Source organism: Clostridioides sp. ES-S-0049-02 (genome assembly GCF_020658465.1).
Taxonomy (GTDB): domain Bacteria; phylum Bacillota; class Clostridia; order Peptostreptococcales; family Peptostreptococcaceae; genus Clostridioides.
In genome coordinates this window covers 57,672-115,342 of the sequence record NZ_JACVWG010000010.1, presented here as the reverse complement: position 1 = coordinate 115,342, position 57,671 = coordinate 57,672, and the positions used below count along the sequence as shown (strand labels likewise).

Below are 57,671 nucleotides of genomic sequence, written 5' to 3'. Positions count from 1 at the left end.
ATCGCTGATAGATATACAACCTCTAATATGGTGCACCAAGCTTCTAAAATGGACATTGCTGATAGAGAGGAATATCTTAACTGGCTGGCTGATTATGAATTTAATTTATTTAAAATACCTCAACCTGATTGTGTTGTATTTTTAGATGTTCCTATTGAGTTTAGTGAAAAACTTATGGAGAATAGAAAAAACAAAATTACAGGAGAAAAAGAGAAAGATATTCATGAAAGTGATATAGAGTATTTAAAGAAATCTTATAATAATGCTCTATATATAGCAGATAAATATGATTGGAAAAAAATAAATTGTGTTTCAAATAATAAATTAAGAAGTATTGAAAGTATACATAATGAAGTTTATGAAATAGTTCTTGATTCAATAAAATCTATGGAGAGATAAATATGTATTTTGAAAATATTATAGGACAAGATTTTGCAAAAAAATATTTAATAAATTCTATAAATAAAAATAAACTTAATAATGCGTATATGTTTGAAGGAATAGATGGAATAGGAAAAAAGAAATTTGCTGATGAGCTATCAAAATTGTTACTTGACTATGTAAATCTAGAAAATAGTCCAGACTATGTACTTATAAATCCAGATGGAAATAGTATAAAAATAGCTCAGATTAGAAACTTACAATCAGATATAGTAGTACGACCTCATAAAGACTATAAAATATATATAATAAATAATGCTGAAAAGATGACGGTAGAAGCTCAAAATGCCCTTTTAAAGACATTAGAGGAGCCTCCAAGTTACGCTATAATAATTTTAGTCACAAATAATAAAGAATCATTATTAGAAACGATAAAATCTAGATGTGACATAATAAAGTTTTCGCCTATACCAATAGCAGATTTAAAAACTTATTTAATAAATAAGGGCATAGAAGAAGAAAGAGCCCAAATATTGGCCACTTTTTCAAGAGGTAGTATTGAAAATGCTTTAGACTTATCTCAGTCGGCTGAGTTTTCAGTAATGAGGGACGATATACAACAATATATCCAAATAATGCTAGATAAAAATATAGTAGAGATTCTAAATATACCAAATAACATGGAGAAATATAGAAATCAGATTATAAGTTTATTGGATATTATGATAAACTATTTTAGAGACATTATTTTATTAAAAGAAAATGTAAATAGAGATATGTTAATAAATATAGATAAGCTAGTTTTTATCCAAAACATGAGTGGAAAAATTAGTTATTCTCAATTATCTAAAATTATTGATATAATAGAAGGTACAAAGACTAAAATTAAAAGTAATTGTAATTTCAATATAAGCATACAAGTTATGTCTTTAAATATATACGAGGTGATTAAATGATAAAAATAGTAGGAATTAGGTTTAAAAGTGCGGGGAAAATATATTATTTTGACCCTGTTGATTTTAATATAGAGCAAGATATGGATGTAGTTGTAGAAACTGCAAGAGGTTTAGAGTATGGTAAAGTAGTGGTTGGGCCAAAAGAAATGGACGAGAGCGAATTAGTTTCTCCTTTAAAGCCAATTATAAGAATAGCTACAGAAGAAGATAAGAAAATATATTTAGAAAATAAGGAAAAAGCAAAAGAGACTTTTGAATTATGTCAACAAAAGATAAAAGAACATGAGTTAACAATGTTTTTAATAGATTGCGAATATACATTTGATAGAAATAAATTGATTTTTTACTTTACAGCAGAAGGTAGAATAGATTTTAGAGAATTAGTAAAAGATTTAGCTGCCATATTTAAGACTAGAATAGAACTTAGACAAATCGGTGTTAGAGATGAGGCAAAGTCTATAGGAGGTCTAGGACCTTGTGGTAGAAAGCTTTGCTGTTCTTCTTGGTTAGGTGATTTTCAACCAGTTTCAATAAAAATGGCAAAAGACCAAAGCTTATCTTTAAATCCAACAAAGATATCTGGTATATGTGGAAGATTATTCTGTTGCTTAAAATATGAACATGATGTATATAGTGAAGCAATAGAAAAAATGCCTGTTGTGGGTGCATTGGTGCAATCAGATGATGGAAAAGGAAAAGTTGTAGAGGTAAATCCTTTGCTAGAACAAATCAAAGTGGAATTCCAAGACAAAACAGTAAAAATATATACAAGAGAAGATATAAAAATACTTAAAGAGCCTAAAAAGTGTGAGGGCTGTGGTGGTAAATGCAAGGGCAATGATGGATTAGATGAAGCTACACTAAAGGAGTTAAAGAAATTAGAAGATTAAATTTAAGGTAGGGCTTCTCCTACCTTTTTTAAAGCAATTAATGCTTAGAGCTACTAATATTTGAGGAGAGTTATATATGGGCATACAATTAAAAGATTCAGAGAGAATCGACGATTTACAATTAAAAGGTCTTAAAATTATACAAGATACTAATGGGTTTTGTTTTGGTATAGACGCTGTTTTATTAGCTAATTTTGCAAAAGTAAAAAAAGATGCTAAAGTTGTTGATTTAGGCACTGGTACAGGAATTATACCAGTTCTAATTGCAGGTAAAAGTGAAGCTAAGAAAATTATTGGTGTAGAAATACAAGATGATGTATATGAAATGGCAACTCGTTCTATAAAACTAAATAATTTGGAAGAAAGAGTTGAGATTATAAATGGAGATATAAAATCAATAGACAAAGTTTTGGAAGTTAATGGATATCATGTAGTTACATCAAATCCTCCATATATGCATATTGATGGTATAAAAAATCCAAATGATAAAAAAGCAATATCAAGGCATGAAGTAAAATGTAATCTAGAGGATGTAATAAAGACCGCATCTAGATTAGTTATGCCTAGAGGTAAATTTTTCATGATACATAGACCAACAAGATTGGTTGATATAATAACTTTAGGGAGAAAATACAGATTAGAGCCAAAAGTTATTCAGTTTGTTCATCCAAGACCTAAAAAAGCACCTAATTTGGTTTTGGTTCAATTTGTAAAAGATGGCAGACCAGAGCTTAAGATATTAGACCCACTATATGTCTATGGAGAAGATGGTAATTATACAGAAGAATTAAAATCAATATATAATAATGAAGATATAGGAGAGTTATAGATGAGTGGAAAATTGTACATATGTCCAACACCAATTGGAAATTTAGAGGATATAACGTATAGGACTTTAAGAATCTTAAAAGAAGTAGATTTAATTGCGGCAGAAGATACAAGACACAGTATAAAGCTTTTAAATCATTTTGAAATCTCAAAACCTTTGACTAGCTATCATGAGCACAATAAAGATTCAAAAGGCGATTATTTAATCAATAAATTAATTGATGGAGAAAACATAGCTTTAATAAGTGACGCAGGTATGCCTGGTATATCTGACCCAGGAGAAGAGATAATAAGACAGTCCATACAAAATAATATAGAGATAGAAGTATTACCAGGAGCAACAGCATTTGTAACAGCGTTGGTTGGCTCTGGTATGGATACACATAAATTTGTTTTTGAAGGTTTTTTGGATAGAGATAAAAAAGTTAGAAGACAACAGCTAGAAGAAATAAAAGAGGAAAGCAGAACTATAATTTTTTATGAATCACCACATAGATTGAAGGATACACTAAAAGATATGCTTAAAATTCTTGGAAATAGAAAAATTTCTGTAAATAGAGAGCTCACAAAAAAATATCAAGAGATAATAAGAGAAGATATAGAAACTGTTATAAAAATATTTGAAGAAAACGAAGTAAGAGGAGAGTTTGTATTAATAGTAGAAGGTTTCTATGGTGAAAAATCAGAAAAAAGAGATTATGATGCTCTTACAGATAGAGAATATGTTTTAAAGTTAATTGAAAGTGGTATGAACAAAAAAGATGCAATAAAAGTAGTTTGTAAAGATAGAAAATTAAAAAAGGATATTGTTTATAAACAAGTTCTGGATTTATAAAACCTGAATCTGAGGTGATTTTATGGAAATAGGAAAAATTATAATAGAGAGTTTAAAAAGGAAAGATACACATAAAACGTTTATAGAGTTGGATAAAAAGAATGAACTAGAAAAAGCAATCCCTAAAGTAAAAGCAATGAAATCTGTAGGAGAATGTAAATATCATGTTGTTAACTGTTTTGAACATTCTATAAATGCATTAAAAGAATTAGAAGTAGTGCTAAATGACAAAGAATTTTTTCCAAATCATTTGAGAGAACATGTGTCAAATTATTTGAATTTATATATTGATGATGAAATAAATAAGTCACAAGCATTAAAGTTAGGAATCTTTTTACATGATATAGGAAAGCCAGATAGTGTAACTTTAGATGAAACAGGTAGAGTTCATTTTACAAATCATGAAAAAATAGGTGCACAAATAGTAAATAATATGGGTACAAATTTAGAGTTATCAATACAGACATATAAACTTATAAGTAAATATGTAAGATATCATATGACACTTTTATCTTTATATAAGAAAAATGATTTGAGTAAAAAAGAGTTAGCTAATGTATTTAATTTAGTAGATGAAGATACTATAGGTATAATATTACTTGGATATGCAGATATAGTATCTACTATAAAATTATTAGGCAAGGATGAAGAAGTAGGAGTATTAAAGACCTATATGGAATATATTCTAACAAATTACTTATATAAGAGTAATTATACAAATGTATAAAGTTAGTTAATATAATTTAAGACTTATTTAGTTAATATAATTTAAGACTTATACAATTGATTTAAATTTAAAATATACAAACTTTAAAAACCTAAAAGAAGTTGTCTTTAATAGAATTAAAAAAGACAACTTTTTTTACATCAAAACTTAAAATTTTATTAAAAATATTTAATGGTGTATTAGCGAATAAACCATTAATGTTCAATTTATCTTACAATATTGATTTTGCTTGTATCGGTGTTGATAATATAACAGATGTCTTGGTAGAACCTATTTTCTTTATAGTATCAATCACGTTTTCTAATTCATACATATCTTTTACAATAACTTTTAAAAGTAAGCAATCATCACCTGTTATGTGGTGACATTCTACAATTCTAGGGTCCTTTCCAGCAGACTCAATGAATTCTGTATATCCATTACTTGGAAGAGATATGTGAATAAACGCTTTTATAACTCTACCTAATGAATCTGGATTAACAATTGCTTTATATCCTTCTATAACACCAGATTCTTCTAATCTCTTGACTCTTTCTGAAACTGCAGGAGAAGTTAAACCAACTATTTTTCCTAAGTCCTTCATAGAAATTCTCCCATCATCCTGTAAAATTTCTATGATTCTGTAATCTGTAACATCCATAAATAAACAGTCCCCCTTAAATAAAAATAATTAATGCCTATAAAACTTTTTTAGAATCTATCATTTTTGTTTTTAAATACCAAAGATCTCTAGATAAATCAACCTTGTAAATGTGTGGATTCGAAAGTCTTTTGTATTGTTCCCAGATAGTACTTAATTCATATTGTACATGATTTCTTATTTCAAGAACAGGTTTTTTATTATATTTGCATATTCCTTTTATATACAATGGCTTAAGAAGCTCTTTAACTTTATAATTTGTAAACGTCTTCGTTTTCCATGTATATGTAGGATGGAAGATTTCTAAAGGTTTAGATTCATCTATAACTTCATCATGTAACATAATTAAATCTGCCTCTGCTTTATTGTCCTCGTTATATATTCTTATAACTTTCTTGTAACCAGGATTATTTATTTTTTCTGGATTTTCAGAAATCTTTATCTTAGGTTCAAGCGTTCCTTTTTCACAAGATGCAGCTAATTTGTAAACTCCTCCAAGAGAAGGTGAATCGAAAGATGTAATGAGTTTCGTACCTACTCCCCATGAATTTATAGTAGCTCCTTCTGCCTTAAGTGATGTTATAGTGTATTCATCAAGGTCATTAGATGCAGTTATACTAATATCTGAAAAACCAGCACTATCGAGTTGTTTCTTTGCTTCTTTAGATAGATAAGCTAAATCTCCAGAGTCTAGTCTTATACCCATAGGTTTGTATCCTTTTTCAGAAATATTTTTGAAGACTTTTATTGCGTTAGGTACACCACTATTTAATACATCATAAGTATCCACAAGTAGTAGGCATTTATCTGGATAAACATCAGCATATGCTTGGAATGCTTCAAGCTCAGTATCAAATTTTTGTACCCAACTATGAGCATGTGTACCAATTATAGGAACATCAAACATCTTTCCAGCTAATACGTTTGCAGTTCCAGAACAGCCACCAATTACAGCAGCTCTAGCTCCATATATACCTGCATCTGGACCTTGTGCACGACGTAATCCAAATTCAAGTACAGTATCTCCTTGAGCTGCAAAGCAAACTCTAGATGCTTTCGTAGCAATAAGAGATTGAAAATTGACTATTGTCAACAATGCTGTTTCAATAAGTTGAGCTTGATACAAGGGTGCTTTAACAGTAATCAATGGCTCATTAGGGAACATTATAGTCCCTTCTTCAACAGCATAAATATCTCCTGTAAACTTAAACTCTTTCAAAAATTTTAAAAACTTGTCAGAAAATAAATTTAAGCTTTTTAAGTACTCCAAATCTTCATCTGAAAAATGAAGGTTATCTATGTATTCAACAACCTGATCAATACCACAAACTATAGTATACCCTCCATCACAAGCGTTTTTTCTAAAAAACATATCGAATACAACAATGTCTTCGTGAATATTTTTTTCAAAATAGCCATTTAACATAGTAAGCTGATATAAATCAGTAAGAAGTGTTAGATTTCTCATTATTTCTCTCCTTAATTATTATTAAATATTAAAAATTATAAAAACTCCCACACTTATACTAAAACATAATATAGTACAACTTTCAAGTATAAAGTATTACCTAACTATCATAAAATTATTTAAAGAGGAGGTTGATTATAATAGGAAAAATATGGTTTTACATGGTATCAATAGGAATAATAGGAAGTTTGATTTCTAAAAATATGGGAGAATTAAATAAAGTTATATTGAGTGAAACATCAAAAGGTATAGAATTTGCAATAAGTCTAGCTGGTATTATGGCACTCTGGATGGGTATAATGAATATTGCAAAAGAGTCAGGCTTGATTGAAAAAATAGGTCAGAAATTAAATCCTATAATGAGAAGATTGTTTCCTTCTATTCCAAAAGGTCACAAAGCAATGTCTTATATAGTTATGAATATTGCCTTGAACATGTTGGGTGCTGGTAATGGTGCAACAGCATTTGGCTTAAAAGCAATGAGTGAGCTTCAGACTTTAAATAACAAAAAAGATACAGCTACCAATGATATGATTATGTTTATGGTAATAAACATATCATCTATACAGATAATTCCATTTACTATAATTAAATTAAGAATGGATATGGGAGCTCAAAACCCAAGTGAAATAATTTTTACAACTTTATTTGCAACCATAATATCTACAGCAATAGCAATAATAACATGTAAATTTTTTCAAAGAAGATATAGATAAAGGGGATGTAGATATATGGAAGTATTTTCAAACTTACTTATACCAGTAATAATTTTGTACATAGTAGTTTATGGTAAATATAAAAAAATAGATGTATATGATAGTTTTGTAAAAGGGGCAATTGATGGTTTAAAGGCTGCATGGGATATTTTACCTTATATAATAGGTATATTTTTAGCAATAGGAATATTTAAAACTGGTAAAGGCCTTGATATGTTAGAATGGTTATTTACACCAATAGCAAATATGATGAGTATACCAAAAGAATTAATAGGTTTAATAAGTGTAAAACCTTTATCTGGAAGTGGTGCCTTGGGAATGTATAGCGAACTTGCACATAGAGTTGGAATAGGCAGTTTAGTAGAAAAAATGGGTGCTACAATTGTAGGCTCTTCTGAGACTATTTTTTATACAATGGCAATCTATTATGGGAGTTTAAAGATAAAAAATACTAGACATACATTGTCATGCGCTATGATTAGTCATGTTGCAGGAGTTATAGCAGCAGTTTTTATTTGCTATGTAATATTTGTATAATTTGTTGACAATGTGGGAAAAATTTTATAATATAGTGATTATATAGAAATAAATTGTAATATGAATTATAAGCTATGAAAAGAAGAGTAGATAAGGATTTTTTCTATCAGAGAGCTAGGTTAGGTGAAAGCTAGTGTAAAAAGATTTATTGAAGATGGTCTTGGAGCTTTTTATCTGAGCATATATGCTAAGGTAAAACGGTTAGGCACGTTATAGTCTACTAAGGTATCTATAAAGTTAATTTCTACATTTCATGTGAAACATAATCGTTATAGATGAATTAGGGTGGTACCGTGAATAATCTCGCCCCTATGTTAAATCATAGGAGGCGATTTTTTATTATTTTAAATGAAATATATATAATTATGAACGATAAAAAATTAGGAGGTAAGTAATATGAGCAAACCGAGTTTTTATGTAACAACACCAATATACTATCCAAGTGGAGGATTACACATAGGTCATACTTACTCAACAGTAGCTGCAGATACAATAGCTAGATTTAAACGTTTCTGTGGATATGATGTAAAGTTTTTGACAGGAACAGATGAACATGGTGAAAAAATACAAAAGAAAGCAATAGAACAAGGAATGTCAGAAATAGAATACCTTGATGGAATGATAAAAGATATAAAAGCATTATGGAATACTATGGATATATCTTATGACGATTTTATAAGAACAACAGAAAAAAGACATACAGATATAATACAAAAAATATTTACTAAGTTATATGAACAAGGTGATATATACAAAGGAGAGTATGAAGGTAGATATTGTACTCCTTGTGAGAGTTTCTGGACAGAATCACAGTTATTAGAAGGAAACAAATGTCCTGATTGTGGAAGAGAAACATACTTAGTAAAAGAAGAATCTTATTTCTTTAGATTATCTAAATATGAAGATAGATTAAAAGAGTTATTTAAAGACGATAGTTTCTGTTTCCCAGCTGCTAGAAAAAATGAAATGGTGGCAAATTTCTTAGATAAAGGGCTGGAAGATTTAAGTGTAACAAGAACAACTTTTGACTGGGGAATAAAAGTTCCTTTTGATGAAAAGCATGTAATTTATGTATGGGTAGATGCTTTATGTAACTATATAACAGCATTAGGATATATGACAGATAATGATGAAGAATTTAAAAAATATTGGCCTGCAAATGTTCAAATAGTAGGTAAAGAGATAGTGAGATTCCATACAATAATATGGCCAGCACTTTTAATGGCTTTAGGTTTAGAAGTTCCAAAACAAGTATTTGGTCATGGATGGATATTGTTTGCTGATGATAAAATGAGTAAATCAAAGGGTAATGTTGTTTATCCAGAGCCAATAATAGAAAGATATGGAATAGATACTCTTAAATATTTCTTATTAAGAGAGTTTGCATTTGGTCAAGATGGAAGTTATACTCATAGAAATTTTGTAACAAGAATAAATTATGACCTAGCAAATGATTTAGGAAACTTAGTAAGTAGAACTGTAGCAATGGTTGAAAAATACAACGGTGGTATAATACCAACAGTAAAAACTTCAACTGATTTTGATGCTGATTTAAAAGAGCAAGCTGTATCAACTAGAGAAAATTTTGAGGCTGAAATGGATAAAATGCAATTCCATGAAGCATTAGAGAGTGTATGGAAACTAGTTAGAAGAACTAATAAATATATAGATGAGACTATGCCTTGGGTGCTTGCTAAAGATGAAAGTAAAAAAGATGAATTAGATACAGTTTTATATAATTTATGTGAATCTATAAGAATAATTGCAACACTAATAAATCCTATAATGAATGAAACTGCTAATAAGATATATGCACATATAGGAATACAAGGTCAAGATGATATAACTACATGGGAAAGCACAAAGACATTTGGTCTTATTGGAGAAAACGTAAAAGTGTTTAAAGGCGAACCTTTATTCCCAAGACTAGATGTAGAAAAAGAAATAGAAGAATTAACTAAAATGTTTTCTGGGAAACCTCCAGTAGAAGAAAAACCTTTAGAGCATAAAGAAGAAATTACTATTGATGATTTGGATAAAATAGAGCTTAGAGTAGGAAAAATAATAAGTTGTGAAAAGCATCCAAAAGCAAATAAATTATTAGTATCACAAGTTAAGATTGGACCAGAAACAAGACAAATAGTGTCTGGAATAGCTGAATACTATAAACCAGAAGATTTAGTTGGTAAAGAGGTTACAGTGGTATGTAACTTAAAACCAGTTAAGTTAAGAGGTGTAGAATCTCAAGGGATGATATTAGCAGCAGGAGATGATGGTGACCCTTATGTTCTACCATTTACACAAGGTGCCAAGGATGGATGCGAGGTTCGCTAATAGGCAATTAAACAGTAAGGAGATAAAAAATGTTATTTGACTCACATGCACATTTAAATGATGAAAGTTTTGATGAAGATAGAGATGAACTTATTGGTTCATTAAAAGAAAAAGGTGTAGATTTGGTTGTAAATCCAGGAGCAGATATAGAAACTTCTATAACAGCAATTGAACTATCAAAAAAATATGACTTTATATATTCGGCAGTTGGGGTACATCCACATGATGTATCAAAACTAGATGATACAGCAATAGACACTCTAAGAAGACTTGCAACTGAAAATGAAAAGGTTGTGGCTATAGGAGAGATTGGGTTAGATTATTATTATGATTATTCTCCAAGAGAAGAGCAAAAAGAGTGGTTTAAGAAACAAATTGAACTAGCTAATGAGTTAAAGCTTCCAATAATAATACATGATAGAGATGCACATGCGGATACTTTTGAGATAATAAAAAACACTAAGAGTCCTGAAATAGGTTGTGTGCTTCATTGTTATAGTGGTAATGTGGAATTAGCTAGAGAATATGTTAAAATGGGATGCTATATATCAATTCCAGGAACAGTTACTTTTAAAAATAATAAAAAAACTAGAGAAGTTGTAAGAGAGATACCTCTAGAAAGACTGTTTATAGAAACTGATTCACCATATATGTCACCAGAACCACATAGAGGAAAGAGAAATAATCCTTCTCAAGTAGCTTTTGTTGCAGATAAAATAGCTCAAGAAAAAGGAATATCTTATGAGGAAGTGTGTAAAATTACTAAAGAAAATGCGAAGAAGTTCTTTAATATAAAATAAGTAAATTAAAAATAAAATTTACAATTATACAAAAATAATAGTTATAAATATAGAAAAAGCATACCATTCAGTTTGAATGGTATGCTTTTTTTATTTGTAATATTATAATTTTTTATTAGTTTTACAACATACTTCTTAACATTGTTAAAAAAGAATTTACAAGATATTCACTAGAATTAACTCAAACATAATATCCATTTAACTTAGATTGTATATTATATTCTTAGAAATAAGTAAATAAAGGAAAGATTAAGGAGGCAAAATTTTGCATACAGTTGATAGTACTAAGATATTGATAAATATGAACTATGAGAAATTAGAGCAAATATATTTAATGATAAAAAATACATCAAGCATTTCTATAATTAAAGCCCCTAGCTTAGCTACAGTGATGGTGAGAGCCAACGAAAGTGTAAAAAATACTACATTTAATTTAGGAGAAATACTAGTTACAGAGTGTAGTGTTAAGGTAGATGAAAGCTTAGGTTATGGTATAGTTGCAGAAAATAATGAAAAAAAAGTTATTTGCTTGGCAACTATAGATGCAGTTTTACATAGCAATAATAATAAATTTGATGAATTAAAGAACTACATAAATAAAAGTATCTGTGAAGAAAGTTTAAGATATGAGCAAGAACTTATTAATGAATTTAGTTTAATTAATAAAACAAAAGTCCAATTCAATACTATGGATTAAGTAGGAGGAGAATCATGGTAAGTTACACGCAAGAAATATATAGAAAGTTGCTAGATAGTGCTTCATTTCCTGGGAAATTAAATAACATCAATAATATAAATATAGAAAATAATACAAAATTATCAAATGGAGCAATTGGTATAGCAATTACTTTATTAGACCAAGAAGTTACCTTCTATATAGAAAACTGTACTAAAGAAGATATAAAAAATATAAGAGCGCTGACAATGTCAAACCAAGTAAATTACAATAAATCAGATTATCTGTTTTTAGATATTAATTCAGAATTAGATATACTACAAATTAAAATAGGTTCTTTTGAATATCCTGATGAAAGTACAACTATAATACACCAAGTAAATGAACTATCAACAGATTATAAAGATAAATTCATAAGACTTTATTTAAGTGGTCCTGGTATAAAATCTAAAAAGAATTTATATATAGATGGAGTTAAACAAGAATTCTTAGAAAGATTACTTATGATAAATAAAGACTATCCGACAGGGTCAGATTTGATTTTAATAGATAACAAAGGAGAACTTGCATTTATACCAAGGTCATCAAAATTAAGTTGGGAGGTATTATAATAATGGCTTATGTGGCAGTTAAAGGTGGAGAAGAAGCTATATTACAGGCTAAAAATATACTTGAATTTTATAGAATAAAAGGAGAAAGCCTACCAATAGATGTAAAACAAATTAAAGAGCAAATGTCTTATGCTGTGGACAAAGTGATTTCTGAAGGAAGTCTATACAATAAGGAATTATCTGCATTAGCTATAAAACAGGCTCAAGGTGATATATTAGAAGCATCTTTCTATATAAGAGCATTAAGGTCAACAATGCCTAGAGTAACCTATTCAGAACCTATAAATACAGAAGAAATGAGAATAGGTAGAAGAATATCAGCTACATTTAAAGATATACCAGGAGGGCAGTATCTTGGAGCAACTAGAGATTATGAAAATAGAATACTAAATGTAGAGTTGCTTAAAGAAGATGAAGAAAAAAATAGAGATTTTAAAGCTAACTATATAAATGACTTAGAAAAAGTGAATGAAATACCTAAATTCACAAAAGTATCTAATATATTTAGAAAAGAGAATTTGTTGGAAGAGGATACTTATGAAGATAAATTAGAAGAAGTAATAGATGATATTACAAGAAACAGCCTAAGATTTCCAGTTTCTAGGTCAGCTAAATTGCAGGCACTTACTAGAGGTGAAAGTGGAGCCGTATCAGGGTTTGCTTATTCTATTGTAAGAGGTTTTGGTGATGAACATCCATATATAAGTGAACTTAGGACAGGAGATGTATATATAAAAATAAAACATCCTATTTATGAAGATGAGCAAATAACAATCGGAGAAATGTTAGTTACTGAGTGTGAAATAGTATCAAAAGCATCACAAAGTAAGTCTGAAAATTCTAAAAATAAATCGGGAGATATAAATAAAATGTCTTTAGGATATGGTCTTTGTATGGGAAATAATGAAAATAAGGCTATATCTATGGCTATACTAGATAAATCTTTGGAACCAAATAGTGAAAAATTAGCCCAAGATGAAGAATTTGTATTACTTCATATAGATGGTATAGATTCATTAGGGTTTATATCTCACTTTAAGCTTCCTCACTATGTAGATTTTAAAGCAGATGTAGAAAGAATAAAATAGGATATGGAGGGAAATTAAGTGATATATAACTATGGTTTTTTAGATGAAAATACAAAAAAAGAAATCCGAAGAAAAATACTAAAAGCAGTTTCAATACCTGGTTATCAAGTACCTTTTGGTTCAAGAGAATTACCTATTGCTAAGGGATGGGGGACTGGAGGACTACAACTAACCCTATCATTGCTTGGTGAAAGTGATGTAGTAAAAGTGATTGACCAAGGAAGTGATGATTCTACAAATGCTTGTAATATAAGAAATTTTATTTCAAGTGTAAGTAATGTAGAAACTACAAAAGATACATTAAAATCTACATTGATTCAAACAAGACATAGAATACCAGAAGAAAAATTAATGTCTAATCAAATACTGATATTTCAAGTGCCAATACCAGAGACACTTAGAATAGTAGAGCCTAGTGAAGTAGAGACAAGAAGAATGCATTCAGAAGAAGATTATAGTAGGATGTGGGTATATCTGTATGAAGATATAGTTAAATTTGATGATATATCAATAGCAGCAGAGTATCCATGTAAAGTAAATGATAGATATTTAATGAATCCATCGCCAATACCAAGATTTGATATAAAGAAATTAAACATGTCAGATAACTTATTTTTATTTGGTGCAGGTAGAGAAAAGAGAATATACGCTATACCTCCATACACAAAGGTAGAACCTTTAGAATTTGATGACTATAAATTTGAAGAGGAAAAATTTGAAGGAAAACATTGTAGTTTATGTAAAAGTTCAAATACATTTCTAGATGAAGTATATGATGGTGATACTAATGAAAAGTACTATAGCTGTTCTGATACAAGTTATTGTGAAAAAGTTAGGTTAAGAAATGATGGCGTAGATGTGGCAATTGGAGGTGCTTGGAATGAGTAGTGCAAAACTAGGCGAAGACAAAAAAATAGAAAATATAGATAAACAAGTGTTAATAGGAAAAAATATTAATCTTATTTATGGAGATGGATGTGAAAATTGTTTTGAGAGTACAGGATATGAAAGTAATAATATATGTAAATATTGTGGTTCTATAGTTGCATGTAATAATGTAAATCTTGAACTTTATGAAGGAGAAGTTCTTGGTATTGTTGGAGAATCTGGTTCAGGAAAAAGTACATTGTTAAAGATTTTGTTTTTTCAAGAGAATGCAAATAGTGGAGAAGTGTACATGTCAAATTATGACAAGTGTACAAATATATTAGAACTCTCAGACCAAAAAAAGAGGTACATAAAGAATCATTTTATGGGTATTGTATATCAAAATCCCCACCTTGGTTTAAATTTGAATTTTAGTAGTGGTGGGAATATAGCAGAGAAATTATTAATGGCTAATATATATAATGTTGAGAAAATAAGAGATAGGGCTAAAGAGCTTCTAGTAAAGACTAATATACCTGTAGAAAGAATAGACCACAAACCGAAATATTTTAGTGGGGGAATGCAACAAAGAGTTCAAATAGCAAAAGCACTTTCTAATAATCCTCCAATACTTTTATTAGACGAAGTTACAACAGGACTGGATGTTTCTGTACAAGCTGAGGTATTAGATTTAATAAGGGAAATACAAAGAGAGCTTAAAATCTCTATGATAGTAGTATCTCATGACTTTGATGTTATAAAAATGCTTGCTGATAGGACAATTGTTATGAAAAATGGAAGTGTAATCGAATCTGGTTTAACAGACCAAATAATGGAAGACCCACAGCATCCATATACTCAGCAACTTATAAATTCACTACTATAAATAATATTTGTAAATAAGTAAAATGGGGGTTTTAAATAAAATGGAAGAAATTATACTTGAAGTAAATAATTTTAGCAAAGATTTTGAATTACATGCATTAAATAAAACTATAAAAGCGTGTAGTGAAATAAATTTTACAATTTCCAAAGGTGAATTTTTAGGAATAATAGGAAAATCTGGAGCGGGAAAGTCTACTATATTAAAAAGTATTTATAAAACATATATCCCAACGACTGGAGAAATAATATTTAACTCAGAAATATATGGAAAGATAGATTTATCTACAATTGGTGACAGAGAAATGATAAATCTTAGAAAAAAGGAAATAGGATATGTATCACAGTTTTTAAAAACACTTCCACGAATAACGGCTATTGAGCTAGTAGTACATTCTTTAATTGAGAGTGGATTTGAAAAAGATTGTGCATATGATATGGCAAAAGATATACTAACTCAGTTTGAAATAAAGGAAAACTTGTGGGATGCTTATCCGAATAATTTTTCTGGCGGAGAAAAATTAAGATTAAATCTAGCACAAGCTATGGTCAAAAAACCTAGGCTTTTGTTACTTGATGAACCAACTGCATCACTTGATAATCAATCTAAAATATACGTAAAAGAAAAAATGTTGGAACTTAAAAATCAAGGAACTACAATGATAGGGATATTTCATGATATAGAATTTATGGAGACTGTTATAGATAAAACATTTACTATGACAAAAGGCACTATAAGTGAAAGTGGGGTAGCTTAGATGGTAAAATTAATTCATAATGCAAATATTGTATTGGAAGATAAAATATTAGAAAATGGCCATTTAATTATAGAAGGAGATACAATAAAGAAAGTCTCAAATGATAAGATTGATTATTTACTAGATTTCAACGAGATAGATGAAATAATAGATGCAAAAAACTTATATGTTATACCTGGTATCATAGATATTCATAGTGATGCTATTGAAAAGGAAATAGAGCCAAGACCAAGTACATTATTACCATTTAATATGGCATTTTATGAACTAGATAAAAAACTACCTGCAAATGGAATAACAACAGTTTATCATTCTATATCTTTGGGTGATGGAGTAGGAGTTAGAAGTATTGATAATTCTTTGGAAATGATTGAAAATATCGATTCGTACAAAAATATAAATAGTAAGAATATAAATCATAAAGTTCACTTAAGGTATGAAGTGTTATACCATGAAGGTTTAGAGAAGGTGTCAGAGTTGTTAGAAGAAGATAAAATAGACTATTTATCTATAATGGACCATTCTCCAGGACAAGGTCAGTATACAAATCCAAAGTTCTATAGAGAGTATGCTACTAAGGTATGGGGAGTAACAGAAAATTATGTAGATACATGGTTAGATGACTTAGTAGATTTACATGATAATTTAGATTGGAATAAAATAGCCAGTGTCATCGGAGTGGCAAAAACTAAAAATATAAATGTTGCATCACATGATGATGATACGTTAGAAAAAATGGATTTTATAAAAAATATAGGAGTTAATGTATCTGAATTTCCTATAACTCTTGAAGTTGCAAAATATTCAAAGAAATTGGGTGTTTTAACTTGTCTAGGTGCCCCAAATATTGTAAGAGGGAAATCTCATAATAACAACTTAAAGGCAATGGATGCTATATTGGAAGACTGTTGTGATATTGTTTGTTCAGACTATCTTCCATCAGCAATGATAAAGTCCATGTGCATAGTTGCACAAGAAACTAACAATCTAAATAAAGCAGTTAACCTATTTACTTCAAATCCAGCTAAAGCAGTTGGTATATATGGTGAAAGAGGTAGCATAAAAGAAAATAAAAAAGCGGATTTAGTTTTATTGGATATTGATAGTGAGTATCCAAGAGTTGTAAATACTATTGTAAATGGAAAAACAGTTTATAAAAGGGAGGTATAAAGATTGTTAACAGATTTACATTGTCATACAAGCATATCAGATAATAACTTCACTACAGAAGAAATAATTAAGAGAGCATCAGAAAATAATATAAGTGTTTTAGCAATAACAAATCATGATACATTGTCTGGATTAGATGAAGCTATCATATTGGGAGAAAATTATGGAATAACTATAATACCAGGTATAGAAATATCAGCATACGATTATAAAAACAGAAAAAGAGTTCATATCTTGGGCTATAACATAGATTTAAATAGTCAAGAAATAAAAAATTTATGTAATCCAATGGTTTGTGATAGACATAAAGCATCTGTTAAGATGGTAAATAAAATTATAGATTTAGGATATAAAATATCTCTAGAAGATGTAAAGAAATATTCATCAAAGACTGGAATATTTAAACAACATATAATGAAAGCGCTTATAGATAAAGGATACACAGATAAAATATATTCAAGTTTATATAAAGAGTTGTTTCATAGAGGAAATGGTAAGGCGTATGTATCTTTAAAATATGTAGATTATAAAGATGCAATAAGAGCTATAAAAAGTTCTGGTGGAATTTGCGTACTAGCTCATCCTGGGCAAATGGACAATTTTAATGCTATTGAAGATATGGTGAATGTTGGATTAGATGGGATAGAAGTGTATCATCCATCTCACAATAAAGACTTAGAAAAAGAGTCACTTTCTTATGCTAAGAAATACAACTTAGTTGTTACAGGAGGCTCAGATTATCATGGGCTTTACTCTCAGCATGAGTGTGACCTAGGAAGTAAAAGCTTAAATAGAGAAGATTTATTTAAGTTTAGGTTAGCCTTAGGAGGGGTTTTATAAATGTCTTTTTTACAAGTTAAAGATGTAAGTAAAAGTTATGGACAAGCTAAAGTGCTAAAAGACATATCTATTGATATTGAAAAAGGAGAGTTTATTTGTTTATTGGGACCAAGTGGATGTGGGAAAAGTACATTGCTTAGGATAATTGCAGGGCTTGAAGACAAACATGATGGAAAAATAATAATAAATGATAAAGATATGACAAACTCACCACCTGAAAGTAGAAATTTTGGTATAGTTTTTCAGTCATATGCACTATTTCCAAATATGACTGTTTACAAAAACATAGCTTTTGGCTTAGAAAATAAAAATATAAATAAATCTAATATTGATAAGAAAGTTAATGAAGTTTTAGAGGTAGTAGAATTAAGTGGATATGAGAAAAAGTATCCCTCTCAATTATCAGGAGGGCAACAACAGAGAGTCGCACTAGCTCGTGCAATTGCTCTAGAGCCAGATTTTTTACTTCTTGATGAACCATTATCTGCATTGGATGCAAAAGTAAGATTGAAACTTAGGGAACAGATTAGAAGCTTACATAGAAAACTGGGTATTACTACTATAATGGTAACTCACGACCAAGAAGAGGCACTTTGCTTGGCGGATAAAATGGTTGTTATGAATAGTGGAGAAATAATACAGGTTGGGACTCCAAAAGAAGTATATAAAAATCCAGAGACCCCTTTTGTAGCTGATTTTATAGGAACAATAAACTTTATAGATGATGGTATTAATAAGATAGCTATCAGACCAGAAGATATAAAAGTAGAATTTAATAGAGATTCTAAAGACAATGATATCAAAGTTGGAGAGATTTTAGATATTGAATTTAGAGGATTTAACTATAGAATTACAGTTGAGTATTGTTCTAAGAAAATAAAATTAGATATAGTTTCAAAAGTTGCAGAACAAATGAAACTATGTATAGGGTCTAAAATAAATTTTAAAATTCCCAAAGAAGGAATTGTAGAATATAAATCAGAGGGATGTGCTTAATAGCTAGGGGTGAATAAATGATAACAACAAAAAACAAAAGAAGGATAAGTGATAGTACAATACAAAAATGTTTTTTAATTTTTTCGCTAATTATACTAATAGTATTTATATTGTTTCCTTTAGTATCATTATTAAAAAATGCATTTTTAGATACAAGTGGAAACTTCATAGGTATTTCAAATTTTAGTAAATATGCTGAAAATCCAAGTCTTATAGCATCATTTAAAAATTCAATTTTTGTATCTACAGTTTCATCTTTAATATCACTATGTTTAGCATTTATCTATTCATATGCAATAACAAGAACAAATATAAAATTTAAGAATTTTTTTAAAACTATGGGAATGTTTCCCCTTTTTGCACCAACTATGTTATATGGTATTTCACTTATATACCTGTTTGGAAATAAAGGAATATTTACAACAATGGGATTTGAGATACCATTATATGGACCATTAGGAATAATTGTCTCTCAAATACTGTTTACATTTCCACAAGCTTTTTTAATACTATCCGTTGCTCTTTCAATGGCAGATTATAGACTTTATGAAGCAGCAGATAGCTTAGGGGCTAGTGATTTTAAAAAGTTTTTTAAAATTACAATTCCAGGCATAAAGTACTCACTAGTAAGCTCCTTCTTTGTATCCTTTATACTTGCATTTACAGACTTTGGAGCAGCAAAAGTAGTCGGAGGAAACTATAATGTGTTAGCTACAGAGATATATAAGCAAGTAGTAGGGCAGTTTAACATACCAATGGGAGCAACTGTTTCTATGGTAATGTTGATTCCTGTACTAATAGCTTTTACATTAGACAAGGTGGCAAGTAAAAAACAAGGAATGACTATAACAGCAAAATCTATGCCTTATAAAATTAAAGAAAACAAATTTAGAGATAGAGTATTTTTAATAGCATGTAGTTTTATAACTTTATTAATCTTCATTTTGATATTTGTTTCAGTTATAGGTTCAGTCATAAAATTATGGCCATATAACCTAAGTTTTACAATGGAACATTATACATTTAAAGGTATTTTAGGAAGCGGATTAAAAACCTATTTAAGCAGTTTAAAAATATCAACATTAACAGCTATATTTGGAACTATATTTGTGTTTTTTAGTGCATACATGATAGAAAAAGTAGATAAGTTTCCACGATTAAGACAAACAGCTTACTTTTTATCTATGATACCAATGGCATTACCAGGTCTAGTGCTAGGAATATCATATATAACTTTTTTTAACTCAGCAAGTAATCCACTAAATTTCCTATATGGTGGTACAGCTATACTTGTCATAGTAAATATAGTACATTTTTACTCTGTTTGCTTTATAACTTCAAATTCGTCACTAAAAATGTTGGATAGAGAGTATGAGTTAGTTGCAAAATCTATAAACATTCCCTTTTATAAAGTGTTTTTCAACATCACAGTACCAATGTCTATAACATCAATACTTGAGATAGTAGTATATTATTTTGTAAATTCAATGGTTACTGTTTCAGCATTAATATTTTTATATACTCCTCAGACTCAGACTGCATCAATATCCATATTGAAGTTAGATGAGATAGGATATATAGGACCATCAGCAGCTATGGCAGTATTAGTGCTTTTAACAAATATAATAGTAAGACTTTGCTATGAATTCGTAACAAAAAAATTAAAAAATAATACACAAAAATGGCAACAAAAAGATGTTGCATAGGGGAGGTAAAGATGAAATTTAAGAAGCTAGTTTCTTTAGGAGTATTATCAACACTTTTATTGAGTGTAATAACAGGATGTAGCACTGCCTCATCAGGTGGAGACTCAAAGTCTGATAGTAAAACAAAAGGTGATTTAACAGTTTACACAGCAATCGAAGAAGACAGTATAGACCCATATTTAGCTACATTTAAAGAAAAATACCCAGATATTAAATTAAATGTTGTTAGAGCATCAACAGGAGATATAACAGCAAGACTATTAGCAGAAAAAGATAATCCTCAAGCAGATATTGTATGGGGGATTGCTGCCACAAGCTTGCTAGTTGCAGATGACCAAGGAATGTTAGAACCATACGCTCCAGAAGGGTCTGATAAAATAGACCCTGCATTTAAAGATGGTAAAGAAGTACCTTCATGGGTTGGAATAGATGCTTGGATGACAGGTATAACAGTAAATACTAAAGAATTAAAAGATAAAAATATACCAGTTCCTAGTTCTTATGAAGATTTGATAAAGCCAGAATATAAAGGTCTTATATCTATGCCTAATCCATCTTCTTCTGGTACAGGATATTTAACGGTATCAGCGCTTATACAAATTATGGGAGAAGAAAAAGCATGGCAGTATATGGATAAGTTACATGAAAATATTGGTGTATATACTCAATCAGGTTCAGCTCCAGCTACATCGGCAGCTTCAGGAGAGTATCCTATAGGGATATCTTTTGGATACAGAGGCATAAAATTAAAAGAAGAAGGTTATCCAGTAGAAGTAGTGTTTCCAAAAGAAGGTTCTGGATGGGATATAGAAGCAAATGCTCTTGTAAAAAAAGATAATATAAAAGAAGCTTCTAAGGTATTTTTAGATTGGGCAATAAGTAAAGATGCAATGAATGAGTATTCTAAGAACTATGCAGTTACTACAGTTGATACAGGAAATCCAATCCCAGAAGGATTCCCTAAAAAGCCATTAGAACAAATGATAGATAATGATTTAAAATCAGCAGCAAAAAATAGAGAAACTATATTAAATAAATGGATATCAAAATATGATGGAAAGACAGAAAAGGAAAGTTAAATTCATTAATAAAATCCAATAAAAAAGAGCCTAGAATATAAAATTTATATCTAGGCTCTTTTAATGTATATTTGTCCTGAGTTCTACATCTTTTTCTATAAATCATTAATATTAAAAAAGAAAATTGTATGGATGATATAATATTAATACAGGTAATGCTACATGGGACTTATTGTTGCTTATAGGTGATTCAATAGAATATAATAGTGAATATATTTATCTAGTAGGAATAAATTTTTCTTAAACTATAGATTTCTAAATAAAAATAAATAGGTTAGTGCCTTGATTAAATTAAATAAAAACCTTAAAATAAAGAGATGTAAACAAAAACTAAAAACAAATAAAAGGTGAATTTATATGATAAAAGAGATAATAGTAGTAGAGGGAAGAGATGATGTTACAGCTGTTAAGAGAGCAATAGATGCAGAACTTATAACCACAGGTGGATTTGGATTTCCAAAAGGAGTAATGGAGCGTATAAAATCAGCTAATGAAAGACGAGGAGTTATAATATTTACAGACCCAGATTTTGCAGGTGAAAAAATAAGAAAAAAAATAGCATCAGAAGTTCCAGGATGTAAACATGCGTTTTTACCAAGAGAAGAAGCTAAAAAGGATGGAGATATAGGTATAGAAAATGCTACTCCTAAAAGTATAATAGCAGCTTTAAATAAAGTTAGAACTGAAAGTACAGAGAAAAGAGATGAATTTAAACAAGTTGATTTGATTAGAAATGGTCTTATAGGAAATGAAGATGCATCATCTAGGAGAGATGCACTTGGTAAAATACTTGGGATTGGTTATGGAAATGCAAAGCAATTTTTAAATAGATTAAATAATTATGGTGTTGAAAGAGAAGAATTTATAAGTGCATTAAAACAAATTTAAATGTAAGCATGTATGATATGAAAAAAATATATAAAAAATAAATATAAAATTATGGAGTAATTTAAAATAAATTATCTTTAATAAATATTTTGCTTTAAACACATGTAAATAAGTATAATTAATAGGATAAAATCTTAAAATAAGTTAAAAAGGAGTAAACGATGGATAGACTATCTTCACACAGTGCAACGAAAGAAGTAGTACAAAAACATAATTTTAAATTTTCAAAGTCTTTAGGTCAGAATTTTTTAATAGATAGTAATATAATAGATAAAATATTGGATGGAGCTAGAGTTACAGAAGGAGATAACATAATAGAAGTAGGTCCTGGGATAGGTACACTTACTCGTGAAATGGGTAAGGTAGCAGAGAAAGTGGTAGCTATAGAAATTGATAGAAACTTAATTCCTATATTGAAAGATACCTTATCAGATTTAGAGAATATAGAAGTTATAAACCAAGATATATTAAAAGTAGATATACAAGAACTAGTAAAAGATAAATTAAATGGTGGACCAGTTAAGCTTGTAGCAAATCTTCCATATTATATAACTACACCAATAGTTATGAAATTTTTAGAAGAGGATATACCTGTAACGGATATAGTAGTTATGGTTCAAAAAGAAGTTGCAGATAGAATGAATGCTGTTCCAAGTACAAAGGATTATGGAGCATTGTCCATAGCTGTTCAGTACTATTGTGAAACAGAAATTGTAGCAAAGGCTCCAAGACATATGTTTATACCACAACCCAATGTAGATTCAACGGTTATAGGTTTACATGTCAGAGCTGAAAAGAAATATGATGTTCATAATGAAGAACTATTTTTCAAGACAGTAAAAGCATCTTTTGGACAAAGAAGGAAGACTTTACTTAATTCATTGGGAGGCCTTGGTTTTCTTAATAAGGACGAAATAAGAGAAATATTAAAAGAAGCTAATATAGATGAAAAAAGACGTGGTGAAACTCTTAGTATAGAAGAGTTTGCAGTTCTTTCAAATATAGTAAATACAAAAGTATCTTCTAAATAGGAGGTACTTTTTTTTATTTTATTAACATATATTGTTTAGAGAAACTGTGTTAAGGGGGGATTGCAGTGGGTTCTAAAAGAAAGTTTAAAAGAGACTATATAATACTAGAAGCTAAAGACATAAACTTTAGATACAAAGAACGAGTACTGCCAAAAGCTTTTGCAAAAGTCGAAGTAAATGATGAAAAATCAATCATTGCATTATATGTAGAAAATCTAAAATATGTTAAAGATGGGTATAAAGCAGTAGCAATAAAAGGTGACCATGGATTAATAGACTTAGGAAATATAATTTTAAATGAACAAGGAAGAGGTGAATTTGTTTTAGATTTAGAGGATTATGATGAAGAAATAAAAGGAATTGCCTTATTGTATGAAAGAAATATTCCTCTAGTTGGGTTTAAGGGAAATAAGATTGAAAATTATGAGGACATATTATTCCAAGATGTAGAAGATGAAGAGTTAGCTGAAAGTGAAGAAGAGTATTTAGAAGAAGATATAGAGGTTGAAAGAGAAGAAGAGTACTTAGAAGAAGATGCTGATAATGAAGAAAACAGTGATAGTGACGAAGAATATATTATAGAAGAATATGATGAAGATGAATATGAAGATTATTGGGAAGATGATGAAACTGAAGAGGGAGAATTAAAGATAAGAGCAGATGTAGAAGATTCTAGTGATGATGAAATTGAAGAATTTAATAACTATAAGGAAATAGAAAATTATAACAAGGCTAAAGAAAATGAATTCTATGACGATATAGAATATGAAGATGAATATGATGAGGATGAAGAAGATTTTGAAATAAGACATGAAGAAAAGGTAGTTGCTTCTCAAAAAACTACTAAGTCAAAGAAAACTCAAAAAGAACAAAATAATGTTGAAAAAGTAAAAAGAGCCAATGGAATAAATCAAATAGATAGTGGGAATAAGCAAGCTGGAACATTACTTATGCCTAGACAAATAAAGAAAGGGTTAAAGTTATTTAGAGAAGTTAAGCCTTTTACAGCAGATTATATAGACAATACAAGATGGTGGAAAATAGAGGTAAACCCTACAACATTGTGTGGATATTCAATGCCTTATTTAGGATATTTAAATGTATTGAATTATACAATGTATAGTGATGCAGTTTTACATTCATATAAATATAGACATTACTTATTCGGAGTACAATATGATGAATATAATAAGAGAAAGCATTATATTTATGCTATTCCAGGTAATAGAAATGAACAACCAGATAATGGAAGTACAGGATTTTTGAGATATCAAGCTTGTGACCACAGAACCAATAGTTTAGGCTACTGGTTATGCTTTATAGATTCTAGACAGAGAAGTATAGTTAGATAAAACAATAAGAATGAAAGAATTTAACTTTAACTTTCATTTTAGTAAAGAAACTTAACTAAAATGATATAAAAGTTTAAAAACTATTGATAATATTTAAATATTACACTACAATATATGTTGAAATACCTATTATATTATGGAGGAAGATTATGATAAACGAGCAAAGAATTTTAAATGAGTTCCTTGAATTAATACAGATAGACAGTTTATCTTTAAAAGAGGGGAACGTAGCCAAAGTATTAGTTGAAAAGTTAGAAGAAATAGGTTGTTCAGTTGTAGTAGATAATGCTGGTGAAAAAGCAAATGGAGAAACAGGCAATATAATAGCTACTTTAAAAGGAAATAAAGAAGGAAAGAAAATATTATTTAGTTCACATATGGATACAGTAACTCCAGGAATAGGGGTAAAACCTATAGTGGATGAAGTAAATGGAATAATAAAAAGTGATGGGACTACAATATTAGGATCTGATGATAAAGCAGGTATAGCAGCTATATTAGAGGGATTAAGACAAGTAAAAGAAAATAATATAGAACATACTGATATTCAAGTTGTATTCTCTATATGTGAAGAATGTGGATTAGTTGGAGCTAAAAATTTAGACTATGCAAAAATAGATTCTAAATATGCCTTTGTATTAGATAGTGGTGGTTCTCCAGGAGAGATAATAGTAAAAGCTCCTGCACAAGATGTAATAAATGTTAAGATATTAGGAAAGACAGCTCATGCAGGTCTTGAGCCTGAAGCTGGTATAAGTGCTATAATGGTAGCTGCTAGAGCAATAGATAATATGAATTTACTTAGAATAGATGAAGAAACAACTGCTAACATAGGAATTATAAATGGTGGAACAGCTACAAATATAGTAACAGGAGAAGTTAACATAGTTGCAGAAGCTAGAAGTCTAAAAGAAGATAAATTAGATGTTCAAACTAAACATATGGTAGAAACTTTTGAAAAAGCTGCTAAGGATTTTGGAGCTAAAATTGAAATAGATGTAAATAGAGCATATACTCCAATAGATGTGAATGAAAATTCAGAAATAATACAACTTGCAAAAAAAGCATTTTCAAATTTAGGAATAGAAGGTCATACTGAATCTACAGGAGGAGGTAGCGATACTAATATATTAAGTAAAAATGGTATTGAAGCTATAACTCTAGGAATAGGTATGAAAAATGCGCATACATTAGATGAACATATAGCTATAAAGGATTTATATGATTCTGCCAAAATGGTAATAGAGATAATAAAAGAAGCATAAATTTAAATAATAGTGTATAATATATATATCGCCTAGCTCAAGCTAGGTGATTTTTCATTTTATAGAAGATTGATAATCTCTATTGAAAGTAAAAGATATACATTTGAATATAATAATAAATTTAATTTATGTTTAAGTATATGTTTTTAATAATATTTAGATTTGGTTTGTTAGGAGGAATAACAATGGAAACAAGGTATGAGGAAGCAAATAAAATAACAATACAATCAATAATTTGGAATATAGTCTTAACAATAATTAAGGTGATAGCTGGTATTATTGGTAATTCGAGTGCTATGATTGCAGATGGATTACATTCAGCCTCAGATATTATAAGTTCTATAGGTGTACTGATAGGTAATTATGTATCTTCTAGACCAGGAGATAAGGAACATAATTATGGTCACGAAAAGGCAGAGACATTGGTATCATTCGTATTATCAATATTACTTATATTTGTTTCTATAACAATAGGTATAGGGGCTATTAAATCATTATTTAACTTAGATGCATTGAGTGTTCCATCAATACTTCCGTTAATAGTGTCAGTCATCTCAATTTTGATAAAAGAGTATCAATATAGAATAACAATCAAAGTTGCTAAAAAGATAAATTCACCAGCTTTAAAAGCAGATGCTTGGCATCATAGGTCAGATGCTCTATCTTCAGTGGCTGCATTTATAGGTATAGGAGGTTCTATTTTAGGATTTAAACCATTAGACCCAATTGCGTCAGTTGTAGTGGCAGTATTTGTGGCTAAGGTAGGAATCGATATACTTAGAAGTTCTGTAAATGAATTGATGGATGTTTCAGTTGATGAAGAAGAAAGAAGAGAATTAAAGTTTATTGTAGCAGATACAGAAGGTGTTAAAAATCTAGGAGATATAAAGACTAGAAAGCATGGAGCTATGGCATATGTGGACTTGACTATATGTGTTGATGAAAATCTCACAGTAAAACAGGGGCACGATATTGCTACTAAGTTGGAAAAACATATAATAAAACATATGGAATTTGTAAAAGGGATAACAGTTCATGTTGAACCATGCACTAATTGCCAAGGAAATAAGTGTATAAAATAATTATAGCTTAAAAAAAAGTGTAAAAAGTTATATAATTGTTTTATGACTATAAACTCTAGGGGTGGTTAAATGAGTAAGAAAAGAAAACTAAAGAAAAAAGCTGCAATATTAATAGGAGTAGTTGTTTTCTTTATAATATACTTTATATCCTTTAAAATAGGTCTAAACATGGAGAAGGATAAGAGTGAAGTTCCAAAGAAAGTAGAAACAGAGACAGAAGATAATAGGTCTTTAATGACTCAAATAAAAGAGAAAAAGAAAATTTATGTATCAGATAAAAATGTAGAAAACATAAAAATCGAAGAAGATATGTGGAACGAGATAAAGTTCTTTTTCTCAGAATTTAAGAAGGTAAGAAATACTACTTCTTATGAAGCAATTTATGAAGGGTATTCTGATGATGGAATTAAATTTTCTACAGACCTTAATTTTTTTAGAGTCTATACTGTAAATAAAGAGGAATATTATAAAGTTCCAATTGATTCCAAAAATTCTTTTAAGAAACTTTTAGATGAGAGTATATATACTTCATTTGACCTTTTGAGTCACTATAAAGACTGGAAAGAGGTCACTATAACTTATGGAAAAGAAACTAAGAAGGTTCATAAATGGAAGTTTGATGATTTAGCACATAAGATGATTTCAAAAAGAGTTGTAGGAAAGGTTCAGCCAGAAAAAAGCAAGGAAAGAAGTGATTATAATTTCAGTATAAATATAAAAGGTGAAAATTTTGCTGTGAAAGTAGATACAATGGGCAAGGATTATGTAAAAGTTACTTCTAAAAAAACTGTCTCTTACTACGAGGTTCATACAAGTTTATTTGATTATCTTAAAAATGAAATATTTGAGATTGGAAAGAAATAAAATATTAAGAAGGCTATCAAGCGATTATATCATTTGATAGCCTACATTAATTTTTATATGTTATTTTTAGTTACATACTATTTTTCAACTAGTAAGTCTGCAACCTTATATATTGGACCAGCACCAGCAGTTATTACTAAATCATTATCATTAACATTTTCACGTAAATATTTTACTATATCTTCAAATTCTTTTATGTAGATAGCATCTACGTTGTTTTGATATAATTTTTCAACTAAATCTTTAGAGTGTATATCTCCTGGATCATCTTCTCTTGCAGCATATATGTCTGTTATGATAACTTTATCAGCAGCATAGAAAGCTTCTGAAAATTCTCCTAAAAGAGATTTTGTTCTAGTGTAAGTATGTGGCTGGAAGATGCACCATAAAGTTGATTTTTTTAACTTTTTAGCAGCAGCTAAAGTAGCCTTTAATTCAGTTGGATGATGTGCATAATCATCTATTACTAAGGCATTTTTGTAGTATCCTTTAGATTCAAATCGTCTTCCTACACCTTTATATATTTTTAAATTTTTTCTTATAGTCTCTAAATCAATACCAGAAACAAGAGCTGCCATTATAGCAGAAGAAGCATTGTATATATTATGAAGACCATATACAGAAAGCTCAAATTCTCCCAAATCTTTTCCTTGATACTCTATTTTAAATATCCCATGACCACTATTATCAAAATGTATGTCTTTTATTACAGCATCATTGTCAGAATCTCTACCATATTTTATAATAGTAGCTTTGACATCATATAATATGTCATCTACATTTTCATCATCACCATTTATTATGAAATATCCATCTGGAGGTAAAAGTTTACCAAATTTATTAAAAGAAGCTTTGATTTCGTCTATACCTGAGAAATAATCAAGATGGTCTTCCTCAACATTTAAAACTATAGATATCTTAGGATTAAAATTAAGGAAACTATCTACATATTCACATGCTTCAGTTATAAAATGGTTAGAATTACCTATCTTAACATTACCACCTATCATGCTTAAGTTACCACCAACTAGTATAGTTGGGTCTAAGTCTGCATATTCAAAAATTGTAGACAACATAGATGTTGTAGAAGTCTTTCCATGTGTACCAGAAACTGCTATAGAGTTTTTATATTCTCTCATAATCTGGCCTAAAAAAGTAGCTCTGTTCATTATTAATTTATTCTTTTCTCGAGCAGCTATAAGTTCTTCATTATCTGGGTGAACTGCTGCAGTATAAACAACCATATTTACATCATCTGATATATTTTCTTTTTTTTGACCGATATAGATGTTTGCCCCTTGATCCCTAAGTTTGTCTAATAGATATGATTCGTTTGAATCCGAACCTGAAACCTGATAACCCTTATTGATACATATTTCGGCTAATGCACTCATGCTGATACCGCCAATTCCTATAAAGTGTATATTCATAATAAAACCACCTTTCTTTTTAATTAAGTCCTACAATATGAACTATTTTTGTGGTATAATAATATAATGTTCAATATTTTATAATTAATATGCATATAATATTATATGTATTTTATTTTTGAATATAATAAAACATAAGTAATATTATACCACAATACGAATTGTTATGCATTATTTAGTTTAACGTTATATAAAGGTATTTGTAGGAGGAAATAGTAATGAAATTTAAAAGAACAGAGAGAATTGGAGCAATAGTTAAAATACTATCTGATAATCCAAATAAAATATATACATTAAGTTATTTTACAAATCAATTTAATGCAGCAAAATCCACAATAAGTGAAGATTTATTAGTTGTAAAAAATGTATTTGAAAAACTACATTTAGGGAAAGTTATAACTATCTCAGGTGCAGCAGGAGGAGTAAAATATATACCTAAAACTTCTATAGCAGAAAATGCAGAGTTTTTAATGGAATTATGTGAGAAAATATGTGACACATCTAGAATACTATCTGGTGGTTTTTTATACTTAATTGATTTAATTTATGACCCTACAATAGCTGCTAAGATAGGAAAAATATTTGCTTCAAACATTGAATATGTAGATGCAGATTATGTTGTAACAATGGAAACAAAAGGTATACCTATGGCACTTATGACTGCAAAGGCTATGAATTTGCCTTTAGTTATAATAAGGAAAGACATAAAAGTATCAGAAGGTCCTACCCTTAGTATGACATATGTAAGTGGAAATAATTCGAAGGTTGAGAGTATGAGTTTACCAAGAAGGGCTCTTAAACCAGATAGTAAAGTTATAATTATAGATGATTTCATGAGGGGTGGAGGTACTATAAAAGGAATGGTAGACCTTATGAATGAATTTGGAGCAGAGGTTATAGGTACTGGAGTATTTATATCTACAACAAATCCTTCAGAAAAAATGGTAAAAGATTATATATCACTAATTCAGTTAGATGTTACTGGAGATAAAATAGTAGTTGAACCAAATTTAAAAACTTTTAAAGATGAATATAGAAATGAAGAATTAGATGAAGAAAATGATTCAGAATTTGAATTTGAAATAGATGAAGATTAATAAAAAAAATATTTAGAAAAATATGTAAAAATAAAAAGAGGATATCCCTAGTTGTCCATAGAATTACTTAAAAAACAGTTTATATTAATTTATTCCAACAATAATAATTTTAATATAAATTAATTTCTGTCAAAATCAAAGGGGGATATATTGGTATGAAGATAACTGACGTAAGAGTAAGAAAATTAACAGAAGAAGGCAAGATGAAATGTATAGTTTCAATAACTTTTGATAATTTGTTTGTAGTGCATGATATAAAAGTTATAGAAGGCCACAATGGGTTATTTATAGCAATGCCTAGCAGAAAAGTAGGCGAAGGAAATTTCAGAGACATAGCTCATCCAATAAATGCAGAAATGAGACAAGTTTTAGAAGATGCAGTTTTACAAGCGTATCATGAAGCATTAGTTCAATGGGAAGTAGCTGCTGAATAACAATAAATATAAAATGGAGAGAGCCCGAACATTTAGGCTCTTTTTAAATGTAGAATTTGCATTAAAATATGTACTTTTTAGTAAAAAAGTGCTATATTATTAGTGATAATGTATATGTTGTATACAAATTGTTAAATAAATGTATTATAATGTATATTGATTGAGATAATAATACGAATAAAATTAAATTAGATTGAATGGAGTGTATCAATGAACTTTAAAGCTATAATCCTTGCCGCTGGCAAAGGAACAAGAATGAAGTCTAAATACCCAAAAGTTATACATAAAGTATGCGGAAAAGAAATGGTCAACCATATTATAGATGTTTCAAAAAAATCAGGTGTAAAGGATACTGTTGTAATTTTGGGGCATGAAGCGGATGTAGTAAAAGAAAAACTTGCAGAAGAAACTATGATAGCTATGCAAACAGAACAGCTTGGAACAGGACATGCTGTAAAAATGGCTAAAGAATATATAAATGATGACGATATAATAGTTGTACTTTGTGGAGATACTCCACTTATAAAGGAAGAAACATTAAAGAAATTATTTGATTTCCATATAGAAAATAAATATCATGCCACAGTTCTTACAACAAAAGTTGGAAATCCAACAGGTTATGGTAGAATAATAAGAGATAAGAAGGGTGACCTTCTTAAAATAGTGGAACAAAAAGATGCAAATTCAGAAGAAAAAATGATAAGTGAGATAAATTCTGGGATATACTGTTTTAATGGAAAGAGTCTTAGAGAAGCATTAGATTTGTTAAATAATAACAATGCACAAGGTGAATATTATTTAACTGATACTGCTAAAATAATGAGAGACAAGGGCTTAAAAGTTGGTGCATTTGCAGGTTCAACTATTGAAGAACTTATGGGTGTTAACTCAAGAGTGGAATTATCAAAGGCAGAAGAAATTATGAGAAGAAGAATAAATGAATCTCATATGGTAAATGGAGTGACTATAATAAACACTAACTCTACCTACATAGAATCTGATGTTGAGATAGGTAATGATACTATAATATATCCAGGGGTTATGTTACAAGGAAAAACAAAGATAGGTTCAGATTGTATAATTGGAATGAACTCATCTATAACAAACTCAGAAATAGGAAATGGTACAGAAATAAAAAATTCAACGATACTTGATAGTAAAGTTGGAGATAATACTACTGTTGGACCATATGCATATTTAAGACCGAAAACTAACTTAGGAAACAATGTAAAAATAGGTGATTTTGTAGAGGTAAAAAATGCTGTTATAGAAGATGGTTCAAAAGCATCTCATCTTTCTTATATAGGAGATGCACATGTTGGAAAAAATGTAAATATTGGATGTGGAGTAGTATTTGTAAACTATGATGGTAAAAATAAATTTAAGTCAATAGTTAAAGATGATGCGTTTATAGGTTCAAATTCTAATTTAGTTGCACCAGTAGTTGTAGAAGAAAAAGGATATATAGCAACAGGTTCAACAATAACACATGATGTCCCAGATGGAGCTTTAGCAATAGCAAGACAAAGACAAGTTGTTAAAGAAGGATGGGTAGAAAAGAAGAATCAAAAAGATAATCAAGGTAAGTAGTTATTTAGTTTATTATTTTGGCTAATAAAATTAGCTCGAAATTATTATAAATTATATTCATTAGGATTTTAAAATTTTCAGGAGGGTTACATAAATGAATACTAGCGGAAGCGAGATTAAAATTATTGCAGGTAATTCATCGAAAGAGTTAGCACAAAAAATAGCTGACTATATAGGTGTATCAGTGCTAGACTGTGAAGTAGGTACATTTAGTGATGGTGAAATATGTGTAAACATGAATGAGACAGTAAGAGGTTGTGATGTGTTTGTAGTACAATCTACTAATAGTCCAGTAAATGATAACTTAATGGAGTTATTAATCTTAATTGATGCATTAAAGAGAGCATCAGCAGGAAGAATAACAGCAGTTATTCCTTACTATGGATATGCAAGACAAGATAGAAAAGCTAAGGCAAGAGATCCAATCACTGCTAAATTAGTTGCAAACTTAATAACTGCTGCTGGAGCAGACAGAGTATTAACAATGGATTTACATGCAGCTCAAATACAAGGATACTTTGATATACCACTAGACCACTTATTAGGTGGAACAATATTAGCAGATTACTTCAATGAAAAGAAAATAGAAGATTTAGTAGTAGTATCTCCAGATTTAGGAAGTGTTACTAGATCAAGAAAGTTTGCTAATACTTTAAATGGAGAAGTTCCAATAGCGATAATAGATAAGAGAAGACCAAAAGCTAATGTGTGTGAAGTTATGAACTTAATAGGTGATGTTAAAGGTAAAAATGTTATACTATTAGATGATATGATAGATACAGCTGGAACAATCGTTAATGCGGCAAATGCACTTAAAGAGTTTGGAGCAAAAGATGTTTATGCTTGTTGTACTCATGGTGTATTATCAGGACCAGCTATTGAAAGAATTTCTAATTCAGAAATAAGTGAGTTAATAGTTCTTGATACTATACAACTTCCTGAAGAAAAAAGAATAGATAAGATAAAAATAAAAACAGTAGCTCCTTTATTTGGAGATGCTATAAGAATGATATTCTCTAATGAATCAGTAAGTAAATTATTTTAATTAATTAGATTTATAAGAGTTGCTTAAAGTAAGTTTTTAAGCAACTCTTTTTTAATATCTAATTTATGTATTAGTATAATTTATTGGAGTTGTATGTGTGTATATAAAAGTAAATGTTTCTTGTAAAACATGTGGATAAGTAATTAAAAACTAAATTTAATAAAAAATATAAAATTATGAATATTACGAATATAAAAAATATTTGGAAAAAGTATTGAAAAAATTTGAATTATGTAGTATTATGTAAATATAAATTAAAGAAAGAGGTGTTTCCAATGGGAAGGATTGAAGATGAACCCCTAATAATTAATTGATTCAGTCACAATCTAAAGTAAATATAAAAATCTATTGAAAGTTTATTTATAAGAATTGAAAATAGTATCTATTCTATATCTTTAGTGTTTGTGAGAGGGTTCTGGATTATATAAAGTTACTGTAAAGAAAGTAATTTTGTACGATAAGCATATATATAGATGAAGAGTTTCATTTATATAGTGATTGTGGCTGAATCATAACTGCAAGAATATAGATGTTTTTAATAAAATACTATATTGTAATAGCTTTTAGCTTTCAAATAAATATTAGCAAAGGATGGAAATGACAATGATAAAACTAAATGATAATTTATAAATATCTCCTTACGATATATGATAATTGTAGGGAGATGTTTCTTTTTTGTATAGTATAATTACTTTCGGAAATTATGTTTGAATATGTTAAAGTTTGGTATATATAAATAATATAAACTGTATTGCTAAAATGTGGTAACTATTATATAATATAAGTGGATATGTATCTCTATTATGAGTTATATATCATTCTAAATTTAATAAAATAGAAACGTTGATGTATGTTCTGTGATGTGGGCACCTTGGAACATATTGAGTTAGTGGTGCAACCGGCTATGAAATTGTATTTATGATACTTTTATTTTCATAGTTTTTTTTGTTCAAAAAAATGGTTATATGCTAGAAATAAATCTGGTTAGTACGTGTAAATAATTTTACTTAGATTTTTAACCAGATATATTATAATTAAGTATTAATTAAAAAAATTGAGGGGGAATAAAAATGAAGTTAAGAAAGAATAAAAAAGGTTTCACTTTAGTGGAATTATTGGTAGTAATTGCAATTATAGGTATATTAGCAGTAGTGGCAGTTCCAGCTTTATTTAGTAATATAAACAAAGCTAAGGTAGCAAGTGTTGAGTCTGATTATAGTTCAGTTAAAAGTGCAGCATTGTCTTATTATGCAGATACTAACACATTACCTACAGATATAAAAACGCACTTAAAATCATACTTGGAATCTGATATAGAAAATTCTGATATTGGTGGAACTTATGATTTAGTTAAAGTTAGTAATAATAAAAAATTAGCATTATTGATAGATGGCGCAACAATAACAAAAGAACAAGCGAACAAACTAGTATCTGATATAGGGGAAGATAAGGTTTATACAGATGAAAATCTTTCTAGTAAGTTAACTAGTGCTTTAGATAAAGGTGATATATACATCATTCTTATAGATAATTTAGAGGATAATGGTAGTAGTGGTAATTAATAGTAAATAATATATTTATTATTTGATTATATTTAAGTTTAATTATAAATTTAATGAAAAAGGCAGGAAGAAAATCTTCCTGTCTTTTATACTATTTTCTTTAATGTCCAATCACAAATGATGATATAATTGAGATAGTAAAGGAGTGAAATCTGTGGCTAAAAAAGTTAGAATAGGAGACAAACTGGTCGAAAAAGGATACATAACAGAAGACCAGCTTAAATGGGCATTATCAGAGCAAAAAAACAGTGGAAAAAGACTAGGAGAATTTCTAGTACAAGAAGGTCTTATAGATAGTAACTTATTAATAAGTGTATTAAAAGAACTTTTAGATATAGAAAGTGTATTTTTAGAAGGAACAGAAATAGACACATTAGCTACAAAGATGGTTCCAGAAAATATATGCAAAAGATATGCTGTATTTCCATTCAAAATCGATGGAAATAAAATATGTCTAGCCATGTCAGACCCACAAGACAGAGAAGCAGTTCAAGATGTAAGACGTATGTCAGGTAAAGATGTCGAAATATTTATATCAAGTGCAGAAGATATAAACAAAGCAATAGGTCATGCTTATGCACATTCAGAAATAAATAAAGCAATGACTGAATACAACAAAAACAAGACTGGTGGAATTAGAGAAACAGTAATCCTTGAAGAGGATGTAAATGCTGCTCCAATAGTAAGACTAGTAAATAATATACTAGAAAATGCTGTTAGAATGGAGGCCAGTGATATACATATAGAACAAAGCGAAAATTACATGCGTGTTAGATTTAGAATAGATGGAATGTTAAGAGAATATATGAGAATGAACTCTGCTCCATACAAAGCGGTAATAAGTCGTATAAAAATAATGTCAGATATAAATATATCTGAAAAGCGGATTCCACAAGATGGTAGAATATATTTAAAAGTAGATAATAAACCTATAGATTTTAGGGTTTCTACAATGCCTACTAATAGGGATGAAAAAATAGCAATGAGAGTACTTGATAAGAGTAATTTTATGGTAAGTAAAGAAGTACTAGGAATAGATGAACATGGCTCTAAGATATATGATGAGTTAATAAATACTCCTTATGGGCTTATATTGGTAGTTGGACCTACTGGAAGTGGAAAAACTACTACATTATATTCAATGCTAAATCAATTGAATACGGAAAATAGAAATTTATTAACGATAGAAGACCCTATAGAGTATGAACTACCTGGTGTAAATCAATCTCAAATAAATGAGAAGGCAGGACTTACTTTTGCCAGTGGGCTTAGAGCCTTTATGCGTCAAGACCCAGATATAATAATGGTTGGAGAGATAAGAGATACAGAAACTGCTGAAATAGCAATTAGAGCTTCTCTTACAGGACATTTAGTTTTAAGTACATTACATGCAAATACAGCAGTCGGAGCGATTTCACGTCTTTTAGATATGGATGTGGAAAGTTTTTTGATAACTTCATCTCTTTTAGGGGTAATATCTCAAAGGCTGACACGAAAAATATGTGAACATTGTAGAATTTCATATGAAGCAGACACTGGAGAAAAAAAGGCTCTTGGAATTGATGTAAACGAATCAGTGACTATCTATAAAGGACAGGGATGTGAAAGATGTAATAATACTGGATATAAGGGACGTCTAGGTATATTTGAAATGCTTGAAATTACACCAGAAATAAAAGAGCTAATAGATTCATCTGCAAATCAAAGAGAAATTTTAAAGTTAGCTAAAAAACAAGGTATGATTAGTCTAAAAGAGGATATAGTTAAAAAGGTTTTAGGTGGAAAGACAACAGTAGAAGAAATGATTAGAATAATTTTGATGACTGATTAAGGGATGATATTATGAAAAGTTTTAAGTATACAATAATAAAAGAGGATGGGAAAAAGCAAACTGATGTGATTGAAGCTAATGATTTTAATGAAGCTAAAAGTCTTCTTAGAAAAAGAAATCTTAGAGTTCTTGAAATCAAAGAAAGTAAAAGTAAAAATATAAATATATCTTCTAGAAAGAGAAAAAAAGACTTAGGAGCTGACCAAATAAGCCATTTTTGCAGACAGTTTGCTATTATAGTATCTTCTGGTATAAATAGTATTTCTGGATTAGAAACATTAGCAGGAAGGTCAACTAATGTTACATTAAGAGAAGAAATAAATCGTATAGTAGCAGAGATAAAAATAGGTTCTACTATTGCTGACTCAATGCTTGCACCAAAGTCTAAGTTTCCAAAGTTACTTGGTGCTATGGTGGCTACAGGTGAGGCTACAGGTAAACTAGATGAAGTATTAAAAAGTATGGCTTCATTTTATTCCAGTGAGCATAGAGTTAAGCAAAAGCTTAGAAATGCAGCTACATACCCATTAATAGTTTTGATTTCTTCATTTATAATGATTTTTATATTTACAGCATTTATGGTACCTAAGATGATTAATTCAATCACAACAGTAGGTGCTACTCTTCCACTTGTAACAAGGATTGTTATGGGATTTGGTACATTTATGAAGACATTTTGGCCAATAGTACTTTTAGTTATTATACTGTCTATTTACCAATTTAAGAAGTATCTAAAAACACCAGTGGGTAGAGCTCAAAAGGATAGAGTTATAAATAAAATTCCTGTATTGGGAAAAGGTATAAACTGTATGGTGGCTACACGATTTTCAAGAGCATTGTATCTATTTGTATCAACTGGGTATCCATTAGTTCAAGGGCTCGATTATATTATAGATAGTGTAAATAATACTATGGCAGAAAAGATTTTAACATCAGCAAAAGATGGAATAACAAGAGGTGAAAGTCTAGCAGAAAACTTAGAAAGATATACGTATTTTGATTCAGTTTTAGTGCAGATGATAGCTATAGGGGAACAGACAGGGGAATTAGAGAACATAAGTAGACAGATGGCTGAATTCTATGAATATGAATCCGAAATTTATCTAAATAGAATGGCATCAATGATAGAACCTGTTTTAATAATTGCAGTTGGTATTATAGTTGCGGTACTGGTTGTATCAATATTCATGCCAATGCTTAGTATATATGATGCTATGTAGGAGGGAAAACAACAAATGAATAAGGTTTATGTATCATATTATGGTGATTCTATATCCATAGTTGAAGGCAGATACAAACATGATAAAGATAAATTTTATATAAAAAACTTTAATGTATTTTCAATAGAGGATATTGCTCAAGATTTTTCTAAAGAAAAGTATGCTCTATTGAGATATGCATTAGAAAATGTAAAGTTAAAATCAAAACACATAGTGTTTTGTTTGAATACGAGAGATGTAATTCTAAAACCTCAAAAGTTGCCTAAGATGGATAAAAAAGATTTAGATGGATTTATGAAGCTAGAAATGGATGAAATGATGGCCCTGGAATCAGATGAGTATGTATTTTCATATGAAGTATCTAGTGAGATATCTGATAGGTCAGAAGGTGAAGAGGCTAGTTTAAATCTGATTATTGGGGCTATAAAGAAAGAAGAAATAAATGCAATTGTAGATATAATACATGAATTTGATTTGGTATTGGATAGAATAGATACATTATCAACAGCTTATTTAAGAATTCTCAAGAATTTAGATTACAATGATATAATGGTGACAAATATAAGCGATAATAGCACAATTATAAACATATATAAAAAAGATACTTTATTTATTAGTGATAATATACCAATAAGAATAACTGCTAAAGATATGGAAATGCAATTATTAAATGTGGTCGAAGAGTCAAAAGGACTTATGAATTACTATTCGTCAAGAAACTTTGGTAAGGTAACAGACACTATATTGATATTGGGGAAAAGGTACTCTAATAAATTAATTTATGAGGCTTTTAGTTCTGCATTTTCAAACTATGTTTCTCAAGGTCTTACAGAGATAATGGATATAGCTGATATGGTATCTGGTGATATAGATGAAGATGATATAAATTCAATTGTAGAACTTTTAGGTTGTATGATAGAGCCTAAAGACAAAAAAGATTTTGAAAATATAAATTTTCTACCAATAGATATACTTAGAAAACAAATGAAAGCTAAACAAATAAAAAGTGTAATGAAAATGGCACCTGTGGTTATTTTAGTGATTTCTATTCCATATTTATGTTTAATTTTTTCAAACAGTTTAGCTAATAAAGAACTTGAAAATGTAAATGATGAAATAAGAAATATTGAGTCTGCTTACTATCAAATTGGAAATATAGAAAAAATGATACAAAGTAAAACAGAAGAAATAAAGGTATATGATATGTTAATTGGGAAAAAGGTAAAATGGGAAAATCTATTGGATGATATAGATAAAAATACTCCAAGTAGAGTTGAACTAATGAGTTTATCAACGACTTATCAAAATCTTGGAACTACTAATAAAACTGAGAACTCAAATAACAATAAAACTACCACAAATAAATCAAGTAGTAATGAAACAAAATCAAATACAAAAAGTAGTAGTGATGGAGATAAAGCCAGCAGTGATTTAAATGAAGATAAGACTACAAATGTGTCAGAAGCATTAACTGGAGATAGTGGAACTGATAGTGCTGATACAGATAAAGATGATAAAACACCATTATATGATAAGATACCAAATGTTATAAACATAGAAGGAAATGCTAAAGATTCTTCTTATGTAGGTCAGTTTTTATATAAATTAAAGGGCTTGTATTATTTTGAAGATGTTAAACTGCATAGCATAAAAAGCAATGAAGAGAATTCCAACTATACATTTAATATGACATTATACCTGAAAGAAGGTGTATTAACTAATGAATAAGGACATATTTAAAAAAGATATAAAAGATATATTTAAAATGGAAGTTAGTCTAAAGGGAATACTTATAAAAGTTGTAATTTTACTTGCTATTTTATCCTATGGATATTTTGGACTTTATCCACAATATGAGAAATATGTTTCTACAAAAAATTCTGTAAAACAAGCTACACAAAAATTAAATACATATAAAGAGAAAACAGCTCTTATGCCAAAATATGAAAAACAACTTAAAAATATTGAAACTGAATTAAATGAAAAAAGTAAAAACCTATTATATGATATGCAAGATGGTCTGTTTCTAATTGGTTTAGACAAGAAAATGAAAACATATAATATTGACTTAACTAGCTATGATGTTGGAAATATTAGAGAATATGAACATTTTTATGGAATATCAACAACAATAAGTGTTAGAGGGGATTATAGAAATGTTAAAAAATTGATGGCTTATTTAGAAGAGCAAAAAAATGTTACTCAGATATTAGACTATACTATGACTTCATATATAGAGCCAGAAAAAGAAGAACAAGAGACAACAAGTAATAAAGACTTAATTAAAAATGTGAACATAAATAAAGATACAAAAATATATTGGGTAGAAGGCGAAGATAAATGGCATTTATATAATGACTGTCCATTGATAAAAGAAGGAGAAATTCTTAAGAATGACAAACTTTTAGATAGGTCAACAAGTTATCTATGTAACACTTGTGTACTTAGAGCTGCAACAGAAAAAGAAACAAAAAAAGAAGTAGTAACTCCACAAGCAGAAGGTGTAGTAGAGGCTACATTTAAATTTATAATGTATACTAAAGAAAATACTACAATGATACTTGATACAGATAATCCATCTTCATGGAGACCAGGAAAATATAATCCATTTAAAGCTAGTGCAAAATAAAACCAAATAGGTTTTAAAGATAGGTGATGAGCTTGTACAAAAACAATGAAAGAGGTCTTACTTTATTAGAAATAATAGTAGCTGTATTTATATTGACTATAGTTTTAAGTATTTCTTATAAAGTATTTAATGGTATAACATCAGCAGTAAAAAAACAACAAATCATTACAGATGCTCAAGTAAATATTAATTTAATTAATAAATATTTAAATAGAGACTTAGAAAACTGTAAGGATGTAACAAAGAACAGTTCAGGTAGTGGCTATGAATACAATATAGAAACTCCAGAGAATACAGTAAAGTATGAAGTATCTATAGATACCAAAAACAATACAGGAGTATACTCTGTAACAAGAATTCAAGAAAATACCACTAATACTGAAGATGCACTTAGAGAAGAAATAATTTCTAATCAACCATTAGTTCAAAACAATAAAGAAATGAAGGAAACGCCATTTAAAATAGAAAAACAAGCTGATAAATCTATTTATACAGTAAGTGTATATTATAATGAATCAGTTCAAGAAGGCCAGAAAAGCAGTGATTTAAATAACAAGACTTATACATTTGATGTTATGTCAAGAATTGGGTAAATGGGAATTTATTTAAAAAATAAGTAGGTTGATAAAATATGAGTAAAAAGAGTAATGAAAAAGGATTTTCTTTAATTGAAGTATTAGTAGCTATGGCGATTATGGGAATTATATTATTTGCATTTTTTAATATTATCAATACTAATGAAAAGGCCAACACTAAAAATGAAGCAGATATAAGTTCCTTAAATTATGTTCAAAGTGAAATAGAGAACTTAAGAGAGAAAATAAAAAGTGGAACATTTGATTTTGACAGTCTGGATAAGCGAGAAGATGGAACAGTGGAATATGAAAAATTAATAGATAAATCAAACAAAGTCGTATATGATAAAGTACTTAACAAGGATGATGTGAGTTTATATGATACTCCATATAAAGAGATTACAACAGTAGAAGATAAAGACGGAAATATAATTGACAAGGAAAGTATTACAAACAAAGTAAAGGTTATTGTAGATGATAAAAGTGGTCAAATATACAAAATAACTGCAACGGGAAAAAGCATGAATGACTATTCAAGTAAAAAAGAAGTTAAAATTGTAACTGAAATATTTAAAGATAAATAATTTTACTTGGGGGTGAGATTTTGAGGAAGTATAATAAGATAAAAAACGAAAGAGGGGCGGCATTAGTTTTAGTTTTGGTTGTAGTAGCATTGCTTTCTATTGTTGGATTGACATTTTCAAATCAGATAGCTAATAGAATAAAATCTACAAAGACTACTAATGAGGGTATACAGGCCAAGTATCTAGCAGATACATGTGTGGAAAATAGTGTTGATAAAGCATATGAAAAATTGTATGATGAGCTTGAAAAAATAGATAATGAACTTAAAAGTGAAAATCAAGAAAAATCAATATCAAGGTCAGCATTAAGAAATATATCAAGTTTGGAACTTAATAATCAAGATGAGGAAAATCTTCCAGTGGAGAGACTTGGGTATATGAATAATATAAAGTTCTATTTAAATAAAGCTGCTCCAGATTTAGAAAAAGCTAGTATAGAGTTAAAAAAATTACAGGGTTTAAATATATTTGAGGATAGGGATATTGAAGATATAGCTGAAACTATTCTTTCACATAGAGATTCTACATTAAGAATTTGTAAGACTTATACTTCTGGAGATATCAGTAAAATAAATGAAAGTATTTTGGTTGGAGATATAGATTCAACTACATTACTTCAGGCAAAGTTAGTAAATAATGATATTCTTTTAAAAATGTTTTTAGAAGGAAATAAAGTTGAAAATGAACATTTAAATGGGACATTTTCATACACTTATAAAGCTTTAGATAGTATTTCTTTGGCAATGCAAAATATGATTGAATACAGACATACATTTCATATTGATGAACCAAAAGTAGAAATATATGATGGAATTCCAGATTCTCAACAATATTATGACTTAATACAAAATCCTATAATAAATGGGAAGAGATATGGTTGGAATAGTAACTGGGATACATTAGAAAACTTGTTAAAACTCTTACCAAATCAAACTGAAGGATTTAATGCTTTGAGGGTTCACTTGAGAAATAATGTAAGGAAATTTGAAAAATTAAGTGAGAATATATATAGTGGAAATAAAAATACAGCAGAAGATTTTTTGGAATATAAAGAGTTACTATATGAGATATCAGACCAATGTAATCAGTTAAAAAGTATGTCTTATGAGAAAATACCTGTTAAATATGATAATATGACTTTGATAACAACTTTTGATTATATACAAAATGAGCTTTTAGCGGAGATAAAATGTAGACTGAAGGAATTAAAACCTCAAGAAGTTGATAAAACAGAAGATGCTACTATAAAAATACCTTTTTATAAAGCTGACTACGACATGACGAAAGAAAGCTGGCCAGAATTAAAAGAAAATGGCTCAGGGGCAGAGTTAAGTTTAGTAGTAACTGGTGATAAAGATGGAATAAAAGAGGTAGAAGTTAAAGATGGACAAAAAAATGTTCTTGGATTAGGTGTTGAAGAAAACTCAAATTCAAAATATGAAGTTGAAGCTAAAGTTAAATTTAATATAAATGTAGATTCAAATATATTAGATAATTATGACATAAAAGATAAAATTTCAATTAGTCATGACATAAGTTCGTACAAAAAAGTAAACTAAACACAAAACTATAACTTAGTATAAACTAATAAGTAATAAAATGACTTTGTATGTTTATTACTAAAAAAGTAAGTAAATTAATAAAAGATATGGAGAATAAATATTATGTATATTTATGATTTATTAGAGCAAGCAATAAGTTTAAATGCATCAGATATACACATAACAGTTGGTACAAATCCTGTAGCTAGAGTAAAAGGTGGATTTGTAAAGCTAAGTGAACAAATCTTGACACCAGAGATAACGATGCAAATGGCAAAAGACATAGCAGGGGAATCTATGTTTAAAGTAATAGAAGAACATGGAGAAGCTGATTTTTCAGCTTCTCTAAAAACTGGAGAAAGATTTAGGGTAAACTCCTATAGACAAAAAGGAAATTATGCAATAGCAATAAGAACTATAACAGCAGAAATACCAACTTTTGAGAAACTAGGACTTCCAGAAAACATAAAATCTTTTACTGAAAGACATAAAGGATTGGTTTTAGTTACAGGACCTACAGGAAGTGGTAAAAGTACAACACTTGCAAGTATGATAAATATAATAAATGAAACGCAACAAAAACATATAATTACACTAGAAGACCCAATAGAGTATGTCCATCACCACAAACAAAGTTTAGTAAACCAAAGAGAAGTAGGAACTGATACAGAAAGTTTTCACTCAGCTCTTAGAGCTATTTTACGTCAAGACCCAGATGTAATACTAATAGGGGAAATGAGAGACCCTGAGACTGTGTCAATAGCGTTAACAGCCGCAGAAACAGGACATCTAGTATTTTCAACACTACATACAGTTGGTGCTGCTAAGACAATAGACAGAATAGTGGACATGTTCCAGCCAGCCCAACAACAACAAATAAAAACTCAATTGTCTACAGTGTGTGAAGGGGTAGTATCACAACAATTACTTCCTACATCAGATGGGAAGGGTAGGATAGCTGCAATTGAATTGATGTTTGCAACACCAGCAATAAAAAACCTAATAAGAGAAGGAAAAACATATCAAATTCCAAATATGATACAAACTGGAGTTAAAGCAGGTATGAAAACTATGGATCAAGATTTAATGGAACTTTATAAAAATGGAAAGATTACAAAAGATATGGCACTTAGTAGATGTACTGACCAAGAATTTATGACTAGAATGATAGGTGGAGTAAGTTATAATGGAAATTATAGTCGTTAATTTATATGTATTTGTAGTTGGGCTAGTATTTGGAAGTTTCTTTAATGTTTGTATTTTTAGGATTCCAGAAGGTATATCTATCTCTAGTCCACCATCTCATTGTATGAGTTGCAATACTAGATTAAAGCCTATGGACTTAATACCAGTTTTTAGCTATTTAATGAGTGGGAGAAAATGCAGATATTGTGGTGAGAAAATTTCTAGTAGATATGCTATAGTAGAGTTAATTACAGGAATTTTATTTTTAACAGTATTTATGGTTTATGGAATATCCATATCAACTATTTATTATTTGGTTCTTGTATCTTTATTAATTGTAATAACATTTATAGATATTGACCACTTTATAATACCAGATAGGATACTAGTTTTTGGGGCTATATTTGCTATAATTTTTAATCTTCTACTAAAAGAAGTTTCAATTAAAGATTCTATTATAGGTGCTTTTGTATGTGGAGGAAGCGTTTGGCTTATAGTAGTTCTAATTGAATTCATAATAAAAAAAGAATGCATGGGTGGAGGAGATATTAAACTATTCGCAATGTTAGGCTTATATATGGGTGCTAAAAATGGTCTTTTAACAGCTTTACTGAGTGTTTATGTAGGAGCAGTATATGGAATTTGTGTGATAGTTTTGAGCAAGATAAAGGGAAAGAAATACAATTCTGTTATACCTTATGGGCCATTTATATCAATTGGAGCATTAATAACAATTTTATTTGGAAGACAATTACTTGAATTTTACTTTTCTATACTTATGTAGAGGATAGTTAAGTTTAATGTAATTTTAATTTTTATAAAAGTGAATTAAAGTAATCAATAAGGACAATATTATTATTAACCCTACTACATAGTACTGTAGACTATGGAGTATATAATAATAATTTCCTTATTTTTTGCATATTTGATAAATAAATCCTTATATATTTTTTGTGATGGATTAAAGAAAAGTTCGTATAATATGCTTTTTATTTACATAGTAACTGTAGTTTTATCTGTATTAATATATCTAAAATTTGGGATTAGTACAGAATGTGTACAATATATAGTATTGATTCCATTTTTAATAATTATATCTATTATAGACTACTACACAATATATGTATATGATATAACAATAGTTAGTGGTATAATAGTTCAAGGTGTAATTTTTTTAATCTTTTGCAATATAGTGCAAATTGACTATATAAGTCATATATTTGGACTGGCAATAGGTTTTATTATACCTTATATTATTGCTAAATTTACAAAAGGATTAGGCTATGGAGATGTAGGTCTCTATAGCTTATGTTGCTTTGCATTGGGAAATAACTATGGATTTTATGTGATAATTTTATCATTTATTTTAGCATTTTTATTTTTTGTTATTTTATATGTAATTAAAATTTTTAAAAATATAAATATCAAAAAACAAATTCCTTTTACACCATTTATTTCTCTAGCGACAATTATAATAATATTTACAGAGTATAATATATTTGATTTTTATTATAGTTTGTTATATAAATTTCTATAACAGGAGGTAAAAAATGTACGTAGTAGTAGGGTTAGGAAATCCAGGAAAAAAATACGAAAAGACTAGACATAACGTTGGATTTGATGTCATAGATATTCTTGCAAAAGAATACAACATTAGTGTTACTAAAATAAAACACAAAGCTTTAATTGGCGAAGGTAGAGTAGGTACTGAAAAAGTATTACTAGTAAAACCACAAACTTATATGAATTTAAGTGGAGAAACATTAATAGATATATATAAATATTATAAGGTAGATTTAAATAATATAGTAGTAGTGTATGATGATATAGATTTAGATGTTGGAAAGATACGCATAAGAAAAAAAGGAAGTGGTGGTACTCATAATGGAATGAAATCTATAACGAAGTGTTTAGGTTCAAATGATTTCCCAAGAGTAAGAGTAGGTGTATCTAAGCCAGAAGTTGGCCAAGACTTAGCAGATTTTGTACTTTCTAGATTTAGAAAAGAAGAATCTGATAATATAAATGAAGCACTAGAAAAAGCGGCGTGTGCTGTTGACTCAATAATAAGAGAAAATATAGACATGTCTATGAACAAATACAATGGATAGTGAGAGGGAGATTTAAATGAATGATGTTTTTTTATATCCTTTGCAGAACTCAAAAGAGTATAAAGATATAATAAACTGCATAAAAAATACAAAAGGCTCATTATTGGTTAATGGACTTTTACCAGTACAAAAACCTCATATATCATATTCTATGTTTAATGATTTGTCACGACAAATGATTTTTATCACAAGTAGTGATTTAGAAGCAAAAAAAGTATATGAAGATTTAAATTTTTATGTTGGGGATAAGGTCGAATATTTAGGGTTTCAAGATATTTACTTTTATCATTTAGATGCAAAGGACAGAAACGAAGAAGCAAAAAAATTAAAGGTGTTGTTAAAACTAGCAAAGAAAGAAAAAATAATTTTAGTGACTTCTATTGAAGCCGTTTTAAGAAAATATATACCAAAACAAGTTTTACTTGATAGTGTGTCTCATTACAAAGTGGGGGATAGTTTAGATTTAGAAAAATTAACTGAGAAGTTAGTTTCCTTAGGATATGAAAGAGTTTCAAAAATAGAAGGGTTTGGTCAATTTAGTATAAGAGGTGGAATTATTGATGTGTTCTCGCTTGAGTATACAAATCCGATTCGTATGGAATTATTTGATGATGAGATAGATTCCATACGAACTTTTGACGTATTTTCTCAAAAATCAATTGATAAATTACAACAATTCTCTATAACCCCTTCAAGAGAATTTATTTATCCAGAAAAAACTACAGATGCATTAGTTAGATTAAAAAAAGAAACAACTAAAAATACTGATGAAGGAACCTTTCAAAATATAGAATATATATCAAGTAAGACCTATTTTGAAGGTGTAGAAAACTATATAGATTATATCTATCCAGAAGAAAACAAAAGTATATTTACTTATCTAGCAGATGATGCAATAGTATTTATCAATGATATAACAAGACTTAAGGAAAGATGTGAAAATTACTTAAATGAGTTTAGAGAAAATTACAAATTAAACCTTGAAAGAGGTTTAGCTATTAAAAATCAAGGAAAACTATTATACCACTATACAGATTTAGAGTACCTAGTAAAAGACAAGTCTGTAGTCTTAAATTCACTATTACCAAAGTCTATAAATAACTTTTCTGTAAAATCCATAATAAATTTTGAAAGTAGAGAAGTACCTACATTTAATGGAAAAGTAGACTTACTTGTAGAAGAATTAAATCGGCTGAAATACAATGGCTATAAAATAATTTTGGCTACAAATACATTGGAAAGAGCAAATAAATTAGGAAAAGATTTATTGGATAAAGGCTTAGAAACAACTGTTTCTAAAGATAGAGATATTGAAATTAAATCTTCTCAAATTGTAATTGTACCTGCACATATAAATAGTGGTTTTCAGTATAAATCCATAAAATTTGTTGTTATAACAGATAATGAAATGATAGGGGTCTATAAGAGAGCCTCTAAGACTAGTAATAAAAAAGCCAAAAAAGGAAAGAAGATAGAGTCATTTTTAGATTTAAGCGTTGGAGATTATGTAGTACATGAAAATAGTGGTGTAGGTAGATACACAGGAATTGAACAGATTACAGTTAACGCCATCAAAAAAGATTACATGAAAATAGTTTACCAAGGTGGAGATAATTTATATGTACCAATAGATCAGATGGATAAAGTACAAAAATATATTGGTGCAGAGGTAGAAAAAGTTAAGTTAAATAAGCTTGGAACAAATGAGTGGACAAAGGCAAAGGCAAAAGTCAAAAAAGAAATTGAAGATATGACAAAAGACTTAATTGAACTCTATGCAAAACGTGAAAAGATACAAGGGTATAAGTTTTCAAAAGATACACCTTGGCAGGCAGAGTTTGAATCCTTGTTTCCATATCAAGAAACAGAAGACCAATTAAAAGCAATAGAGGAAACTAAACATGATATGGAATCAAGTAAAGTAATGGATAGACTTGTTTGTGGAGATGTTGGCTATGGAAAAACAGAAGTAGCAATTAGAAGTATTTTTAAGGCATGTATGGACCAAAAGCAGGTTGCAGTATTAGTACCAACAACGATACTGGCTCAACAGCATTACAATACATTTAAAGAAAGGTTTGAAAATTATCCTTTGAGAGTGGAAGTTTTGAGTAGATTCAAGACTCCAAAGCAACAAAAGCAGATTATTGAAGATGCTAAAAAAGGGTTAGTAGATATTTTAATTGGTACTCATAGAATAATATCTAAAGATATAAATTTACCAAACTTGGGTCTTGTAGTTATTGATGAGGAACAAAGATTTGGTGTAAAACACAAAGAAGCTTTAAAGAAAATTAAATCTACAGTAGATGTTCTTACACTTTCAGCAACTCCTATACCAAGAACTCTACATATGTCTTTAAGTGGGATAAGAGATATGAGTGTTATAGAAGAACCCCCGCAAGAAAGACATCCTGTAATAACGTATGTTACTGAGAGTAAGGAAAGCGTAATTCAAGATGAAATAGAAAGAGAATTAAGCAGAGGTGGACAGGTATTCTTCGTATACAATCGAGTTGAACATATTGAAGAAATGGCAAGTATGATTCAAAAGCTTGTGCCAGATGCTAGAGTAGCTGTTGCACATGGAAGAATGACTTCTAAATCACTAGAAAATATAATCTTAGGATTTTTAAATAAAGACTATGATGTGCTAGTGTGTACTACAATAATAGAAACAGGCATGGATATATCCAATGCAAATACCATGATTATATACGATGCAGATAAAATGGGATTAGCTCAGTTATATCAGTTAAGAGGTAGGGTTGGAAGAAGTTCCAGACAAGGATATGCATATCTCATGTATGAAAAAGATAAGACTTTAAGTGAAATAGCAGAAAAAAGATTAAAGGCTATTAGGGAATTTACAGAATTTGGATCAGGCTTTAAAATAGCTATGAGAGACCTTGAAATCAGAGGGGCTGGAAATATTTTAGGTTCTCAACAACATGGTCATATGGCAGTCATAGGTTATGATTTATATGTCAAAATGCTTAATGATGCAATTAAAAAGGTTAAAGGTGAGCCTATTGTTGAGGAAATTGATGTTGAAATAGATTTAAGTGTAAATGCATATATTCCAGACAATTATATTAAGGATGAATTGATTAAGATTGAAATGTATAAGAAGATTGCTTCTATTGAAAATAGGGAAGATATGTTGGATATACAAGAAGAACTTGAAGATAGATTCTCTGATATACCTAAACCAGTACAAACACTACTTACAATAGCTTATATAAAATCATTGTGTAAGATATTAAAAATAGAAAAAATTAGACAAGTGAAAGATGAAATATTATTAGTTCCAATAACAAAGTATAGAACTAAACAAAAAATAGGTTATAATATAGTTACAGAATTAGAAGAACTGTTAGAAAAAATGTGCAAGGTAAAATAACTTGTAAATTTAAGAAGGGATGTTTTAAATTTGAAAAAAGTAATAACGTTAGTAATAGCTATGATAGTTGTAGTATCAATAACAGCTTGTAGCGCAAGCACAGATGGAACTGTAGCAACAGTAAATGGTACAAAAATATCATCAGATGAATTTAAAAAAACTATAGCTCTTTATAAAGATTCTATGGAACAAACTTATGGAAAAGACATTTGGGACAAAGAAGTTGAAAAAGGAGTAAAGTATAAGGACAAGTTTAAAGACTTAATTCTTGAACAACTTATAACTACAGAAGTCATATATTCACAAGCTAAAAAAGATAACTTACTTCCTAAAAAAGAAGATGTTGAAAAAAGTTTTAAAGATTTAAAAGACGCTATGAGTAAAGATGAAAATTATAAAAAACAACTTGAAAAATTAGGTATAGATGATACATTTTTAAAAGACCAACAAGAAAAAGATTTAGCTATGCAAAACTATCAAGCTAATTTTACTAAAGAAACTAAAATATCAGATGAAGAAATGAAAAAATACTATGATACACATAAAGATGAATTCAAAAAAGATGAAGTAGAAGCTTCTCATATTTTATTAAAAACAGTAGATGATAACAATAAGCCACTTTCAGAAGCGAAGAAGGCAGAAGCCAAGAAAAAAGCTGAAGAAGCCCTTAAAGAAGTTAAATCAGGTGAAGATTTTGCAAAGGTTGCAAAGAAATATTCACAAGATGCTTCAGCAAGTGATGGTGGTAAATTAGGATTTTTCTCAAGAGGTCAAATGGTAGCTGAATTTGAAGAAGCAGCGTTTTCTATGAAAAAGGGTGAAATATCTAACTTAGTTGAAACTCAATATGGATACCATATAATTAAAGTAACAGACAAAGTAAATGAACAAACACCATTTGAAGATTCTAAAGAAACTATAAAAGAACAATTATTAAAAAATAAATATCAAGAGAAAATAGAAAAATTAACTAAAGAAGCTAAAGTAGAAAAAGATGAAAAAGTAATAAATACAATCACAATATAAAAACTAAAAAAATAGTAATATGCTTAAAAAAGCTATATCTGGAGAAGATATAGCTTTTTTTGTATATTTTTCTTAACAATGGTAAAAATAAACTTAAAGTAATTTATGGAGGGATTAAAAAATATGAAAGCAACAGGTATAGTTAGAAGAATAGATGATCTTGGAAGGGTAGTTATCCCAAAGGAGATAAGAAAGACATTAAGAATTAGAGAAGGAGATCCTTTAGAGATATTCACAGCAAAAGATGGAGAAGTCATACTTAAAAAATACTCTCCAATAGGAGAATTAAATGAATTCTCTCAGGAATATGCTGAAACATTAGCAGAAGTACTAGGATATGGTGTATTAATAACAGATTTAGATTCTATAATAGCTGTATCTAAACTTCCTAAAAAAGATTATAAAGAAAAAAGTATAAGTGATGAGTTAGAAGCAATAATAAGTGAAAGAACAGTAAAATACTCAAAAGATAAAAATATTTTACCTTTATTTAAAGAAGACCAAAAGGAATATATTAGTCAAGTTATTATGCCTATAATTAGTGCATCTGGTGACTGTATAGGTTCGATTGTAGTTGTTTCAAAAGATAAAGATACAATTGCAGAAAGTGAAGAAAAATCTTTAAAAATAGCTGCTAACTTTTTAGGAAAACAAGTTCAATAATTTTATCATAAAGACCTTTTACGTGAAGGTCTTTTGAAGTTTTTGTTTAAAATATTGAATATAGCATTAAAAATATGGTATATTAAAGTTTGTTATATAAACAGTATGGAGGTTATGTTATGAACAATAACAAAAACAAAGACTCCTTTTTAAAAGGAGCCCTTATACTTGGGCTAGCAGGTGTAATTGTAAAAATAATGGGTGGATTTTTTAGAATTCCCCTTGGAAACATGATTGGTTCAGAAGGAATGGGATACTATCAGGCTGCTTATCCTGTGTACACTCTATTTTTAACATTAGCTACTGCTGGATTCCCAACAGCTGTGGCAAAGTTGGTTTCGGAAAAAGTTGCCATTGGAAATTATAAAGGTGCAAATAAGATATTTAAAGTATCACATACAGTTTTATTTATAACTGGTATAATATCATTTTGTATATTGTTTTTTGGAGCTGACTACATAGTAACAAACATAATGAAAAATCCTGGTGCATTGTACTCTATGAAAGCTATTGCTCCAGCTTTATTATTTGTTCCAGCAATGTCAGCATATAGAGGATATTTCCAAGGTAGACAAGACATGACTAAGATTGCTGTGTCTCAAGTTGCAGAGCAATTTTTTAGAGTTGTATTAGGTCTTACTTTGGCTTACCTACTTATGAAAAGCTTTGGGCAAACTTTAGGAGCAGCGGGTGCTATATCAGGAGCTACAATAGGTTCAGTAGCATCTATGGTTTATCTGATGTTTGCTTATATGTTAGGAAGAAGAGAACGTAGAGCTGAGATAGATGCGAGTCAAAGGTTTAAGGATGAACAAGTTTCTTATATCTTTAAAAAGCTTTTAACAGTTGCTATTCCGATAACAATAGGTGCATCAGTAATGCCACTTGTAAATATGATAGATAATGTTATTGTAATAAGAAGACTTATGGAAGCAGGCTTTACATATAAAGTAGCAAATTCAATGTTTGGTCAATTGACAGGTATGGCAATGGCAACAATAAATTTACCAGCCGTTATAACAACTGCAATGAGTATGAGCTTAGTTCCAGCTATTTCTAAAGCATATGCATTAGGTAATAAATCAAAGGCTAGAAAAGATACTAAAAGTGCTGTTAAGGTGACTTTACTTATAGTATTACCTTGTGCGTTTGGTATGGCATCATTAGCGATACCAATAATGGGTCTTTTATTTCCACATGAGCCATCATCTGTAGGAACTATCTTGTTTACTCTTACTCCATGTGTACTGTTCTTAGGATTAATACAAACATTGACTGGTATAATTCAAGGAATGGGAAAACCAATAGTTCCTGTAATTGCTTTATGTGTGGGTATGTTATGTAAGATTGTTATAAGTTATACATTGACAGGTATTCCAGATATTAATGTATTAGGTTCAGCTTTTGGAACAGTTACAGCATACTTTGTGGCAGCTATGATTAACTTATTATATGTTAAGAAATATATGAATGTAAAATTTCCTAAGAAGGAATTTATAATAAAACCATTTATAACAGTTATGACAATGTTTATAATGGTTAAATTGAGTTATGGTGCTTTAGTTGGATTATTGGGTAATAGTATATCTACAATAATCGCAATAGGTGTTGGTGGTATTGTATATGTAGTAGTTATACTTGGAATAGGCGGAATTAAAAAAGAAGAGATACTAACTATGCCAAAAGGTGATAAATTATATAAATTGTTAAAAAAAGTTAAACTTATAAGATAATATAGGAATATATATGCAAATAAAGGAAATACTATACAAATAGTAAAGCTCCTTATTTGTATAACAATACAAAAATAAAGTGAAATTTGCTAATGGGAGTGATGTTATGGGTAAGATAAGTATTGTAGGGCTTGGACCAGGAGACTATTCTCTTATAAGTCAAGGTGTACTGGAATCTTTAAAAAATAGCCCTAGAGTCTTTTTTAGAACAGAGAAACATCCGATAATTGATAAGCTTAAAGAAACTATACAATACACTTCTTTAGATTACTTTTATGAAAATGAGGAAAACTTTGAGAGTGTTTACTTAAAAATATCTGAATTTATTATAGAAGAATCTACAAAAGGTGACTTAGTATATGCGGTTCCTGGTCATCCAAGGGTCGCAGAAAAGACTGTAAGTATAATAGAGAGACTTGCCAATGAAAAGCACATAAAAGTGGAGATAGTACCTTCTATGAGCTTTGTAGACGCTATGTTTAACTATTTAGCTATAGACCCATCTGATGGATTTAAATTGATAGATGCTTTTGAGATAGAAAAATCATATATAGATTTAGATACAAGTATGATAATAACTCAAGTGTATGATAAATTTATAGCATCAAATGTAAAGTTAAAACTTATGGAATATTATGATTATAATCAAGAAATATGTATAGTAAATGGAGCAGGTGTCAAAGATTTAGAAAGTAAAAAGTTTATAAAATTATGTGAATTAGACAGAAATGAAAACTTTTTTGACTATTTAACTAGCTTATATATACCCAAAAGTTCTAAAAAGATGTATAATACAGTACATGACTTAGAAATAATAGTTAATACATTAAGAAGCCCATCTGGATGTGAATGGGATAAAAAACAAACACATCAATCATTAAAAAATTCTGTTATAGAGGAAGCATATGAACTTTGTAATGCAATTGATAATAATGATATAGATGAAATGGTAGAAGAGCTAGGAGACGTTCTTTTACAAGTTATATTCCATTGTCAGATAGGTAATGAGGAGGGCTACTTCGATTTAAAAGAAGTGGTAAATGGTATATGCAAAAAATTAATTCATAGACATCCTCATATATTTAATGGTGTAAAATTAGATATGTCTAAGTTTGAAAAAACTTGGGAAGAGTTAAAGAAAGAAGAAAAAGGCGAAAGCACTGTAACAGATGGCCTTAGAAGAATACCAAAACATTTACCAGCTCTTATGAAGGCTAGTAAAGTTCAACATAAAGCAGCTCTTGTTGGCTTTGATTGGGACAATGTAGAAGATGTATTTAAAAAAATTGAAGAAGAATATCAGGAATTACTTGACGAACACAGGGTCGGGAATATAAAATACATAAAGGAAGAACTAGGCGATTTATTATTTTCGATAGTAAATCTAGCTAGATTTTTAGACATAGACTCAGGAGAAGCCTTGAACTGTACTACAGATAAATTCATAAATAGATTTGAGTTTGTAGAAAAAAGTGCAATGAATTTAAATAGGAAATTAGAAGACATGACACTTGAAGAGATGGATGAATTTTGGAATCAGGCTAAAAAACAATAAAATTGTGGAAGGAAATTTGTCAAAAATCTAGAACTTTTATCAGAAAGATAGGAGTCTATATTATAAACATTTTTAGGAGGTAAATATCGTGAATAAAGCTGAATTAGTATCAAAGATGGCAGAAAAAAGTGGATTAACAAAGAAGGAAGCAGAGGCTGCGTTAAACGCATTTATGAGTTCTGTTCAAGATGCACTAGTAAATAATGAAAAAGTTCAATTAGTTGGATTTGGAACATTTGAGACAAGAGAAAGAGCTGCTAGACAAGGAAGAAATCCAAGAGATCCAGAGCAAATTATAGATATACCAGCTTCTAAAGCACCAGTTTTCAAAGCTGGAAAAGGATTAAAGGATACAATAAATGGATAATTAGAAATCTTGTGAAAAAGTGTGGATAAATTTACCACACTTTTTCTATAGAGCTAAGGAAGGTGATAATTATGAGATTAGATAAGTTTTTAAAAGTATCTAGGATTATAAAGAGAAGAACTGTTGCTAAAGATGCATGTGATAAAGGAATTGTCACTATAAATGGAAAAGTCGCTAAATCTTCTTCAGAAGTGAATATTGGAGATACATTAGAAATACAATTTGGAGAGAAGAAGATGAAGTTTAAGATAAATGAAGTAAGAGAGCATGTATTAAAAAATGATGCGAAAGAAATGTACGAAATTTTAGAATAAAATTAATAGTCCTCTAGTATATTAATAGTAGTATTAGTGAAATATTTACTGGGGGGATATTATGGAACAGAATATAACTTTGAAAGATAGATCAAAGCTGGTTATTTCAGGAGTTGAGCACATATATTCTTTTAATGATAAAAGAGTAGAGCTTAAAACTTCTGTTGGTGAGATGGTAATTGAAGGCGAAAACCTAGATATGAGCAAGCTAAGTATAGACGAAAATATAATTAGCATAGATGGAACTATAAATTCTATGGTATATGCAAAGCCTAAAAAGCCACAAGAAAGTTTTTTGAAAAAGGTATTTAGATAGATGATACCTTTTACTCAAGATGTAAGTATTTTCTACGCTACTATTTATGGTGGAATACTCATAGGAGTGTTGTTTGATTTTTATAGAAGCCTGAGAGGGAGTTTTAAATTCATCAATTATTTTGCAATAATTTTTGATGTATTATTTTGGTTTCTAGCAACCATTATAATATTTATAACAATAAACCTTACAGAGTTTTTTAATTTAAGATATTACCATTTTGTGGCTTTGTTTATTGGTTTTATTTTATACTATAACACCATAAGTAAAATTGTTTTATCAATTATCAATAAAATAATTCGTTTTGTGAGGAATTCTTTTAAAAAAGTTACATACTACATAGTCAGTTTTTTAAACAATTTGTATTACGTTATAATCTATTCACTACACCTACTATTTGATATTATATTTTATATACCAAATATATTTATAGCAACAAAAAAAAGTATAAAGAGAAAATCAAATAAAAAATCAAAAAACAAGAAAAAATCAAAATCTAAGAAAAAAACTAAAACTAAAAAAAGGGTGTAGGAAAAATGAACTTAAGAAAAAAATTTTCAGGACAAATTATTGTTATCAGTTTATTTTTAGGAATATCAATTTTTAGTATAATGACAGGATTTGTATTTGAGTACGAAAAAGCTAAAGAATATAAAACAGAAATAGCAAGTCTAAATAAACAATTAAAAAAGACTGAAATACAAATAAACAGCTTAAAGAAAGATGAAAAATCATATGAAGGAGACTTAGAAGAAATAGCTAGAAAAAGGTTAAACATGGTAAAGCCTAATGAAACCGTTTATGTAGATATAAATCGTTGATTAAAAGTTGCCAAGAAGTCTACAAGAGTATTGATTTTAAAATTTAAGATTGAATAAAAAAGTCATTCAGTTTAAGGATGACTTTTTTATTTTGATTTAAGGAGGAATTTTATAATGAAAATAGGAGCTATTGATATTGGAACAAACTCAATGAGATTGTTGATAGTAGATTATGTGGATGGAAAACTTATAAATAGAAAAAAATTTGTTAACACAACTAGAATTGGGCAAGTTGTAGATAGCGAGGGATATATAAAGGAAGATGCGATTCAAAGAAATATAGAAGCATTAAAAGAATTCTCTGACAAGTGTAATGATGAAAAATGTGAAAATATTTATTGTATGGGGACATCTGCTCTTAGAGATAGTAAA

At 29.0% G+C, this 57,671-nt stretch carries 57 protein-coding genes, 1 riboswitch and 1 other annotated feature (2 of these 59 cut by a window edge); of the genes, 54 read left to right on the top strand and 3 right to left on the bottom strand.

Going from position 1 to position 57,671, the window contains the following annotated elements; all coding sequences use genetic code 11:
• The 6 genes from IC213_RS16785 to IC213_RS16760 form a co-directional block, all read left to right on the top strand.
• Positions 1-399: the 3' portion of a dTMP kinase gene (locus IC213_RS16785; RefSeq protein WP_227436391.1), read on the top strand. It extends 291 nt beyond the left edge of the window; the window shows 399 of its 690 coding nt (coding positions 292-690); the start codon falls outside the window, past its left edge; the stop codon is at positions 397-399.
• A 2-nt stretch (positions 400-401) separates the two neighbouring features.
• On the top strand, positions 402-1,337 hold the full coding sequence (locus IC213_RS16780) for an ATP-binding protein (RefSeq protein ID WP_227436388.1): 936 nt from the start codon (positions 402-404) through the stop codon (positions 1,335-1,337).
• Entirely contained in the window at positions 1,334-2,227 is an 894-nt protein-coding gene (locus IC213_RS16775; RefSeq protein ID WP_227436386.1) for a stage 0 sporulation family protein, read from the top strand. The genes IC213_RS16780 and IC213_RS16775 overlap by 4 nt, the downstream gene beginning before the upstream one ends.
• A 76-nt stretch (positions 2,228-2,303) precedes the next feature.
• Positions 2,304-3,056: a tRNA1(Val) (adenine(37)-N6)-methyltransferase gene (locus tag IC213_RS16770; RefSeq protein ID WP_227436384.1), complete on the top strand. Its 753-nt coding sequence runs from the start codon at positions 2,304-2,306 to the stop codon at positions 3,054-3,056.
• Complete coding sequence (gene rsmI / locus IC213_RS16765) at positions 3,057-3,890, top strand: 16S rRNA (cytidine(1402)-2'-O)-methyltransferase (protein WP_227436381.1); 834 nt, start codon at positions 3,057-3,059, stop codon at positions 3,888-3,890.
• A gap of 22 nt (positions 3,891-3,912) precedes the next feature.
• On the top strand, positions 3,913-4,617 hold the full coding sequence (locus IC213_RS16760) for an HDIG domain-containing metalloprotein (RefSeq protein WP_227436379.1): 705 nt from the start codon (positions 3,913-3,915) through the stop codon (positions 4,615-4,617).
• Positions 4,618-4,828: 211 nt separating this feature from the next.
• Here the strand turns inward: IC213_RS16760 and IC213_RS16755 are convergent, their stop codons facing one another.
• Entirely contained in the window at positions 4,829-5,257 is a 429-nt protein-coding gene (locus IC213_RS16755; protein WP_021386461.1) for an Lrp/AsnC family transcriptional regulator, read from the bottom strand.
• Between the two features lie 37 nt (positions 5,258-5,294).
• Entirely contained in the window at positions 5,295-6,725 is a 1,431-nt protein-coding gene (locus IC213_RS16750) for a nicotinate phosphoribosyltransferase (RefSeq protein ID WP_227436377.1), read from the bottom strand.
• A 131-nt stretch (positions 6,726-6,856) separates the two neighbouring features.
• Between IC213_RS16750 and IC213_RS16745 the strand changes: the two genes are divergently transcribed.
• The 21 genes from IC213_RS16745 (at position 6,857) to IC213_RS16645 (ending at position 28,267) form a co-directional block, all read left to right on the top strand.
• Positions 6,857-7,441: a nucleoside recognition domain-containing protein gene (locus IC213_RS16745; protein ID WP_227436375.1), complete on the top strand. Its 585-nt coding sequence runs from the start codon at positions 6,857-6,859 to the stop codon at positions 7,439-7,441.
• A 15-nt stretch (positions 7,442-7,456) separates the two neighbouring features.
• Entirely contained in the window at positions 7,457-7,978 is a 522-nt protein-coding gene (locus IC213_RS16740; protein ID WP_227436373.1) for a spore maturation protein, read from the top strand.
• Between the two features lie 65 nt (positions 7,979-8,043).
• Positions 8,044-8,292: a binding site (T-box leader), on the top strand.
• A gap of 82 nt (positions 8,293-8,374) precedes the next feature.
• Positions 8,375-10,312: a methionine--tRNA ligase gene (gene metG, locus IC213_RS16735; RefSeq protein WP_227436371.1), complete on the top strand. Its 1,938-nt coding sequence runs from the start codon at positions 8,375-8,377 to the stop codon at positions 10,310-10,312.
• 29 nt (positions 10,313-10,341) lie between these two features.
• Positions 10,342-11,112: a TatD family hydrolase gene (locus IC213_RS16730; protein WP_227436369.1), complete on the top strand. Its 771-nt coding sequence runs from the start codon at positions 10,342-10,344 to the stop codon at positions 11,110-11,112.
• A gap of 265 nt (positions 11,113-11,377) precedes the next feature.
• Positions 11,378-11,809, top strand: a complete 432-nt coding sequence (gene phnG / locus IC213_RS16725; RefSeq protein ID WP_227436367.1) for a phosphonate C-P lyase system protein PhnG — start codon at positions 11,378-11,380, stop codon at positions 11,807-11,809.
• Between the two features lie 14 nt (positions 11,810-11,823).
• Complete coding sequence (gene phnH / locus IC213_RS16720) at positions 11,824-12,399, top strand: phosphonate C-P lyase system protein PhnH (protein ID WP_227436365.1); 576 nt, start codon at positions 11,824-11,826, stop codon at positions 12,397-12,399.
• Positions 12,400-12,401: 2 nt separating this feature from the next.
• Positions 12,402-13,487: a carbon-phosphorus lyase complex subunit PhnI gene (locus IC213_RS16715; RefSeq protein ID WP_227436363.1), complete on the top strand. Its 1,086-nt coding sequence runs from the start codon at positions 12,402-12,404 to the stop codon at positions 13,485-13,487.
• Between the two features lie 18 nt (positions 13,488-13,505).
• Entirely contained in the window at positions 13,506-14,375 is an 870-nt protein-coding gene (locus IC213_RS16710) for an alpha-D-ribose 1-methylphosphonate 5-phosphate C-P-lyase PhnJ (protein WP_227436361.1), read from the top strand.
• Positions 14,368-15,240, top strand: a complete 873-nt coding sequence (locus tag IC213_RS16705; protein WP_227436360.1) for an ATP-binding cassette domain-containing protein — start codon at positions 14,368-14,370, stop codon at positions 15,238-15,240. Before IC213_RS16710 ends, IC213_RS16705 begins: the two co-directional genes overlap by 8 nt.
• Before the next feature lie 40 nt (positions 15,241-15,280).
• Positions 15,281-15,994 carry a phosphonate C-P lyase system protein PhnL gene (locus tag IC213_RS16700; protein ID WP_227436358.1) on the top strand — a complete coding sequence of 238 codons (714 nt, stop codon included), beginning with the start codon at positions 15,281-15,283 and terminating at the stop codon, positions 15,992-15,994.
• Complete coding sequence (locus IC213_RS16695; protein ID WP_227436356.1) at positions 15,995-17,164, top strand: alpha-D-ribose 1-methylphosphonate 5-triphosphate diphosphatase; 1,170 nt, start codon at positions 15,995-15,997, stop codon at positions 17,162-17,164.
• A 3-nt stretch (positions 17,165-17,167) separates the two neighbouring features.
• Positions 17,168-18,004 carry a PHP domain-containing protein gene (locus IC213_RS16690; protein WP_227436354.1) on the top strand — a complete coding sequence of 279 codons (837 nt, stop codon included), beginning with the start codon at positions 17,168-17,170 and terminating at the stop codon, positions 18,002-18,004.
• Positions 18,005-19,000 carry an ABC transporter ATP-binding protein gene (locus IC213_RS16685; protein ID WP_227436351.1) on the top strand — a complete coding sequence of 332 codons (996 nt, stop codon included), beginning with the start codon at positions 18,005-18,007 and terminating at the stop codon, positions 18,998-19,000.
• Positions 19,001-19,017: 17 nt separating this feature from the next.
• A complete protein-coding gene (locus IC213_RS16680; protein WP_227863290.1) occupies positions 19,018-20,706 on the top strand; it encodes a putative 2-aminoethylphosphonate ABC transporter permease subunit in 1,689 nt (562 codons plus the stop codon).
• An 11-nt stretch (positions 20,707-20,717) separates the two neighbouring features.
• Positions 20,718-21,785 (top strand): putative 2-aminoethylphosphonate ABC transporter substrate-binding protein, encoded by a 1,068-nt coding sequence (locus IC213_RS16675; protein ID WP_227863289.1) that lies wholly within the window; start codon positions 20,718-20,720, stop codon positions 21,783-21,785.
• A 357-nt stretch (positions 21,786-22,142) separates the two neighbouring features.
• Positions 22,143-22,673 (top strand): ribonuclease M5, encoded by a 531-nt coding sequence (rnmV, locus tag IC213_RS16670; protein ID WP_227436345.1) that lies wholly within the window; start codon positions 22,143-22,145, stop codon positions 22,671-22,673.
• Positions 22,674-22,834: 161 nt separating this feature from the next.
• The gene (gene rsmA, locus IC213_RS16665) at positions 22,835-23,704 is read left to right on the top strand and encodes a 16S rRNA (adenine(1518)-N(6)/adenine(1519)-N(6))-dimethyltransferase RsmA (RefSeq protein ID WP_227825271.1); all 870 of its coding nucleotides are present in this window, start codon (positions 22,835-22,837) and stop codon (positions 23,702-23,704) included.
• A 65-nt stretch (positions 23,705-23,769) separates the two neighbouring features.
• The gene (locus IC213_RS16660; protein ID WP_227436342.1) at positions 23,770-25,056 is read left to right on the top strand and encodes a hypothetical protein; all 1,287 of its coding nucleotides are present in this window, start codon (positions 23,770-23,772) and stop codon (positions 25,054-25,056) included.
• Between the two features lie 149 nt (positions 25,057-25,205).
• Positions 25,206-26,321: a M20/M25/M40 family metallo-hydrolase gene (locus IC213_RS16655; protein ID WP_227851752.1), complete on the top strand. Its 1,116-nt coding sequence runs from the start codon at positions 25,206-25,208 to the stop codon at positions 26,319-26,321.
• 185 nt (positions 26,322-26,506) lie between these two features.
• Positions 26,507-27,403, top strand: coding sequence for a cation diffusion facilitator family transporter (locus IC213_RS16650; RefSeq protein WP_227436337.1), 897 nt, complete (start codon positions 26,507-26,509; stop codon positions 27,401-27,403).
• Between the two features lie 69 nt (positions 27,404-27,472).
• Positions 27,473-28,267: a hypothetical protein gene (locus tag IC213_RS16645; RefSeq protein WP_227436335.1), complete on the top strand. Its 795-nt coding sequence runs from the start codon at positions 27,473-27,475 to the stop codon at positions 28,265-28,267.
• Positions 28,268-28,344: 77 nt separating this feature from the next.
• Here the strand turns inward: IC213_RS16645 and murC are convergent, their stop codons facing one another.
• Positions 28,345-29,697: a UDP-N-acetylmuramate--L-alanine ligase gene (murC, locus tag IC213_RS16640; RefSeq protein WP_227436333.1), complete on the bottom strand. Its 1,353-nt coding sequence runs from the start codon at positions 29,695-29,697 to the stop codon at positions 28,345-28,347.
• A 218-nt stretch (positions 29,698-29,915) separates the two neighbouring features.
• Between murC and purR the strand changes: the two genes are divergently transcribed.
• From purR to IC213_RS16505, 27 genes are all read left to right on the top strand, one after another.
• Positions 29,916-30,794 (top strand): pur operon repressor, encoded by an 879-nt coding sequence (purR, locus tag IC213_RS16635; RefSeq protein WP_227436331.1) that lies wholly within the window; start codon positions 29,916-29,918, stop codon positions 30,792-30,794.
• A 155-nt stretch (positions 30,795-30,949) separates the two neighbouring features.
• Positions 30,950-31,228 (top strand): septation regulator SpoVG, encoded by a 279-nt coding sequence (gene spoVG / locus IC213_RS16630; protein ID WP_003421453.1) that lies wholly within the window; start codon positions 30,950-30,952, stop codon positions 31,226-31,228.
• 210 nt (positions 31,229-31,438) lie between these two features.
• Positions 31,439-32,818: a bifunctional UDP-N-acetylglucosamine diphosphorylase/glucosamine-1-phosphate N-acetyltransferase GlmU gene (gene glmU, locus IC213_RS16625; protein WP_227436330.1), complete on the top strand. Its 1,380-nt coding sequence runs from the start codon at positions 31,439-31,441 to the stop codon at positions 32,816-32,818.
• Positions 32,819-32,912: 94 nt separating this feature from the next.
• On the top strand, positions 32,913-33,863 hold the full coding sequence (locus tag IC213_RS16620; RefSeq protein WP_054271950.1) for a ribose-phosphate diphosphokinase: 951 nt from the start codon (positions 32,913-32,915) through the stop codon (positions 33,861-33,863).
• A gap of 827 nt (positions 33,864-34,690) precedes the next feature.
• Positions 34,691-34,776: riboswitch (cyclic di-GMP riboswitch) on the top strand.
• 157 nt (positions 34,777-34,933) lie between these two features.
• Positions 34,934-35,425 (top strand): type II secretion system protein, encoded by a 492-nt coding sequence (locus IC213_RS16615; RefSeq protein WP_227831530.1) that lies wholly within the window; start codon positions 34,934-34,936, stop codon positions 35,423-35,425.
• 154 nt (positions 35,426-35,579) lie between these two features.
• Positions 35,580-37,256, top strand: a complete 1,677-nt coding sequence (locus IC213_RS16610) for a GspE/PulE family protein (protein ID WP_227436326.1) — start codon at positions 35,580-35,582, stop codon at positions 37,254-37,256.
• An 11-nt stretch (positions 37,257-37,267) separates the two neighbouring features.
• Complete coding sequence (locus IC213_RS16605) at positions 37,268-38,476, top strand: type II secretion system F family protein (protein WP_227436325.1); 1,209 nt, start codon at positions 37,268-37,270, stop codon at positions 38,474-38,476.
• Positions 38,477-38,491: 15 nt separating this feature from the next.
• Positions 38,492-40,204, top strand: coding sequence for a PilN domain-containing protein (locus IC213_RS16600; RefSeq protein WP_227436323.1), 1,713 nt, complete (start codon positions 38,492-38,494; stop codon positions 40,202-40,204).
• Entirely contained in the window at positions 40,197-41,105 is a 909-nt protein-coding gene (pilO, locus tag IC213_RS16595; RefSeq protein WP_227863288.1) for a type 4a pilus biogenesis protein PilO, read from the top strand. Before IC213_RS16600 ends, pilO begins: the two co-directional genes overlap by 8 nt.
• A 26-nt stretch (positions 41,106-41,131) precedes the next feature.
• Complete coding sequence (locus tag IC213_RS16590) at positions 41,132-41,698, top strand: prepilin-type N-terminal cleavage/methylation domain-containing protein (protein WP_227825276.1); 567 nt, start codon at positions 41,132-41,134, stop codon at positions 41,696-41,698.
• Positions 41,699-41,736: 38 nt separating this feature from the next.
• On the top strand, positions 41,737-42,264 hold the full coding sequence (locus IC213_RS16585) for a prepilin-type N-terminal cleavage/methylation domain-containing protein (protein WP_227436318.1): 528 nt from the start codon (positions 41,737-41,739) through the stop codon (positions 42,262-42,264).
• A 20-nt stretch (positions 42,265-42,284) separates the two neighbouring features.
• Positions 42,285-43,823 carry a hypothetical protein gene (locus IC213_RS16580; RefSeq protein ID WP_227863287.1) on the top strand — a complete coding sequence of 513 codons (1,539 nt, stop codon included), beginning with the start codon at positions 42,285-42,287 and terminating at the stop codon, positions 43,821-43,823.
• Between the two features lie 105 nt (positions 43,824-43,928).
• Complete coding sequence (locus tag IC213_RS16575; RefSeq protein ID WP_227436312.1) at positions 43,929-45,011, top strand: type IV pilus twitching motility protein PilT; 1,083 nt, start codon at positions 43,929-43,931, stop codon at positions 45,009-45,011.
• A complete protein-coding gene (locus tag IC213_RS16570) occupies positions 44,992-45,774 on the top strand; it encodes a prepilin peptidase (RefSeq protein ID WP_227825278.1) in 783 nt (260 codons plus the stop codon). The genes IC213_RS16575 and IC213_RS16570 overlap by 20 nt, the downstream gene beginning before the upstream one ends.
• 198 nt (positions 45,775-45,972) lie before the next feature.
• The gene (locus tag IC213_RS16565) at positions 45,973-46,527 is read left to right on the top strand and encodes a prepilin peptidase (RefSeq protein ID WP_227436308.1); all 555 of its coding nucleotides are present in this window, start codon (positions 45,973-45,975) and stop codon (positions 46,525-46,527) included.
• A gap of 13 nt (positions 46,528-46,540) precedes the next feature.
• Positions 46,541-47,101: an aminoacyl-tRNA hydrolase gene (gene pth, locus IC213_RS16560; protein ID WP_227436306.1), complete on the top strand. Its 561-nt coding sequence runs from the start codon at positions 46,541-46,543 to the stop codon at positions 47,099-47,101.
• Positions 47,102-47,117: 16 nt separating this feature from the next.
• Entirely contained in the window at positions 47,118-50,504 is a 3,387-nt protein-coding gene (gene mfd, locus IC213_RS16555; protein ID WP_227436304.1) for a transcription-repair coupling factor, read from the top strand.
• Between the two features lie 30 nt (positions 50,505-50,534).
• Positions 50,535-51,530: a peptidylprolyl isomerase gene (locus IC213_RS16550; protein ID WP_227436302.1), complete on the top strand. Its 996-nt coding sequence runs from the start codon at positions 50,535-50,537 to the stop codon at positions 51,528-51,530.
• A 123-nt stretch (positions 51,531-51,653) separates the two neighbouring features.
• Positions 51,654-52,193 (top strand): stage V sporulation T C-terminal domain-containing protein, encoded by a 540-nt coding sequence (locus IC213_RS16545; protein ID WP_227436300.1) that lies wholly within the window; start codon positions 51,654-51,656, stop codon positions 52,191-52,193.
• Positions 52,194-52,312: 119 nt separating this feature from the next.
• On the top strand, positions 52,313-53,926 hold the full coding sequence (locus tag IC213_RS16540; RefSeq protein ID WP_227436298.1) for a polysaccharide biosynthesis protein: 1,614 nt from the start codon (positions 52,313-52,315) through the stop codon (positions 53,924-53,926).
• 106 nt (positions 53,927-54,032) lie between these two features.
• Positions 54,033-55,481, top strand: a complete 1,449-nt coding sequence (mazG, locus tag IC213_RS16535) for a nucleoside triphosphate pyrophosphohydrolase (protein WP_227831524.1) — start codon at positions 54,033-54,035, stop codon at positions 55,479-55,481.
• Between the two features lie 88 nt (positions 55,482-55,569).
• Entirely contained in the window at positions 55,570-55,848 is a 279-nt protein-coding gene (locus IC213_RS16530; protein ID WP_227436295.1) for an HU family DNA-binding protein, read from the top strand.
• A gap of 71 nt (positions 55,849-55,919) precedes the next feature.
• Entirely contained in the window at positions 55,920-56,162 is a 243-nt protein-coding gene (locus IC213_RS16525; protein WP_227436285.1) for an RNA-binding S4 domain-containing protein, read from the top strand.
• A gap of 61 nt (positions 56,163-56,223) precedes the next feature.
• A complete protein-coding gene (locus IC213_RS16520; RefSeq protein ID WP_003421411.1) occupies positions 56,224-56,478 on the top strand; it encodes a YabP/YqfC family sporulation protein in 255 nt (84 codons plus the stop codon).
• Positions 56,479-57,009 carry a spore cortex biosynthesis protein YabQ gene (gene yabQ, locus IC213_RS16515; protein ID WP_227436283.1) on the top strand — a complete coding sequence of 177 codons (531 nt, stop codon included), beginning with the start codon at positions 56,479-56,481 and terminating at the stop codon, positions 57,007-57,009.
• A 5-nt stretch (positions 57,010-57,014) separates the two neighbouring features.
• Complete coding sequence (locus IC213_RS16510; protein WP_227436281.1) at positions 57,015-57,299, top strand: FtsB family cell division protein; 285 nt, start codon at positions 57,015-57,017, stop codon at positions 57,297-57,299.
• Positions 57,300-57,413: 114 nt separating this feature from the next.
• On the top strand, positions 57,414-57,671 hold the beginning of the coding sequence (locus IC213_RS16505; protein WP_227863286.1) for a Ppx/GppA phosphatase family protein. 663 nt of this gene lie beyond the right edge of the window; 258 of the gene's 921 nt are visible here — the first part of the coding sequence; it begins with the start codon at positions 57,414-57,416; its stop codon lies off the right edge, out of view.

Coding starts and splice junctions, on each gene's coding strand:
- IC213_RS16780 (WP_227436388.1), top strand. CDS start 402: ATGTATTTTGAAAATATTATAGGACAAGATTTTGCAAAAAAATATTTA.
- IC213_RS16775 (WP_227436386.1), top strand. CDS start 1,334: ATGATAAAAATAGTAGGAATTAGGTTTAAAAGTGCGGGGAAAATATAT.
- IC213_RS16770 (WP_227436384.1), top strand. CDS start 2,304: ATGGGCATACAATTAAAAGATTCAGAGAGAATCGACGATTTACAATTA.
- rsmI (WP_227436381.1), top strand. CDS start 3,057: ATGAGTGGAAAATTGTACATATGTCCAACACCAATTGGAAATTTAGAG.
- IC213_RS16760 (WP_227436379.1), top strand. CDS start 3,913: ATGGAAATAGGAAAAATTATAATAGAGAGTTTAAAAAGGAAAGATACA.
- IC213_RS16755 (WP_021386461.1), bottom strand. CDS start 5,257: ATGGATGTTACAGATTACAGAATCATAGAAATTTTACAGGATGATGGG.
- IC213_RS16750 (WP_227436377.1), bottom strand. CDS start 6,725: ATGAGAAATCTAACACTTCTTACTGATTTATATCAGCTTACTATGTTA.
- IC213_RS16740 (WP_227436373.1), top strand. CDS start 7,457: ATGGAAGTATTTTCAAACTTACTTATACCAGTAATAATTTTGTACATA.
- metG (WP_227436371.1), top strand. CDS start 8,375: ATGAGCAAACCGAGTTTTTATGTAACAACACCAATATACTATCCAAGT.
- IC213_RS16730 (WP_227436369.1), top strand. CDS start 10,342: ATGTTATTTGACTCACATGCACATTTAAATGATGAAAGTTTTGATGAA.
- phnH (WP_227436365.1), top strand. CDS start 11,824: ATGGTAAGTTACACGCAAGAAATATATAGAAAGTTGCTAGATAGTGCT.
- IC213_RS16715 (WP_227436363.1), top strand. CDS start 12,402: ATGGCTTATGTGGCAGTTAAAGGTGGAGAAGAAGCTATATTACAGGCT.
- IC213_RS16705 (WP_227436360.1), top strand. CDS start 14,368: ATGAGTAGTGCAAAACTAGGCGAAGACAAAAAAATAGAAAATATAGAT.
- IC213_RS16700 (WP_227436358.1), top strand. CDS start 15,281: ATGGAAGAAATTATACTTGAAGTAAATAATTTTAGCAAAGATTTTGAA.
- IC213_RS16695 (WP_227436356.1), top strand. CDS start 15,995: ATGGTAAAATTAATTCATAATGCAAATATTGTATTGGAAGATAAAATA.
- IC213_RS16685 (WP_227436351.1), top strand. CDS start 18,005: ATGTCTTTTTTACAAGTTAAAGATGTAAGTAAAAGTTATGGACAAGCT.
- IC213_RS16680 (WP_227863290.1), top strand. CDS start 19,018: ATGATAACAACAAAAAACAAAAGAAGGATAAGTGATAGTACAATACAA.
- IC213_RS16675 (WP_227863289.1), top strand. CDS start 20,718: ATGAAATTTAAGAAGCTAGTTTCTTTAGGAGTATTATCAACACTTTTA.
- rnmV (WP_227436345.1), top strand. CDS start 22,143: ATGATAAAAGAGATAATAGTAGTAGAGGGAAGAGATGATGTTACAGCT.
- rsmA (WP_227825271.1), top strand. CDS start 22,835: ATGGATAGACTATCTTCACACAGTGCAACGAAAGAAGTAGTACAAAAA.
- IC213_RS16655 (WP_227851752.1), top strand. CDS start 25,206: ATGATAAACGAGCAAAGAATTTTAAATGAGTTCCTTGAATTAATACAG.
- IC213_RS16650 (WP_227436337.1), top strand. CDS start 26,507: ATGGAAACAAGGTATGAGGAAGCAAATAAAATAACAATACAATCAATA.
- IC213_RS16645 (WP_227436335.1), top strand. CDS start 27,473: ATGAGTAAGAAAAGAAAACTAAAGAAAAAAGCTGCAATATTAATAGGA.
- murC (WP_227436333.1), bottom strand. CDS start 29,697: ATGAATATACACTTTATAGGAATTGGCGGTATCAGCATGAGTGCATTA.
- purR (WP_227436331.1), top strand. CDS start 29,916: ATGAAATTTAAAAGAACAGAGAGAATTGGAGCAATAGTTAAAATACTA.
- spoVG (WP_003421453.1), top strand. CDS start 30,950: ATGAAGATAACTGACGTAAGAGTAAGAAAATTAACAGAAGAAGGCAAG.
- glmU (WP_227436330.1), top strand. CDS start 31,439: ATGAACTTTAAAGCTATAATCCTTGCCGCTGGCAAAGGAACAAGAATG.
- IC213_RS16620 (WP_054271950.1), top strand. CDS start 32,913: ATGAATACTAGCGGAAGCGAGATTAAAATTATTGCAGGTAATTCATCG.
- IC213_RS16615 (WP_227831530.1), top strand. CDS start 34,934: ATGAAGTTAAGAAAGAATAAAAAAGGTTTCACTTTAGTGGAATTATTG.
- IC213_RS16605 (WP_227436325.1), top strand. CDS start 37,268: ATGAAAAGTTTTAAGTATACAATAATAAAAGAGGATGGGAAAAAGCAA.
- IC213_RS16600 (WP_227436323.1), top strand. CDS start 38,492: ATGAATAAGGTTTATGTATCATATTATGGTGATTCTATATCCATAGTT.
- pilO (WP_227863288.1), top strand. CDS start 40,197: ATGAATAAGGACATATTTAAAAAAGATATAAAAGATATATTTAAAATG.
- IC213_RS16590 (WP_227825276.1), top strand. CDS start 41,132: ATGAGCTTGTACAAAAACAATGAAAGAGGTCTTACTTTATTAGAAATA.
- IC213_RS16585 (WP_227436318.1), top strand. CDS start 41,737: ATGAGTAAAAAGAGTAATGAAAAAGGATTTTCTTTAATTGAAGTATTA.
- IC213_RS16575 (WP_227436312.1), top strand. CDS start 43,929: ATGTATATTTATGATTTATTAGAGCAAGCAATAAGTTTAAATGCATCA.
- IC213_RS16570 (WP_227825278.1), top strand. CDS start 44,992: ATGGAAATTATAGTCGTTAATTTATATGTATTTGTAGTTGGGCTAGTA.
- IC213_RS16565 (WP_227436308.1), top strand. CDS start 45,973: ATGCTTTTTATTTACATAGTAACTGTAGTTTTATCTGTATTAATATAT.
- pth (WP_227436306.1), top strand. CDS start 46,541: ATGTACGTAGTAGTAGGGTTAGGAAATCCAGGAAAAAAATACGAAAAG.
- mfd (WP_227436304.1), top strand. CDS start 47,118: ATGAATGATGTTTTTTTATATCCTTTGCAGAACTCAAAAGAGTATAAA.
- IC213_RS16545 (WP_227436300.1), top strand. CDS start 51,654: ATGAAAGCAACAGGTATAGTTAGAAGAATAGATGATCTTGGAAGGGTA.
- IC213_RS16540 (WP_227436298.1), top strand. CDS start 52,313: ATGAACAATAACAAAAACAAAGACTCCTTTTTAAAAGGAGCCCTTATA.
- mazG (WP_227831524.1), top strand. CDS start 54,033: ATGGGTAAGATAAGTATTGTAGGGCTTGGACCAGGAGACTATTCTCTT.
- IC213_RS16525 (WP_227436285.1), top strand. CDS start 55,920: ATGAGATTAGATAAGTTTTTAAAAGTATCTAGGATTATAAAGAGAAGA.
- IC213_RS16520 (WP_003421411.1), top strand. CDS start 56,224: ATGGAACAGAATATAACTTTGAAAGATAGATCAAAGCTGGTTATTTCA.
- yabQ (WP_227436283.1), top strand. CDS start 56,479: ATGATACCTTTTACTCAAGATGTAAGTATTTTCTACGCTACTATTTAT.
- IC213_RS16510 (WP_227436281.1), top strand. CDS start 57,015: ATGAACTTAAGAAAAAAATTTTCAGGACAAATTATTGTTATCAGTTTA.